Raw genomic sequence first — 43861 nt, forward strand, 5'->3', positions numbered from 1 at the left:
CGACTTCAAAATTATCTATGAGTACCTCCGGCAGGATGGCTCGAAGCAGTTTTTCCGATTTCATGATGCAAAGGTAATACTATACCACGATACATCCACGTCGCCCACCGGGAAAATCCGCTGACCCTTTATTACCATGTGCCCTGATTTTGGTTGACATATGGTTGACAGAAATATAAAAGAAAAATCCCAAATAATTGAATTTCAATTACTTGGGATTTTCAAGAGTGTCCGAGATGAGATTCGAACTCACACAGCCGAACGGCCACTACCCCCTCAAAGTAGCGTGTCTACCAATTCCACCACCCGGACAAATATCAAGCCTATGCTTAGAGCGAAAAACGGGACTCGAACCCGCGACCCCAACCTTGGCAAGGTTGTGCTCTACCAACTGAGCTATTTTCGCATTAAATATCAAAAATCGGCTTGATAAGTATGTTTAAGTACTCTGAGCGAAAAACGGGACTCGAACCCGCGACCCCAACCTTGGCAAGGTTGTGCTCTACCAACTGAGCTATTTTCGCAGTGGGCAACCTCATTTTCGCGATTGCGTTGCAAAGGTAGGCATTATATTTTTAATACCAAAATTTTAGAACGAAAAAATTCAATAAATTATTTTTTTTAGACTAAACCTTGTTTAATTGAAAAATGTTACTTAACTTTGCAACCGCAAACGAGCAAAAAGGCTCCTTAGCTCAACTGAATAGAGCATCTGACTACGGATCAGAAGGTTACAGGTTTGAATCCTGTAGGAGTCACAATGAAATAGAGAGTTTTAAAGGCTCCTTAGCTCAACTGAATAGAGCATCTGACTACGGATCAGAAGGTTACAGGTTTGAATCCTGTAGGAGTCACAAAACGGTCGACTTATGTCGACCGTTTTTTATACCCCACAATTTTGTAGATGGCTGGGACTAAGGGGGCAGCGGATTTCTCCGGTTGGTAAGGCGAGTTTTCAGGAGTATATATGTTATCTTTGCCTCTGAAACCAGAGGAACAGTTCCGCGCCATCCTTCTGGATGTTCTGATAGATAATTTCGATGGCGAGTGCTTTGAAAAGACCGACAGTCGGTTTGACATCTGGCTTGACGATAAAAACTGCTTTGAAGTAGTGAAAGGAACAGAACAGCGTGTGTTCGTGATGAAAGACTCAACCCAATATTAACATCTGATAAATATTTATCATTTGACGATGACAAGAGAGAATGATGTCAAAATCGCAAAGTGCACGTCATAAGTACAGTGTGTTATGGATAATCTTCATATTATTAGATTACTGAATATCGGACAATTCTAATTAACTTTACAGTCAATATCAGAAACTGCTTATATGTTATGAAACATAAAGTTAAAGTAACGGTGCTTGACACCAAACTATATCCTGAATACCAGCAGCAGTATTGTGCCAATCCATGTTCGGGTAAATGCCCGGTCTATAACCAAGGGGATGAGTTCTTCTTCTATCGTGATGATGAGCGTGATGATTACTGGAATTGCGGTCTTGATACATTGGTAAAAACTGACGGAAAGCCCGATGAGATTGCCGGAGGTCCGAAAAAACCGTTCTGCACGGAAGCTTGGGATGCCATATCACGTTATATCTACACCGGTTTGCAAGGCGGGTCAATAATGAGAGGATGGATGAAAAACGAGAACACCATGATAACCTGTTGTAATGACGGAACACGCCCTGTCATTTTTAAGATAGAACGCATCGATTATGATTGAGACTCTGTTAATCAGACCGGAACGAGAATTTGATTTCGATAAAATCCGTTCAGTTGTGAAAACGGCGTTTGCCGGGGCGGAACATACCGACGGTGACGAGCACAATCTCGTTGATAGGTTGCGTTGCACGAATGAATATATCCCCGAGCTTTCGTTTATAGCTGAAGTCAATGGAAATATCGTGGGATATGCAATGTTTTCACGAATAAATATCGGGATTACCAAAGCAATAGCACTGGCTCCATTAGCAGTGCTTCCTGACTTTCAGGGCTATGGAATAGGCCGTGCACTAATAGAGGCCGGACATAAAAAAGCAGCAGAAAGTGACTATTATTGCTCGGTCGTACTCGGATCTCCTGAGTATTATTCAAAGAGCGGTTATCTTCCGGCATCGCCATTTGGAATAATTCCACCATTTGACGTACCTCCTCGATTCTATATGGTCTTTCCGTTTAAACCCGAATTACCACATGGTACCGTCAGATATTCACAGGCATTTGACGGGTAATTCTTGAAACATAAATCCAACCACGTTGTCTCTATAATCATAAGAAAGAATACTCCGATTAGGATAAACTCCAATAAGCTAATTTCTCGTTTTTAAATCTATTCATTTAAAATCAAAGCATTACAACGCTTCTGCTGATTTTTTCATCAGTTTGTCGCCGTTTTGTCCTCCGAAACTCCATGTGGATTATATGAGATGGCTTTTGCCTTTGAAAATCAACAATATAAGAAAATAACGATACAACTATCCGTTAGGGAAATGAGAATATGAAAAAGTTGTTTTGAGGGAGTGAAAGGATTAGAAAAGGCGTGTATTCTGAATGAAAAATCTAACCAACTCTTAACAATTAATAATAATTTTTACCATTTGGGGGGGATACCGTATGGAGATAGGATTAAACCACGAATCCTAATGACCTCAAGTCATTTTTTTTAGAAAAGCGCCTGAAGCTCACCGATTTTTTATAATTTTGCAATGCCTTAGAAGGAGTCGCCGAGAATTCTTGCAGCCCTCAAACAGGTTCGGATTCAGTTATGAATTGGATAATTCTAATTGTAGCCGGCTTCTGCGAGGTCGGCTTTACTTACTGCCTCGGAAGGGCAAAATCCGTTGAAGGTCTCGCATGGTGGGGCTGGATTGCCGGATTCCTTGTGTTTACAATTATAAGTATGGGATTGTTGGCAAAAGCCACGCAAAGCCTGCCGATAGGCACTGCATACGCCGTATGGACTGGTATTGGAGCTGTTGGGACAGTTTTGGTTGGCATCCTCTTTTTCCACGAACCGGCAACCTTTTGGCGTTTGTTTTTCATCTTTACGCTGATATCGTCAATTATCGGACTTAAAATTGTATCATAAGCCATGGAATTTCGTAAAATGCGACGTTTTCGCCAACAACTCACAAAATCGGAATGTGATGCCATATTGTCAATTGGGACATCCGGCACACTCGCCTTACTTGGAGATAACGGTTATCCTTATGCCGTTCCTATAAGTTATGTCTATTCTGACGACAAGCTATATTTTCATAGTGCCAAAGCAGGTCATAAGGTAGATGCCATAAGACAATCTAACAAAGCGTCATTCTGTGTCATTGCCGCCGATGATATTCATCCATCTGAGTTTACCACTTATTTCCGAAGCGTCATAGCTTTTGGTAGAATCCAAATCATCGAATCAGAAGACGAGAGAATGTATGCAGCCTCTTTGTTAGGTGCCCGATATAATCCCGGCGATGATGCAGGACTACACAAAGAGTTAGAAAAAGGTCTGTCTCACATGCTTGTTCTCCGATTTGACATTGAACACTTGACTGGCAAAGAAGCTATTGAACTTGTGAGAAAGAAGTGACATATCTGTTTTCAACGGGGGACATGAGTTGTCTCTATAATCATCAGAAAGAAATCCGCCCTGATGATGATTGTGATAGGTCAGCCTGCAAGCCCGGAGAGTGCCTTTATAAATGAGATTATACACAGTCCGGCTGCTCACTTGCAGGATGTCCGCCACTTCCCCGATGGTGAGGAAAGGCTTGTCGGTCATGCCCCGGTCATAGCCGGGCTGATCTGTTAAATTGTGTTTAATTTGACGGTCCATTATCGAAGATATTTGTTGCACGCTCTTGAAAGCTGTTGCACGTTGCTGAAAGGAAGTCGTGCCGTGCGCCCCCCTCTCGCGTGGTACAATCGCGGTACAAAAATACTCCGATTAGGACTAAACGCCAATAGGCGAAAATCTCGTTTGTTAAAATCTATCAGCTGAAATCCAAAGTATTATAACGCTGATTTTTTGCATCAGTTTGTCGCCGTTTTGACCTCCGAAACTCCATGTGGGATTTATATCGGAGATTATTTACCGCCAACGAGTTTGTAGAAAGAGCCGGGTACAAGAGTAGAGAAATTCATATCGCGTCGAGTCGATGGATGTACGAAACGCAGGGTAAGGGCGTGCAAGGCAAGACGATGTATGATTGTAGAGTGTGCACCGTACTTGCGGTCACCGGCTATAGGATGGCCAAGATCTTTCATATGAACCCTTATCTGATTCTTACGACCGGTATCAAGCTCGACCTCAAGCAATGTATGTCCTTTGCCCCGCTTTATAACTTTATAGCGAGTCACGGCAAGATCGCCTTTTTCAGGATCGTCAGTCGAATACACCTCATACTGCGCATTTTCTGCAAGATAGCTTTTTACAACACCGCTATCTTGTTCTACAATACCTTCAACCACGGCCACATAAGTACGGTTAAGCACCATATTGTTCCAATTATGCTGCATGGTGTCCTTGGCCTCCTCTGTTTTGGCCATCATCATAAGGCCTGATGTATCACGGTCGAGCCTATGAACGATAAACACCTTATTGCGCGGATTTTCCCACTTTACGTGCTCACGCACTATAGAGTAGGCCGTACCGTCTTTTACTTTGTCGGTGCCCATAGACAGAAGTCCATACCCCTTCTCTATGACTATTATGTCATCATCTTCATAAATGAGCTTCACCCTACGATTGGAGAACAAGCGGAATTCACGCGTCAGATTGACCTTTACCTCGTCAGCAGGCGTCAGCAGAGTATCAAACCGAGTGACCGGTATGCCATTTACAGCGACCTGATTGTGTTTAAGCAGCTCCTTGACATTGGTACGTTTACGCTGAGGCATGGACTGAAACAGGAAATCGAGCAGCCTGCAATCAGCCTGCGGCGTGTATATTTCAATCACATCGGGTTTGAATCCGGTGTGCTGAGTACCGGGTTTGCTTGCATATGGATTCTTAGGTCGCATTACTATTTCTTTTTAGTGTATTTACGCGCCGACTTTTTAGGAGCGGCATTCTGCTCCTCCATTATTTTACGGCATTCATCAATGGTCAGGGCTTCGGGAGAAGTCACAGTACGCGGTATCTTATAGTTGCTCTTGCGGCATGATATATATGGACCGTAAGGACCATTAAGTATCTGCACCTCGGGATCCTCGTCAAAAGTCTTGACCACACGCTTGCTCTCGGCACTGCGTTTGGCCTTGATCAGCTCTTCCGCCTCCTCCAGAGTTATAGCGGCGGGAGCCATATCCTTGGGTATCGACACAAACTTGCCTTCATGCTTTATATACGGACCGTATTTGCCTATGGCAACAGTGACTTCGGAGCCTTCATATGTACCGAGGTTACGCGGAAACTCAAACAGTTTCAATGCTTCCTCAAGAGTAATCGTACTGACGGATTGTCCTTTCAGCAAAGAGGCGAACTGGGGCTTCTCGTCACCATCGCCGTCGCCAATCTGGACCAGAGGACCGTAGCGACCAATCTTCACACTCACCTGCTTACCATGCGGGTCAACACCAAGCACACGCTCTCCGACCTTATGCTCGAGGCGCATGTTCAACGCAGAATCCACATCAGGATGAAACAGCTCGTAGAACATGGCTATCTCCTTGTTCCAAGCCAGATTACCTTCAGCTATATCATCAAACTTCTCCTCCATACGGGCGGTGAAGTCATAGTCAAGAATCGAGGGGAAGTAACGGGTAAGGAAATCATTTACAACCACACCTATATCAGTGGGAATAAGCTTGCCTTTTTCGGAGCCCACCACCTCCTTCTTCACTTTATCGGTTATATTACCTCCGTCAAGCGAAATGACATTATATTTGCGTTCGGAGCCCTCTTTCTCGCCTTTCTCTACATAATCACGGGCTTGTATAGTCGAGATGGTGGGCGCGTAAGTTGACGGACGTCCTATGCCCAGTTCCTCCATCTTCTTCACAAGCGACGCCTCAGTATAACGCGGAGGCTGCTGGGTGAAGCGTTCGGTAGCGGTCACAGCCGAAGCTTCGAGAGTATCGCCCGCGGTCATAGCCGGCAGCAAATCGCCGTCAGTCTCGTCGGCATCATCATCGTTGCCCTCAATATACACCTTCAAGAAACCGTCGAAATTTATCACCTCACCAGTAGCGGTAAAGTGTTCGTCACGGGTCGACGGTTGAATCTCGACTGTCGTCTTTTCTATCTCGGCATCAGACATCTGCGATGCTATGGTACGCTTCCATATAAGGCTGTATAACCGCTGCTCCTGTATCGAGGCGGAAATAGAGGACGACGATATATCGGTAGGTCTTATAGCCTCATGGGCCTCCTGAGCGCCCTTTGAATGAGTATGATATTGTCTTGTCTTAAGATATCTTTCGCCGAGTTTTCCGGTTATTTCCGATGCTATGGCACCAAGTGCAAGCGATGACAGATTCAACGAGTCGGTACGCATATAAGTTATATAACCGGCCTCATATAGCTTCTGCGCCACCATCATGGTCTGCGTAACAGAAAATCCGAGTTTGCGCGACGCCTCCTGCTGTAAAGTGGAAGTGGTAAACGGAGGAGCCGGCAACTTGGTAACCGGCCTTACATTCACACTCTTCACACTGAACGAAGCATGAGCACAGTCATCAAGTAACTTCACTGCCGAGTCCTTATCGGAAATACGGCGGCTAAGTTCAGCCTTAACGGGCGCGCCGCCCTTGTCAAGGAAAGTGGCGTTAACACGATAATAGCTCTCGCTCCTGAAGGCCTTGATCTCGTTTTCACGCTCTACGATAAGCCTCACAGCCACCGACTGGACACGTCCGGCCGATAATGCCGGCTTTATCTTTTTCCACAACACAGGCGACAACTCGAAGCCCACGATGCGGTCGAGCACTCTTCGAGCCTGCTGCGCATCGACACGGTTAAGATCGATGGCACGCGGATGGCTTATAGCCTCTTCAATAGCATTTTTTGTTATCTCATGAAACACAATGCGCCTTGTCGTCGCCGGGTCAAGACCGAGTACCTCACAAAGATGCCAAGCTATAGCCTCTCCCTCGCGGTCCTCATCAGAAGCAAGCCACACGATCTCGGCACTCTTTACCGCTTTCTTAAGTTCGGCAACGAGCTGTTTCTTATCGTCGGGTATCTCATAAATCGGGGCAAAACCATGGTCGATGTCAATACTGAATTTTTTCTTATTCAGGTCGCGTATGTGCCCATAACTCGACATCACTTTATAGTCCTTACCCAAAAATTTTTCTATGGTCTTGGCCTTGGCAGGCGACTCAACTATGACGAGATTCTTAAACATTTATCCTGTTAATTCAAATTTTTCGGCAAAATTAGGAAAAAGTTATATATAATAATGTATAATTTCACATTTTATCGTTTTTTTTCACTTTAAGCAAGCCCGATTATATGACAGTTTTCCCAAGCCGGCGCAACATCAGAAACCCTGCCAAGAAGCAAGATATGTCCAGCCTTCATGAAGCGGCACATCCTCCTCAACCATCATAGCTCCCAGCAAACCTTCGTCACGGCACGTCAACGTGAAATGAGCCAGTCCTATGCCCATATCAAGCATCATAAAAGCTGATGCGCCGTCAATATGATAAAACCTGACTGTCATGCCGTCAACAACAGCCCGCCACGGCTGTGAATTGCGCGAAGAAGGAGCCTTGCGCATATTCTCAAGAGCTTTACGGTAAACATTCCCGTCATTTACACGCTCTTCCGCATCTCCGCAAAAAAACAGCCGGTCAAAGTCAATACGCCTGTTGCCATGCACACCCATGCGCATAAGCCTGTCACGCAACGTAGGCTTGTCGGCGGCATAACCGAGCGGCGAAACGGCGGCAAGCACCTCTCCGGGCTCAAGCGTTATCCTGTTCAGAAAAGAAGATTTCTTAAAAGTGCCGCCGAGCCAACATGTAGCCAATCCTATTGAGGTACAGTATAACAGCACCTCTTCAAAAAACCAGCCCGCATTGACATCGGCATAATCGCTCTCTTCATAAATCAGCGCCAGATAGTCGTTGCAACCGGTGATTACGCCGTAAGTGCCAAGTTTCTCGCCATCAGCATCATTACCGTCATGATGAACAAGTTCAACACGCGCGCGACATCCCGATATAGGTTGCTCCAACGAAGCAGCAAACCTCAAAACACTATCGGCTATGTCTTCCTCAAGCTGACGTCGGGAATAAGAGCGCACCGATTTTCGCACATTAATCGCATCAATCAAACACTTAATGTCAGTCATAATTACTATTGCAGAGTCAAGTGAAGGTCTTCAATCAAGGTATTCAGGTAAGGATGGTGCTGCTTCATGACCGCAAATACTTCGGAGTCGGTCAAGGATGTCACCGTAGCCTTGCCTTTGTTAAGCACAATTTCCAAATTTATATAATCATTGTCAAGACGCGTACGCAACTCCGACAGCAATACGTCTATCGACTGCGCTATAGCGTCACGTATAGCCTCGCTCTCGACGGTCACTCCGAACCGGGTAGCCTCAACCCGCACGGGAACCGCCAATCTCATGGCATTTATAAGCAGATGTTCTTTAGGATGGGCTTCTATAATAGCGCCCCATGCCGCTTTCAACTGCTCGTCAGTAAAGGCCGACGAGCGACGCGGCTTATTGTCAGTCATGCTCTCCTCGCCGCCGTCATTGCGATTGGCCGATGATTTAAGCGAAAGTCCGGGAGTACGCAATGTTGTGGTACGTTGCCGGTCAGCCGTTTTGGGCGCCGGCACATAATCAGCCTTGGGAGCTCCGGCCACAGGGGCTTTTACAGGAGCCGGACCATATGCCACCGGTGTAGCGGCGGCTTGTTTTGGCGCCGGCGACGGAGCCTGAACGACAGACTGCGGTGCGCTGTCCTTTGCTATAGGACGCAACCGCCCCTCTCCTGCACCGCTTTCACCGTGGGAGGGGCTGAGCAATTGGCACAGCTTTATCAATGTAAGTTCGACAAGGAGCTGTTTGTTGGAAGCCATGCGATAGTTCAGGTCGGCATCATTGCATAAGTCCATAGCCTTATACAAGAATGCCGGAGTACACTTGGCGGCCACGGAAGCCATAGCCGTACGGGCTTCGTCGCTCGCCTCAAGCAGCACTATAGTCGATGGAGAGCTCGCCACCATAAGATCACGGAAATGTGCTGCCAGCCCGTTTATAAAAAACTGCGAATCAAAGCCCTTGTCGCGTATCTCTTTGTATATAAGAAGCGCCGCCGGCACGTCGGCGGTCAGAAAGGCTTCGACAAGACGGTCATAATACTCATAGTCAAGTATGTTAAGATTATCGACAGTAGAGCGGTATGTGACATTACCCATCGACGATGCGGCCACCTGATCAAATATGGACAGTGCATCGCGCATGGCTCCGTCAGCTTTACGCGCAATGACATTGAGCGCTGCCGGCTCGGCCGAAATGCCCTCCTCACCCGCTATATACTGCAGGTGCTCCACCATGTCCTGAATCGTGATGCGGTTGAAGTCATATATCTGACACCGCGACAGTATGGTAGGTATAATCTTGTGCTTCTCGGTAGTGGCGAGTATAAAAATCACATAATGAGGCGGCTCCTCCAATGTCTTTAGAAATGCATTGAACGCCTGCGTCGAGAGCATGTGCACCTCATCGACAATAAACACGCGGTAACGTGCATTGACAGGAGGTACCTGTACCTGTTCGGTAAGCTCACGCATATAGTCGACACCGTTGTTTGACGCGGCATCAAGCTCAACAATATTAAGTGAGTTGCCTTTGTTGAACTCACGGCATGACACACACTCATTGCATGCCTCGCCGTCGGGAGTACGATGCTCACAGTTTATAGTCTTTGCAAATATGCGTGCACAAGAAGTTTTTCCCACCCCACGTGAGCCGCAGAACAGATAGGCATGTGCCAGTCTGTCCTTGCTTATAGAATTTTTTAGCGTCGTGGTAAGTGCCTTCTGCCCCACCACACTGCTGAATGTAGCCGGCCTGTATTTTCGGGCCGATACTATATAGTTTTCCATCTGCGTTACTTTCTCCTACAAATATAATACATATATTTCACAAAAACTTTACCTTTGCCTCAAATTTAAGAGGGTGTAAAAATTTTATGTTACGCAAAGTCAAGTTTACCGACGCCTCCGCCATAACGGATATATACAACCGCTACATAGCAGAGACCACGATATCGTTTGAAACAGAATGCCTGACCGAAAAGGACATGATGGAACGGATATGTGACATATCGGAAAAATATCCGTACTTCGTATGGGAAGAGAACGGCAAACCCGTCGGCTACTGTTATGCGCACCCGTGGAAAGAGCGGGCCGCATACTCGCGCACGTTGGAGACAACGATATACATTGACAACACGTGGCAACGACGCGGCATAGGACACCGGCTCATGAAAGCCCTGATAGACGAATGCCGTATAAAGGGGTATCATGCGCTCATAGCCTGCGTAACAGGCGACAATGAAGCAAGCATAAAGATGCATGAAAGCCTCGGCTTCTCCAAAGTCTCATGCTTTAAGGAAGTCGGCTACAAACACGGCCAAATACTCGACGTCGTCGACCTCGAGCTGCTGTTATAGCACAGATTGAGGAGCAACCTATGCAAGAGAGTCAAGAAGTGATTTTATATCGCCGTATATGACATCGGTGGCGCCAAAATTTTCCTTTATGTATCGGGAAGCGTTATTTCCGCACTCGGCCAGATACTCACTGTCGGTCAGCAATCGTGACAATATGCCTTCAAACCGGACAATGTCGCTGAACGTAAACGCGCCTTTGGCTTCTATAAGATCATAAGCCTCCTTGAACTTATGATAGTTGGGCCCGAACAACACAGGCATGCCATATACCGCGGCTTCGTTTATGTTATGTATCCCGACTCCGAAGCCGCCGCCGACATAAGCTATATCGCCATAACTGTAAATACTCGACAGCTTGCCGTAGCCGTCTATTATCATACAATCAGCCTCGCGAGCCTCCTCAAGAGTGGCCGATGACAAGCGACATGACTTGCGAGTAAGACTGCGCTCGATAGCATCAAGGCGCTTGGACTCAACTTCATGAGGAGCTATAATAAGCTTAAATTCAGGATGAGAGTTAAAATACGGTATCAGGTACTCTTCGTCAGGGGGCCATGTACTGCCGGCGATAATAGTGACCGGCGCCTTCTCGACAAAAGCGGCAGCCTGAGGTATCTCCACACAGCTACGCATAATATCGGTAACACGGTCAAAGCGTGTATCGCCCGCCACAGTGACATTGGTCACTCCTATTCCGGCAAGCAACCGGCGCGAGCGTTCGTCCTGAACATACACATGAGTATAGCACCGCAACATATTGCGGAACATAGCACCCCAAGGTTTGAAAAAGATCTGCGAAGGACGAAATATCGACGAAATTATATAAGTGGGAACACCTCGCCGTTTAAGTTCCTGAAGATAATTGCCCCAGAACTCGTACTTTACAAAAACAGCCATGCGCGGATTGACTACGTCAAGAAACTCTTTGACGCGCGACTTCACATCAAGCGGCAGATAGCACACCGCATCGACTTCGCTGAAATTTTTACGCACCTCGTAGCCTGACGGAGAGAAGAAAGTAAGCAGTATCCTTACATCGGAATTTTCACGGCGTATCTTTTCAATAAGCGGACGTCCTTGTTCAAACTCACCGAGCGACGCGGCATGAATCCATACATAAGGCTGGCCGGGCCGTATTTTTCCACGCAGATAGTCAATAGCCTCCTTCTGCCCTATGCGCAGTTTCTTTATCTTTTCGCTTTTAAGGGCGCCAAGACTTATGCCGGCGTCAAAAGCGCGCATTCCCAAGTTATATAACGGGTTCATCGCGGCTATTTATATTTTGATTCTTTCGACGCCTTTCTTTATGCGGGCCACAGTCTCGTCCTTGCCGAGCAGTTCGGTTATATCAAACATATGGGGGCCTTTGCATTCGCCGACCACAGTAAGACGGAAAGCATTCATGACATTGCCGAGATGATAGCCTTTTGAAGCTATCCAGTCAAGCACAACCGGTTCGGCGGCCTTGCTGCCGAAGTCAGGAAGCGCAAGAAGCACTTCGATAAGTTCGCCCATGATGCGGGGAGTATCTTCATTCCAGCGTTTTTTCACGTCCTTGGCGCTATATTCATCAGGCGCGACAAAGAAGAACTTGGTCTGCTCCCAAAGGTCTTTCACGAAATAGATACGTCCTTTCACAAGGCCCACGACATGAGCCAGAAACTCGTCGCTATAGTCATCGGCATTCACTCCATGCTGACACAGAACCGGCTTAAACAACCGGGCAAGACTTTCGTCAGACAACATCTGCAGATATTCGTGATTGAACCAACGGCCCTTTTCGTAATCAAACTTGGCTCCTGCCTTGGAACAATGCGAAAAGTCAAATTTATCTATCAGTTGGTCCATTGACATAATCTCGGTATCATCACCCGGATTCCATCCGAGCAGAGCAAGGAAGTTTACAACCGCTTCCGGCAGATAACCCGACTCACGATAACCCGACGAAATCTCTCCGCCCTCGGGATGCCACTCAAGCGGGAATACGGGAAATCCGAGGCGATCGCCGTCGCGCTTGCTCAGCTTGCCTTTGCCGTCGGGCTTAAGCAACAGCGGAAGATGCACAAACTTAGGAGCGGTATCGCTCCATCCGAAAGCCTCGTAAAGCAGCACATGCAGCGGAGCCGACGGCAGCCACTCCTCGCCTCGTATCACATGAGTCACTTCCATCAGATGGTCGTCAACTATATTGGCGAGGTGATATGTAGGCAGGTCATCGGCGCTTTTATATATGACCTTATCATCAAGTATCGATGAGTTTATAGTGACTTTTCCACGCAGAAGATCGTCGACCACGACGTCGCGCCCCGGCTCGACTTTAAAACGCACCACATATTGCGTACCGCTATCGATAAGACTCTTCACCTCGTCAGCGGAAAGCGATAAAGAATTGCGCATCGCCATACGCGTAGAAGCGTCATATTGGAAATTGGCCACTTCCGACCGCTTGGCGTCAAGTTCAGCAGGAGTATCAAATGCTATATACGCTCTGCCACTGTCAAGCAGCATCCTGACATGCTCGCGGTATATGTCGCGACGTTCACTTTGCTTGTAAGGGCCGTAAGCTCCACCTTCGCGCACACCTTCGTCAATCCTTATACCGAGCCATGCGAGCGACTCATTGATATAATCCTCGGCTCCGGGCACAAACCGATTGGAGTCGGTGTCCTCAATGCGCAGTATCATGTCGCCGCCATGCTTGCGGGCAAATAGGTAATTGTACAGAGCGGTTCTTACACCGCCTATATGCAGGGGTCCTGTGGGAGAAGGAGCAAATCTTACTCTGACTTTACGGTCCATTTCGTTAAATTATTAAAAAACCACCGCAAAGTTAAGAATTTATTGCGAGATAAACCATACTTAAATTTCATTATGTCGTTGAGGTTGCGGCGACAAACGGATTATGCATACTTATTGTACTTTTGTCGCTCCGGTAAAAAAGGCGTGGACCTTGCCCAACGGCAATTGTCCCTCGAGCTTGACGGGTATGCGCGAGGCATCGGTACTTATCCATGTGTCCATGGCATCGGATGTCGTCTTACCGCGCATTGTAAATGTAAACGACAGCCTGTAGGTCTGCCATCGGCGACCGTTCAGATTCACATCCTCGATGCCGCAGTAGCGCACACAAAGCTGCTCGACGTTTCGACCCGAGAACACATTAAGGTTCATCGTTGTACCGGGCTTCATATCAACAAAATCGACAGTGCGCAGGTAATAGAACACCGACAGCATGTCGACCGTCAGCCCGGTAGCATGCAATACCGTATCAGACCTCACAATCGGGCCCCCGTTACGGGAACGTTCGCGAAGAGCATCGCCTGTTACCTCGTTGCCGTTGCGCAGGTACGTCACCACATCGTAATTATACTGAGCCCCTTCATGGGTAATCTTTTTATATACCGTAGGCATACACGACGGACGCATCATGACCGATTTCAGAGTGTCACGCACCATGAAGACTTTGTCGGCCCACGGTACAGTCTTGGCGGCAAGCTGAGCGTAATAATTGTCGGCATCGCTGCGGAGCGACAATACAGCCGTGGCCGCTTCTTTGTTTATGATACCCCATTTATAAAGTATCACGTAATTAAGGTCCTCGTCAGGCAGTTCCACAACAGCCATAGCTGATGAAGCGACATTTAACGACAAGGCCAACGCCAGTATACGCAAACACCCTTTTAATCCAATCATAAGCCGTCTTTTTATTCGATAAACGGGAGCGAGTGACGTGTGGACTGCTCGATACGCTTATTGCGCCAGCACTTGCGACACACCGCTATATAACGGTCATCGCCGCCTATCTCAAGCTGGTCGCCCTCCACGACAAAGTCGCCTGAGGCATCAATGCGCGCATTGACAATGGTCTTGCGCCCGCACGTACAAGTACTTTTAATCTCGTCGATAGTATCGGCAATCTCAAAAAGCCTCCTCGAACCCTCAAAAAGTTTAGTCTGAAAATCGGTACGCAGTCCGTAGCAAAGCACATTACTACCGTAATCGTCGACAATTCTGGCCAACTGATCGACCTGCTCGGCCGATAGAAACTGAGCCTCATCGATCAGAAACCAGTCTATAACAGTCATAGTCTCCTCAAACATCTCCTGCGCCATCATATACAGGTCGGTATCAGGGTATATCCATCGGCACTTACGCTCTATGCCTATGCGCGACCGTATCACATTGTCCTTATCACGAGTATCGACAATGGGCTTAAGACACGCATAAGTCATGTTTCGCTCCTCAAAGTTGTAAGCGGTCGTCAACAACATCGCGGTCTTAGCCGACCCCATAGTGCCATAACGGAAATATAATTTACCCTTCCGGTTCATATGATGCAATATTTATTTAAAACGTAAATTTATATAGAATAGTTGAATTTATCCATCCATATCGCCATTTTTTCACATCGGCTTCAATCTTCACTATCATTTAAATGCAAAAAGAGCGCCCGTAAGCACTCTTTTGGTCAAACCCGATTCAGCTTCGCGGCCTTGACTACCGAGATGGTATACGCGCAGTTCCATACACGTTTCACCTCGGCGACGTCAATTCAGTTGAGAAAGAATACGGAAATGATGACGGGGTCGCACCTCTTTCGGTATTTGGCTCCGATATCATCCTATAGTTTACGTATGCTCCTTTCATAAGGTCGTCATGGGTCAAATAATTTCGGTCATATACATGTCCGTTTACATACATCGAACCTATATAACGGTTATCGGCACTATTTTCTGGCGCATCGAGAGTAACGGTATTGCCGTTTTCAAGATGAAGTTTCATTGACTTGAAATAAGGAGTTCCCAGTACATATTGTCCATCACTTCACGTATCCATTTCTGGGCTTTCCACGGCTGTCCGGAGTAAGTGTACATATACAGCATGTGCTGAATAGGCTGGTTGCCATGAGCATAATTGCCCATGTTCATTATCTGCATCTCCCTTATCTCATGTATAACACTGCCATAATAGCTCTCGTCAAACACAGGAGGCACGACAAGCACGGAGTCCATCATACGGTTGAACTCATCACGACCACCCATAAGCTCAATCAATCCTTGCGGGTCATGAAACACCGACCACGAGTAGTGCCAGCTATTGCCTTCAGTGAAAGCATCGCCCCACTTCAACGGATTAAACGGTGCCTGAAATTCACCGTTTTCATTACGACCACGCATCAGTCTGCTTTCAGAGTCAAACAGATTCTTGTAATTCATAGCTCTCTTGGCATAGACACCGATCTCTTTCATCGTTTTTTTCAACGTGCAAGTATATCATTCCATATCTTCCTGCCTTCATACACCACTTCATCAAAACCGGCCACGCCAAGTTCCTGTAAATTACGTTCAGCCTGCTCATGGCTGATGAACGACGATGCCACACGAGCATGCACACGTTCACCGCGTGTAGTCCTGAAGCCGATTATTGCGCCGGCATGATTGTCAGATGCCTCTAATGAACCGCGGTCTATTATACCTCCGCCGGTAACGGAAGCGGTATAATCAAACGGCTTATCAAACACTATTATGAAAAAATTTCGGAAGTTGTCAGGTACACCGCCGGTATTTTTTGTCGTCTTGGAGATATCCAATTATCTTATTTTCCGAAGGTATAATTTTGACATAAAAGCCATTGTCATAAGCATCGACTATGACAAAAGAGCTGTCATTTTCAGGAAATGTGAAACGGAACATAGCCGCGCTTCGGTAGGAGTTATTTCCGTCACAACGTCATGATCGGCGAGATAAGCTCTGTAATAATATGGAGTGGCTTTCTCGGCCTTGTGCGAAAACCAACTGGCTCGTTCGTCCTGATTGAATACCGCCTTACCCGTGACGGGCATAATGGCAAACTGACCGTAATCATTCATCCACGGACTCGGCTGATGTGTCTGCTTGAAGCCGCGTATTTTATCTGCGCTGTAAGTATATGTCCACCCGTCACCCATTTTACCGGTCTGCGGCGTCCAGAAATTCATACCCCAAGGCAAAACTATAGCCGGATAAGTATTTCCGGTGGACAACTCGCGTTTTGAATGAGTGCCGACAAGAGTACTGACGTAATCTACCGGCTCAGTCTTTGCATGCAACCATGCCGAAGGGACCAATATGGATAATGCGGCTATGACAGTTAATATTTTTCCCATTACAATTATTCTTTACTTAAAGGGCGCCCGGCAGCTATAAGCACCGGGCGCCCTTTATGATTTATGACGGAAGGAAAAGCGCTACTTCACAATGATTAGATAATAGTTTTTCTTACCCTTCTGTACGAGTATATATTTGTCATTAAGCAACAAATCCGTACCGGCAGGAAGATTTATATCAGTCACCTTCTCCTTGTTTATGGACAAACCGTTCTGTTGCGCGAGTTTTCGCAATTCACCCTTGCTCGGAAATATAGGGGCATTGTCGGTAAGCAGGTCGGCAAGTTTTACAGAACCGTCAAGTACGCTACAGTCGATTTCATACCGGTCTACGCCCTCAAATATGTCAAGCAGCGTCTGTTCGTCAATAGAGTGAAGAAGCTCGCCGGCTTTGTTGCTGAACAGTATCTGCGATGCCTCGACAGCAGCCTCGTAGTCTTCGAGAGAGTGCACCATAACGGTCACCTCCTTGGCAAGACGCTTCTGCAACGGACGACGGCCGGGGTCCTCGGCCTGTTCCGCAACGAGGGCTTCAACCTCTTCACGGGTAAGTTCAGTAAATATCTTTATATAACGCTCGGCGTCCTCGTCAGAAACATTGAGCCAGAACTGATAGAACTTGTAAGGCGATGTATAATGCGAATCAAGCCATACATTGCCGCTCTCGGTCTTGCCGAATTTAGTACCGTCGGCTTTTGTTATAAGCGGACATGTAAGCGCATAAGCCTCGCCACCGAGTTTACGACGTATAAGTTCGGTACCGGTAGTCATATTGCCCCACTGGTCGCTGCCGCCCATCTGCAGTTTACAGCCTTTTTCTTCGTACAGATGCAGGAAGTCATAACCCTGAAGCAACTGGTAGGTAAATTCGGTAAACGACAGTCCGTCGCGCGCTTCGCCGTTAAGACGTTTTTTAACCGAGTCCTTGGCCATCATATAATTGACGGTTATATGCTTGCCTATCAGTCGGGCAAAGTCAAGAAACGAGAAGTCTTTCATCCAGTCGTAATTGTTGACAAGCTCGGCCCGATTGGGGGCATCGGAGTCAAAGTCAAGAAACTTGGCAAGTTGCTTCTTTATTGCCTCCTGATTATGACGAAGTGTAGGCTCGTCGAGCAGATTGCGCTCGGCCGACTTGCCTGACGGATCACCTATCATGCCGGTGGCACCGCCAACCAAAGCTATGGGCTTGTGGCCGCAACGCTGGAAATGGCGCAGTATCATAACGCCGCATAGATGTCCTATATGAAGTGAATCGGCTGTGGGGTCTATGCCGAGATAAGCGGTTGTCTGCTGAGAGTTTATAAAATCATCAGTACCGGGAATCATCGTATGGAGCATTCCGCGCCATTTAAGTTCGTCAATAAAATTCATCGAAGTATGTTTTATATTTTATGGATGCAAAATTAGTCATTTCCCATGATATAGGGCACTTTAATCGACAGAAAAGTGTAATTTTGCGACATGAAAGAGCTTATAAAGTTGCAGAGCGGCACACTGCGTTACATCGGAGTGGAATTGAAAAATCCACATCATGTGACTATTCCCGAAGGCGTGACCGTTATCATCGGTCCTAACGGCAGCGGAAAATCCACGCTTGGCAGAATCATCGAGAAAGGCTGGAACATCATGACCAACGCCATATCGTCAGCCAAAGGCAAACCGTCGATAACTTACGTCGAGTTCAACGACATACACTCCTTGAGCGGATGTCACGTAGAGTATTACCAGCAGCGCAACGAAGCGACAATGAACGACGAAGTGCCTACGGTAAAAGATATAATGAGCGATAAAATCGACTTGCCGCTTTGGGATCGTTTGTGCCGACAGCTTAACATTGACGGCATAGAAAACAAAAAGCTAAATTACCTGTCGAGCGGAGAACTACGCAAGCTGCTAATCATCAACACACTGATGTCGTCTCCCGACATAATTATCATAGACAATCCGTACATAGGTCTGGACGCCCCGTCGCGTAAATTGCTTGACGAAGCCGTGGCCGGCATATCGGCTTCCGGCACATCGGTTATAATGCTGCTGTGCAATCCAAACGAACTGCCCCCATGCACCGACACAGTCATACCATTAACCGGACTCACCATAGGAGTACCGATAGCATGCAGCGGCAACGTTGAGGCTCTGCGCTCGCGGCTGATGAGTCTGATGGACTTCGCTATCGACACGGACAGACTGCCTAAATCGCCACACAAGCCGGCGACACATGAAGTAACACTTCAGATGAACTGCTGCAATGTGCGGTACGGCAACAGACATATCATAAAAAACGAATCTTGGAAAATACTCAACGGCGAATGCTGGGCTCTTGCCGGCCCCAACGGATGCGGCAAATCGGTACTGCTAAGCCTCATTTATGCCGACAACCCGCAAGCCTATAGCAACGACATAGTAATCTTTGACCGTAAACGCGGTACAGGCGAGAGCATCTGGGACATAAAGAGCCGCATAGGATATGTGTCGCCGGAAATGCATCTCTATTTCCGGCATAACGGTACAGTTGCAGAAGTCATAGCACAAGGCCTGTCGAACACGTCGGGCAACTTCGCACGCATCACCCCATTGGCAAAAGAAGCAGCATGGCGATGGATAGACCTCTTTCATCTTGAAAAACTGGCAGAACGCCGCTACAACACACTCTCCACCGGAGAACAACGTCTGGTACTTATAGCGCGTACCCTTATCAAGCATCCTGACCTGCTCATATTCGACGAACCTCTGCACGGTCTTGACTCGGCTCGTAAGCGTAGTGTGAAAGCCGCAATAAACTCATTGGTCAAGCGCGACAAACTCACACTCATCTATGTCACCCACTTTTTACCTGAGGTCCCCGAGTGCGTAACCCATACCAAGACGCTCCAAAAGTTAAAAAATGTGTAAACATCTGGCACATTGCGCTGAAAAAGCCTAAGTTTTGTAACTTTTATGTAACTTTGGGTAATCAATCATGCATAGTGCCCTATGAAGATATTACATTTTGCGATTCTGCTCCTCTCGGTTGTTTTAGGTTCGTGCCATACCAAGAGCGGACGCACTGAAACTCAAGTCAATCAAGAGACTCTGCAAAGCGCTGTCATATTCAATGCCGACAGCGCCTACAACTTTATAAAACAACAGCTTGACTGCGGCCCCCGTGTGCCCGGCACTCCCGGACACAGAGCTTGTGCCGACCTAATAGTCAATACCCTCGACTCCTATGGAGCCGACACTATACTGCTTCAACCGACAGTAGTAGAAAACTACCTCGGTGGCAAAATGCCCATAGTAAACATAATGGGTCGCTTCAATACCGACTCGGCACGTCGAGTGCTCCTGATAGCACACTGGGATACTCGTCCGTGGGCCGACAATGATCCCAAAATAGAAAACCGCGGTACTCCGGTGCCCGGTGCCAATGACGGAGGAAGCGGCACCGCAGTCCTCCTTGAGATAGCCCGACTCATGCATGAAAAACGTCCTGACATAGGCATAGACCTACTGTTTGTTGACGGAGAAGACTCCGGACGTAATGAAGGATGGGGCAGCAACGAAGAAACTTGGTGTCTTGGCACCCAGTATTGGGTAAACCATATGCCATATTCAGGCGATAACTTTCCAGAATACGGCATACTGCTCGACATGGTAGGCGGAAGCAATGCCAAATTTCATAAAGAATACGTATCGGAACAGGAAGCCCCGCATATCAACGACAAGGTATGGCAGATAGCCTCAGCATCGGGCTACAGCAAGCAGTTCCCGTCATCGGTACAGGGAGGAGTCACCGACGACCACATATTCATAAACCGGGCCGGCATACCGTGCATAGACATAATAGAGTGCGGCAACCATACAACCGGCACCTTTCCGCCGACATGGCACACCATGCAGGACAACCTAAGCAATATAGACAAAGAAACGCTAAAAGCTGTGGGACAGACGGTAGTAAACACCATATACCGCGAAAAGAACTGATACGTCAATTTATAAACAAGACAAACAATGACCATAAATCAACAACAAAACGAAATAATCGAGGAGTTTGCCGACATCGATGACTGGATGGACCGTTACGCATATATTATAGATCTCGGAAACGCTCTGCCACCGATTGACGAAAAATACCGCACTCCGGAATACCTTATAGAAGGTTGTCAGAGCCGTGCATGGCTCCATGCAGCACTTACTCCCGACGGAAAGATAGAGTTCACAGCCGACAGCGACGCTATAATCGTAAAAGGCATAATAAGTATGCTCGTCAAAGTTCTTTCAGGACATACTCCCGACGAGATAATGGACTCCGACCTGTACTTCATTGACAGAATAGGACTTTCCGAGCACCTTTCGCCGACTCGCAGCAACGGACTCGCAGCACTTGTAAAACAAATGAAGCTCTATGCCGTGGCTTACAAAGCCAAAATCGACAGTTCGAAATAAAAAGGCTTTTATTAAATCCGCTGAATCAATCTTAAACCAATCATTAATTAACACCCCAATTTATGTTTAAAAATCAACCTGCGGGCTTGTACGTGCTTTCGTTAGCCAACACCGGCGAGCGATTCGGTTACTATACGATGCTCGCCATCTTCCTGTTTTATCTTCAGGCGAAATTCGGGTTTGACGCTACATGGACGGGACAGATTTTCTCAATCTTCCTCGCCCTTGTCTACTTCATGCCTCTCATGGGAGGCTGGCTCGCCGACAAATGGAGTTTCTCAAAATGTGTAGTGACAGGTATTGCCGTAATGTTTATCGGCTATGCCCTCATGTCTGCTCCTACTCCGGTGCGCTCCGATGTATCTATGATGATACTTTTTGCCGCCCTGCTCCTAATATCGGTAGGTACAGGCCTCTTCAAAGGCAACCTTCAGGTAATGGTAGGCGACTTGTACAACAACAGCCGTTACGGTGACCGTCGCGACGCGGCGTTCTCGCTTTTCTACATGGCCATAAACCTCGGTTCGATGTTTGCACCTATGGCCGCCGTGGGGCTTAAGAATCTGGCACTGTCAGGCAAAGGATTTCTCACAGACAATCCTATGGCCGCTACCGTGTGCAACTGGTGCATCGACACCGACAGCTTCACCAACATGCCCGCCGATCCTGAAAAGATAAAGGCCATGACCGAATTTGCCACCCAGAACGGCATGGCAGCAGGTGGCGATCTTTCGGCATTCCTGACCGGATACCTGACCGAATTTGCCGGAAAATGCAGTGTAAGTTTCGATTCACTCTTGGGTTTTGCCAACGACTATATAACCACATTCTCGACAGGATGTTCCTATGCGTTCGCTCTCGCATGCGGCTCGCTCATCATCAGCTTCCTGATATATACTTTCGGACGCCGCACTTATGCCCATATAATAACCGATAAGAAAAATAACGCCGGCAAGAAAGCTGACGCCTCTACAGGAAAGGAACTTACTCCGTCACAGACCAAGCAGCGTGTGGTGGCTCTCCTTCTGGTATTTGCAGTCGTAATATTCTTCTGGATGGTATTCCACCAGAACGGCCAGACTCTGACCGAATTTGCCAAGAGCTGCACAACCTCCGATGCATCGGGCTGGACCCGCATAGGCTTCAACATATGGGCTCTTGTAGCAATCGCCGCAGGAGTATATGCTTTGTTCGGACTCATTCAGAGCACTACGACAAAAGCCCGCGCGATATGTGGCGGCATTTTAGTCGCTGTCATAGCAGCAATCTGGTACATCTATTCGACAACGCCGGCAGTTGTGGCTGGTGTGGACCCCGCCATGTACCAACAGTTCAATCCGTTCTATGTTGTGGCTCTCACACCCTTCTCCATGGCCTTGTTTGCATGGCTTGGCAAGAAAGGCAAAGAACCCTCCGCACCTCGTAAAATAGGCTATGGTATGATTATGGCCGGCGCCGCTTACGGAGTCATGGTACTCGCCTCGCTGAACCTCGTCGGCACCAATGGTTCGGTATCACCGGACTGGCTGATATCAACTTACCTTCTGCTCACATTTGCAGAATTGCTGCTGTCGCCCATGGGCATCAGCTTTGTAAGCAAAGTGGCTCCACCCAAGTTGAAGGGCTCGATGATGGGAGGATGGTTTGCCGCAACGGCAGTCGGCAACTACCTTGTATCTATACCTATGCTTTTGTGGGGCAAGATACCCGTATCGGTAATCTGGGGCATACTTATAGTGATCTGCCTTATCTCCGCCGCATTCATATTCTCAATCATGAAGAAACTTGAAGCCGCTACGTCCGACGCTCCCGCCGCCGATGCAGATCAACTTGAAACAGTAGAAGACGATGCCATCTGATGATGGTATAACAATCCGCTATAATAAAAATGTCGGCCTCCTTAACAGAAGCCGACATTTTTATTATTAAAGTATATAATCTTATTTACAGAGCTTAAGCATCTCGTTAACGGCGGTCTCAAGTTGCAGATCACGGCCCGACAGTTGCATTTCGGGGGTATTGTATACTTTGATATCAGGTTGCAACTCCTGATTTTCAAGATAGTTGCCGTTCATATCGCGACAGCCTACCTGCGGTATGCCAAACACAATACTCGGGTCAATCTGGGTCTCCCACCATACGGCAGTCATAGTACCCGGTACCGGAGCACCTATAAGTTTACCTATACCCAAAGTCTTGTATACCCACGGGAAACCGTGTGCATTGGAATAATTGTCCTCGCAAATAAGCACACATGACGGCTTCAGCCACTTGTTGAACGGATCGCTGCCTATATACTGACCACGCGGAGCAAACTGCGCGTACTCCTTGCCGCTAAGCAGTGTGGCAAGGTCATCGTGCAACCAGCCGCCACCATTATGGCGTGTGTCAACAATTACCGCCTCGCAGTTGCGATAACGGCCAAGCAGATCAGAGTACACCTCGCGGAAACTCGGACTATTCATACCCTCGACATGTACATATCCAACCTTTCCGCCCGAAAGTTCCTCGACCTTGCGTCGGTTATTTTCGACCCAGCGTCGATACAGAAGTGTAGACTGAGCACCATAAGTTATCGGTGTGACGGTCTCTTCGAAGCGCTTTCCTGTGGACGGATCATATACCGACAACACGACTTTTTTGCCTGATTTTCCGGCAAGCAAAGGAGCATAATCGGCATTATTCACAATGGAGGCACCGTTTATTTTTTCAATAATGCATCCGGGTTTTATCTTGCTATCTGCTTTTGTAAGCGGACCGCGGGCTATTATCTCGGCTATGCAGAGTCCGTCACCGTCATAACTGTCATCATAAAAAGCACCGAGCACGGCAGTAGCCGGCGAAGACTCCGCCATCGTACCATAGTAACGCGATCCGGTGTGTGAGCCGTTAAGCTCTCCAAGCATCTCCGACAACATGTCGCGGAAATCATAATTATTATTTATATGTGGAAGAAACCGGGAATAATCGCGATGATAAGCCTCCCAGTCTATGCCGTGTATGACTGGGTCGTAGAACTTATCCTTCACCTGACGCCAAGCATGGTTGAACATATAGATACGTTCTTCAGCCGGCCGATAATTAAATTCAGCCACAAAGGGAATATCCTTGCTCTTGGCCCCATCAAAGTCAATCTCCTTAATACCTCCGCCCGACGACAGATAAGCCTTCTTGCCATCCTTGTCGATATTAAAGGTGCCTCCTCCCACACCTTTTATTATAATCTTGGTCGAACGCTCCTTAAGGTCATGCTCCCACAGGTCATATCCGCTTTCAAAAGCAGCGCAATAATACAGCTTATCGCCCTTGACCGACAGCCACGCATCACCGAGATGCGAAGAGTTGCCGGTAAGTCTCATGACTCTGTCACGACGGTTGGCAAGGTCAAAGACAAGGTCTTTCTTTTTATTGGCCTCATCATCCTTATTCTTATCTTTTTTATCGCCTTTCTCCTTTTTCTTCTTGACGGCATCATCCTTACCGTCATTTTCTTTATCCTTGGTTTCTTTCTCCAGTTCCTCGACAAGTGCAAGATCCTCTTTACTCATAAGGAATCGGTCCCAAGCGTCGCCGTCAAAGAACATGACATATACGTCATCCTCCGCCCCCCAACTGCCATGACTGCGATATCCGGCACGGTCCGATGACCATATCATGGCCTTGCCGCCAAGCACCCAGCGCGGATTGCTGTCGGAATACCCGCTCTCGGTAAGATTGGTTATATCGCCGCTGCCGTCGGCTTTTACAAGAGCAATGTCAGTATTATTCCATCCGCCGACACCTATATATCTAACAAGAAACCACTTGCTGTCGGGGCTCCACTGATACTCCTGATCGCCGTCACTGTAAGAGTAGTTATACTTGCCGTCAAGCACTGTGCGCACTGACTTATCTTTCAGGTTAATGACACGAAGCGCGGTGCGGTCCTCAAGAAAAGCCACCTCCTTGCCATCGGGAGAATATCGGGGCTGAAATGATGTTTTTTCATTAACGACAAGAGGAGTCTCGGCAATAACCCGGGCATATGTAAAGTATTTATCTTCGTCACGGACAAGCTTGCTTTCATATATACCCCATGTATCGCCGCGTTCGGCCGCATACACAAGCGACCGGCCGTCAGGGCTGAAATCCACATCACGTTCTTGCTGCGGAGTATCCGTTATGCGGCGCGTGGTATTGTACTCAATCGAAGTAACATAAACATCGCCGTGCACTATAAAAGCCACCTCTTTGCCAGAGGGCGATACCGATACGTCTGACGCACCGCTCCTTAGATTGCGTGCAAACACCGAACGCTCCACCACATCGCTCACGATCGACACACTTACCTTACTCGGCTCACATCCTTCGGCAAGGGTATAGAGTTCGCCGTCGTATGAGTAACACAACAGTCCCTTGTCAGATGACGAAAGGAAGCGCACGGGATGGCGGTCGTGACGAGTCAAGCGCTCGACAGCTTTTCCCGGCGACGACTTGTAGACATTGAAACTACCGTCGCGCTCGCTAAGGAAGTAATAAGACTTACCGTCGGGGGCCCACACCGGATTGCGGTCCTCACCGGCAAAATCAGTCAGTTTTTTGAATGACGATTTAGCATCGGGCGCACATGACCATATGTCACGTGTGATTGATGAACGGTGATGCTTGCGCCAAGTATCTTCATAACCTTTTTTGTCATTATATAATATCGTGCCGTCAACCGGATTCACCGACAGGTTCTCCATGGCAAGCGACGAAAACATGACGGGACGACCACCGGTAACAGGTATTTTATATAGCTGCGGAAACTGTCCGGACGGGAATTGTATATCCTTACGGTCAGGCAGCATCGAAGCCGAGTACAAAATATGGTCGTTGTCAATAAACAGCACGGGAGTCTCATTTACCGAATTTACAGTCACTGCTCGCGGAACTCCTCCTTCAGCACTCACAACATAAACATCCATATTACCGTTGCGGTCGGAAGCAAATGCTATTGACCGGCCATCGGGACTCCATACCGGCATATAGTCATAAGCGGGATTGGTCGTGATACGTTTTGCCGCACCACCTGACGAGGGCACGGTAAAAATATCGCCCTGATAACAAAACGCTATCGTAGAGCCATCGGGCGAAATGGCCGGATACCTCAACCATAACGGCGTATCAGCTACGGCCGACGCTACGGCAACAATCCCTGCCATAGCGCAAAACAACTTTTTCATTGACATTCCTTTAAATATTTAAAAGTGAGTTTACACAACCCTAAATTTACTGACGATTGTAAGCAAACGAAGTTCCGGTAAGATAGCTTATGGCAAAGTCGAGTATTGTGTCATGGCCGTCAAGAGCCTGCACAGGATCAAGGTCAACAGCACACCCGGGTGTCGGTTCTATACCTTGCTCTGTGGTATTGCCTTTGGCGTCAAGCACTGAACATGCCGAGAAACGTATGCCCCATCCGTTGGGCAATTCGGAATTAAACGGCATGCCGCTGCCGCCTCCGGTAGTCGAACCGGCTATGACTGTATTGGGCCTGTACTGCATTATCGACACAAAATTATTGGCGGCACTGAATGTACCGCGGCTCGCCAGCACCACGACAGGCTTGCCCCACATGATACGGCCGGCTTCAGCCGGGTCATAATAATAGGCATATGGCTCGGAGAAGTCGTCATGGCCGGGTCCGGTCTTGTGCGATATGTAGCCGGCAAGAGTACGCTCGGTTATAAAACGCCTTACGATTGTCTCGACATTCGTCATACTGCCTCCCCCATTGTCACGCACATCTATAATCAACCCGTCGCACACGTTAAGATGCAGCAATATCTGGTCGAGATTGCTCTCTCCTACCATGCTGTTGAAACTTGAATATCGCATATAGCCCACATTCTGAGGCAGAATCGCATAGTCCATGCCTCCGGCACTTAGATAGTTGAAATTAAGATAATGCTCTTCGACAAGACGCGCATTGTAGTTCTCGGGATAATCGCTCCACCACTTACGGTAATATGACACATTGAACGACGAGCTTAGATTGGTGTGTCCGTCGCGGAGTTCGTTGAGCATATCGGCACATACATAAAACAGCTCCTTGTCAGTCATATCATCGCTCACTTTAGCGACATAGCGCGAGTGTATTTCGTCCCAGTCCACACCTTTCTCGGTAAAGAAGCAATAGTGCTGATCCATAATAGACCACAGAGCCTCAAAGTTGCCGTGCTGGCTGTCGCTCCACGACTCTAACTTATGACACGATGTCGTAGCCGCCAGCAGCACGAGCATCATTAAATAACATATGCGTATCATCAATACAATGCAGAAATTATGCGGGCCTTGGAGTCAATGCCGCGCGAAGGATTAAGACTCATCCACTCACCAGATATGCCGATTACGGCTGCCGTGGTCACGACCCGGGTGACTATATTGTTGACCTTTGTCGACAGCACATTGCTTCGCAAACCGAGCCGCAGACATGTAGCACCGAAATGCAAGTCGGCGGTGACAAGATTTTCCATACGGAAATAATTGCCCCACCAAGCACAATGCACAAGTCCCGACCGGTTGCCAAGCGATATTTCATAAAACAACTCTCCGTAATCGGGCGAGAAAAACACACCCGCCACCGGTAGCGTAGGCTGGTAGCGCAATGTCAGAGGAAGGCGGCCTATGCGTGTATTCCATGCCGCATAGCCGGTAAGATTGACAGTCCACGCCGCCTCCACAGCCACAGGGTTATTGCCGTTACGCGAGTTGTACAACACACCTAAGTCAACACCGGTGCTCCCGCCGGCAGCGAGGGTTATATTACAGGGAATACGCCATCTATGAGTCATACCCCATGAAAATTCACCGACAAGACGCCACATATCGGCATTTTTGGCCGGATTCTCGGTGCCGTCAAGAGTTAGTCCAGCAGCAAGCCGCATAACCCACTTGTCAGGATTGAATTTCATCGCCTGCATGCGTTCGTAATTGAACGCGGCGCTCCATCCGGTATATTTCAGCGGAGTCAGATAAGTATTGGCCAGCCTTGCATCACCTATTTCAGCCGTATATGCCGAAGTCACCGGACGCAAAGTCGCCGCTTCTTCCTGCGGATATGCCGGTAGCACTGCGACAATCAATACTATTATATATATAATCGTACGTTTCATGAATCATTAAAATATGCGTTTCTGTCCGTTTATTTCATCGCGGACCTCATCATCGGAGCGGTCAGGCTCATTGGCTTCATCGCTATCAGCATCAATATCGTCGGGCGAAACTTCGTCATCGACATCATCAACTTCACGCGGTTCAATCTCGGCAACCGATTCGATGGCATAAGTAGTCAAGCGCTTTCCTTTAGCCTTATAGCTCTTGACAGCAACAAATTCCATAGCATCCACCATCATAGCGGGCCGGAATGCATCGTCACCGCCAAAAGTGACTTCAATACGACATCCGGAAGCGTCACTAAGCAGGATGAGCGTCGACTTGTCGTTGTCGCCGAGGAAGCGCGTACGTTTGGACACCGGTTCAAATGTAAAGCGTTTCAAGTAGGGATAACCTTGATCGGCATCATTTAACACCGCCGTCCACACATGTCCCGGACGATACTTCTCTATGCGCAGTATGTTGTCCTCATAATGGTTTCCTGCATCGAAAGTCGACATGTAGTATTCTCCCGATTTGAGAATGACAAGTATTTTATCAGTGCCGGCAAATTCACCGAGGAATGTGCCCCTCTTTTCATAATTTATACGAAGGACATCCGGATCAAACCACACCTCACGGCCGCCGAGAGTGGAGGCCCCTTTCTCTTTCAGAGTAAACCGGTGCACCTCATTTTTGGTGACGATATTGCCCTGAGCACCCTTGCCTTTTATAGCAAGTTCGCCAAAATCCACGTCAAACTGCAGTGTCTTCAGTCGCAGTTTCGGTTTCAAAGTCACCTTGACCACTTCGGCCTCACCGTTAGGATTGGCGGAGAACCATAGAATCTTCGATCCGGGCAGTCCTTGCGTGACATCATACTCCTTGTCGCGCGTCACACCGGTTACGGCAAAGCGCTTCATGTAGTATATGCCACCCTTGCCGTTCTGATATATGACATTGTAGATAGTGCGTGAGTCGTTGCGCTTAAACACATTGACATACAGCACATTTTTGCCTATAAACAATTTATCCTGTACTCGTACTACCTTATACTTGCCGTCTTTATAAAATATGATTATATCGTCTATATCGGAGCAACTGCATACATACTCATCTTTCTTCAGAGCCGTGCCGATAAATCCTTCTTCACGGTTGATATACAACTTTTCGTTGGCTTCGGCCACGGTAGCCGCCTCTATACTGTCGAAACCTCTTATCACCGTATGGCGCACATAAGGCTCTCCGTACTTCTCCTTAAGCCCGAGAAACCAGTCTACAGTGTAATCCACCATGTGATCGAGACGGTCGTTTATTTCAGCAATACGTTCTTTATGAGTGGCTATTACGCGGTCGGCCTCATCGCTGTTAAACTTCAGGATGCGCTTCATCCTTATCTCCATAAGCTTAAGCAGGTCATCGCGGGTGACTTCGCGAAACAGCGAGTCCTTGAAAGGTTCAAGTCTGCGGTCAATGTGCTCCAGCACTTTATCCATGGTTTCACCCTGCTCAAACTCCTTGTCTTTGTATATGCGCTGCTCGATAAATATGCGCTCGAGCGAGGCGAAGTGCAGTGCCTCCTGTATTTCGCCGCGCTTTATCATCAGTTCCCGGCGTAGCAGTTCAAGCGTATAGTCGACATTGTGGCGCAACACATCGCTCACGCCGAGGAAATGAGGTTTCTTGTCAGATATGACACAACAGTTGGGCGATATGCTTACCTCGCAGTCGGTGAAAGCATAAAGTGCGTCGATAGCCTTGTCTGACGATGTGCCCGGGAGCAGATGCACCAGTATAAGAGCCGTGGCTGAGGTCATGTCCTCGACTTTGCGCACCTTTATTTTGCCCTTTTCGGCGGCTTTAAGTATAGAGTCGTTTATAGTGCCCGTCGTCTTGCCGTAAGGTATCTCCGTTATGGCAAGGGTTTTGTTGTCGACCTTCTCTATTTTAGCCCTTATCTTCACCGACCCTCCGCGCTCGCCGTCATTATACTTGCTTACATCAAGGAAGCCTCCGGTCGGGAAATCGGGGTAAAGCACAAAAGGCTCTCCCCTCAGATAAGACACAGCGGCATCTATAATCTCATTGAAATTATGAGGCAGAATCTTTGACGAGAGACCCACGGCTATACCCTCGGCCCCCTGCATAAGCAGCAAAGGAAACTTTACGGGCAGCGTGACAGGCTCCGGATTTCGTCCGTCATATGACACCGTCCAGTCAGTCACTTTCGGACTGTAAAGCACTTCCAGCGCAAAAGGCGACAACCGCGCTTCAATATAACGTCCGGCAGCAGCCGATGCTCCGGTGAGTATATTTCCCCAGTTACCCTGCGTCTCCACAAGCAGTTCTTTCTGACCGAGCTGCACAAGCGCATCCTTTATCGACGCGTCGCCGTGAGGATGATACTTCATCGTATCGCCCACCACATTCTGCACCTTATTGAAGCGTCCGTCGTCCATCGTCTTCATCGAATGGAGTATACGGCGCTGCACCGGCTTGAGGCCGTCGGCTATATGAGGCACGGCACGCTCGAGTATCACATAAGAGGCGTAGTCGAGAAACCAGCTCTGGTACATGCCTCGCAATTGATGTTTAACAACACCGCCGGTTGTATCGACAGACATGTGTGACGAAGTCTTTCCGTTTTTTTCGTCCGGCATGTCCGCTGCCTCATCGGTATTTTCAGGGGTAATAATATCGTCGCTCATTTATGGGATAATGATTTCAATGGTAAAATGACACATAACGTCATATCACTACAAAGATAGCGATTTTTTCGGTTTCCGCCGAAATATATTATGTATATTAGTATCTTTGCAGATAAAAACTCTAACACAACTTTAACTTCAGCCTGTTTACAGATGAAAAATTACCTTTCCGGCATTATAGTATTGCTATTTTACACAACTGCCGGCTCAATGACGGCCGACAACCGTTTTTCACCCGACAAGACACTATGGTACAAAGCCCCGGCCGTACAATGGGAAGAAACTCTTCCGGTAGGCAACGGACGTCTCGGCATGACTCCTTACGGCAATCCGTTTAAAGAGCACGTGGTGCTGAACGAGATAAGCATGTGGAGCGGGTCAAAGGCCTGCTACGACAACCCTGATGCTGCCAAAAGCCTGCCCGAGATACAACGCCTGCTTGCCGAGGGCCGAAACCGCGAGGCGCAGGAACTGATGTACACGACTTTCGTACCGACAATGACAACCGACGGCGGCACATACGGCAGTTATCATATGCTTGCCGACCTGAACATCGACCTTTCATACGGTTCGGATAAAGTATCAGACTACACACGTTGGCTTGATCTCACCGAAGCTGCAGCCTATACATCCTACTCCATATCCGGCACCGAGTATGTACAGGAGTGCTATGTGCCCCGTGGCGAAGATGTCATGATTTATCATATAAAAGCATCAAGGCCCGGCAGCATAAACCTCACCGCATCACTGTCGAGGCCCGAAAGAGCCGTAGTATCGTCGGCCGGCGACAACCGCCTTTTAATGACAGGCACACTTGACAGCGGAGCTAAAGGCATCGACGGCATGAAATATGCACTTGCAGCAGCCATTACAGCAAGCGGCAAAGGGGCATCCACACATTCCACCGACTCTACACTCGCAGTGGCAAATGCCGACGAAGTCTATATAGTCATGGGAGCGGCCACGACCTATCTATACGGAGCCCTTTATAATACAGCGGCGCTGAATGCCGTCAATAAAGCCACCGCCGGCACCAAAGCCCTTGCCGCACTGAAAGAAGAGGGTATAAAACGCCACCGCATGCTCTTTGACCGTGCCGGCATAGAACTTGAAGAGGGCCATGCCGCCGCACTGCCGACAGACCGGCGCATCGAAGCGTTCCAGACACAAAGCGAGCCGTCACTGGCAGCTTTGTATTACAACTACGGCCGATACCTGCTCATATGCAGCACCATGCCCGGAGGCATGCCCCCGAATCTTCAAGGACTTTGGGCCAATGGGGTGTCGACACCATGGAACGGCGACTACCACACCAACATAAATGTACAGATGAACCACTGGCCCGTAGAACCGGGCAACCTGTCGGAGCTCCACGGCCCGCTCATAGACTTGGTAAAGCGCGCCGTGCCCAACGGAGCACATACGGCCAAAGTGTTCTACGGACCCGAAGCCCGAGGATGGGTCATGCACATGATGACCAACCCGTGGGAATACACCGACCCCGGACAGCACCCTTCATGGGGAGCCACCAATACAGGAGGCGCATGGCTGTGCGCACATCTTTGGGAACACTACCTGTATACTGCCGACCGGCAATATCTGTCGGAGATATACCCCGTCATGAAAGGCGCGGCAGAATTTTTCAAGTCCACCATGATCAAAGAACCGAAACGCGGACGTCTCGTGACTGCGCCATCATCATCTCCTGAGAACACATTTACCGTCGGCGACGACCCCACCCCGATAAGCGTATGCATGGGCCCGGCAATGGATTCTCAGATTATACGCGAACTTTACGGCAATGTGGCCGAAGCCGCCACAATACTTGGTGTGGACTCGCTATTTGCCGACTCGCTGCGCCGCGACATGGCATTGTTGCCACCCGACAGCATAGGCCATGACGGACGGCTTATGGAGTGGCTTGAAGAGTACGACGAAACCGACCCGCACCACCGCCATGTAAGTCATCTTTATGCCCTGCACCCGGGCAACGGCATATCGGCCTCTCTCACTCCTGAACTTGCCGAAGCATGCCGTAAAACCCTTGAGCGCCGCGGCGACGGAGGCACCGGATGGAGCCGCGCTTGGAAAGTATGCTTCTGGGCCCGCTTGGGCGACGGAGACAGAGCCTACAAGTTGTTCAAGGCGCTACTCACACCGGCTTATATATACAATAGCACTGATTATCAGGGCCACGGAGCCGGCACATTCCCGAATCTGTTCTGCTCTCATCCGCCATTCCAGATGGATGGCAACTGGGGCGGGACCGCCGGCATAAGCGAAATGCTGCTTCAGAGTCAGGACGGCTTCATCAATATGCTTCCAGCCCTTCCTGACGAATGGCAGTCGGGCTCACTGCACGGCTTCAAAGTCAGGGGAGGAGCCACAGCCGACATACAGTGGAAAAACGGCAAAGTGACATCAGCTACGATAACAGGCGGCCCGGTATCCTCCCAGAAAATAAAAGTTCCAGCATACGTACGGCATATATCGGTCAACGGCAAAGACGTAAAAGCCGACGAATTTATACATTTGGACCTTTCATTGGGAGAGAAAGCCGAAATTTTGTTCGATTGAGCTTTTTTCGTTATCTTTGCGTCTTTAAATTCACTGACTTATAAAACTACTCGAAATGGCACAACAGGAAGATCAGTTCAAAAAGATAGTATCACATGCCAAAGAATACGGTTTTGTGTTCCAGTCCAGCGAAATATACGACGGTCTGTCGGCAGTTTACGACTACGGACAAAACGGAGTGGAACTCAAAAACAACATAAAGCGTTACTGGTGGGACGCAATGACCCTGCTTCATGAAAACATTGTTGGTATAGACTCGGCAATTTTCATGCATCCGACCATCTGGAAAGCCTCGGGACACGTCGACGCCTTCAACGACCCTCTCATCGACAACAAAGACTCCAAGAAGCGTTATCGCGCCGACGTACTTATCGAAGACGCTATCGCCAAGATGGACGATAAGATAGAGAAAGAGGTTGAGAAAGCGCGCAAGCGTTTCGGCGATACTTTCGACGAGACTCTCTTCCGCCAGACCAATCCCCGCATACTGGAGCAAAAATCCAAGCGCGACGCCCTTCACGAGCGCTTTGCCAAAGCTATGAACGACAACGATCTTAATGAATTGCGCCAGATCATAATCGACCAAGAGATCGTTGATCCTATATCAGGCACCAAAAACTGGACCGAAGTTCGTCAGTTCAATCTCATGTTCCGCACGGAAATGGGTTCGACCGCTGACGGTGCCATGACTGTATATCTGCGCCCCGAGACAGCTCAAGGCATATTTGTCAACTATCTTAACGTACAGAAGACAGGCCGCATGCGCATACCGTTCGGTATAGCCCAGATAGGCAAAGCATTCCGCAACGAAATCGTGGCACGCCAGTTCATATTCCGCATGCGCGAGTTCGAGCAAATGGAGATGCAGTTCTTTGTGCGTCCCGGCGAAGAACTCGAATGGTTCAAACGCTGGAAAGAGACCCGTCTGCGCTGGCATAAAGCCCTCGGACTCGGCGATGCCAAATACCGCTATCACGACCACGAGAAACTGGCCCATTATGCCAATGCCGCGACCGACATCGAATTTGAGATGCCGTTCGGTTTCAAGGAAGTGGAAGGCATCCACTCACGCACTAACTTTGACTTGTCGCAGCACGAGAAATTCTCGGGAAAGAAAATCCAGTACTTCGATCCGGAACTCAACGAGAGCTACGTGCCTTATGTCATCGAGACCTCAATCGGTGTCGACCGCATGTTCCTGTCGGTACTCTGCTCAAGCTACGAGGAGCAGCCGCTCGAGGGCGGCGATACCCGCGTAGTACTACACCTGCCGCCGGCGCTCGCTCCCGTAAAGTGCGCGGTCATGCCGCTCGTGCGTAAGGACGGCCTGCCCGAAAAGGCCCGCGAGATTGTCAACGACTTGAAATTTGATTTCCCGACCCATTACGAGGAAAAGGACTCCATAGGCAAGCGCTACCGCCGACAGGACGCCATAGGCACCCCCTTCTGCGTTACCGTAGACCATCAGACCCTTGAGGACAACACCGTAACTTTGCGCGAACGCGACTCTATGGAGCAGAAACGTGTTGACATCAGCGAGTTGCACCGCCTTATCCATGATACGGTAAGCATCAACTCTCTGTTGCGCAAACTCGGATAACAACCCTACAACACATATTTTTATATTTAGAAAATGAAATTCCACAATTTAAAGACACTTCTTATAGGAATTGTCTGCATGGCCTCTCTTTCGTCATGCAACTATAACTCATTGGTTGAAAAGCAACAGAACGTAGACCAGAACTGGGCTGAGGTAGAGAACCAGTACCAGCGTCGCGCCGACCTTATACCCAACCTTGTAGCTACAGTCAAAGGCTACGCCGCCCACGAAGAGGGCACCCTGACAAAGGTGACCGAAGCACGCAGCAAGGCTACTTCCATCAACATCACTGCCGAAGACCTCAATGAAGAGACTCTCGCACGCTTTCAGGAAGCTCAGAACGAGCTTACCGGAGCCTTAAAATCGCTCCTTGCCGTCACCGAGGCATATCCCGACTTGAAGGCCAACGAAAACTTCCGCGACCTGCAAGTACAGCTCGAAGGCACTGAAAACCGCATTTCAGTAGCCCGCGGACGATATACCGAGGCTGTAAAGGACTACAACACTTCCATAAAGAAATTTCCCACAACCATTTATGCCGGATGGTTCGGTTTTACGGCCAAACCGCAGTTCAAAGCTGCCGCGGGAGCCGAAAACGCGCCAAAAGTAGAATTCTAAAAAACTATCAATGAAAAAATTCCCGATCATAACATTTTTTGTTATAGCCATCGTAACCCTTATATCCTGTAAAGACGACAATAACCTTGACGACTACAAGGAGTGGCGCAACCTGAACAACAACTGGCTGGCCGAGATTGAACTGAGTTCGGGATCATATTATAGCAAGGTAGTACCGTCGTATGATAAAGGACAGTATGTACTGATGCACTGGTTTAACGACCGCAACAGTACCGCAGGCAACCTTAAGCCCTATTATACATCGACCGTGGCTGTCAAGTATATCGGACGTCTATACAATAACGAAGCGTTTGATTCGAGCTATCTTGCCCCCGACTCCCTGTTCAAGACAAAGGTAAACTCTGTCATTCCGGGCTGGACCATAGCTCTTCAGGAAATGCACGTAGGCGACTCGGTGGAAGTCATAATACCCTATCAGTCGGCATACGGCACTTCCGGTACAGGCAAGATACTCCCGTTCAGCAATCTCAAGTTTAACATCAAACTTGTGGATATAACTAATTGGGAGACCAAATAAGCGGTTGACTCCGATTAAACAATAGATTAATACTGAACACCCGTTAAACAACAAATAACACATCTCGATTTATATTTATGTGCGGTATTGTAGGATACATAGGACACCAGCAAGCCTATCCGATATTGATTAAAGGCTTACATCGATTAGAGTACAGAGGCTATGACAGCGCGGGAGTGGCATTGATTAACTCTGAAGACCGACTTAACGTCTATAAGACAAGAGGAAAGGTAAACGACCTTGAGGCGTTTTGCGAATCTAAAGACATAGAAGGCACCATAGGCATAGCGCATACGCGCTGGGCCACCCACGGAGAGCCTAATGACGTAAACGCACATCCCCACTACAGTTCAAACGGTAAAATCGCGATTGTACATAACGGCACAATCGAAAACTATAATGTGCTCAAACAGGCACTTGAGCAACACGGATGCGTATTCAGAAGCGAGACCGACACCGAAGTGGTAGTACAGCTTATAGAATACATCCAGTCGACCAACAGATGTCCGCTCATTGACGCTGTGCGCGAAGCCCTCAATCAGGTCATAGGCGCCTATGCCATAGTAGTCATCGACAGCGAGAATCCCGACACCATAATTGCCGCTCGCAAAAGTTCGCCTCTGGTAATAGGCATCGGAGAGGGAGAGACTTTTATCGCCTCCGACGCTACGCCGATCATCGATTATACCAATCAGGTGGTATATCTGCGCGACGACGAGATAGCAATCATATCACGCGGCGAACCGCTGCGCGTGATAACCAACGACAACCGCACATCAAGCATTGACATACAGACTCTGCGCCTGTCGGTGTCACAGCTTGAAAAAGGAGGCTATCCCCACTTCATGCTCAAAGAGATTTTCGAACAGCCCAACTCCATATATGACTGCATCCGCGGCCGAATAGTCAACAACGGCACAGAGATAAAGCTGTCAGGCATAACCGACCATCCCGACCGTTTTATAAATGCCTCGCGCATCATCATAGTGGCCTGCGGCACATCATGGCATGCCGCCCTTATAGGTGCCCGCCTGTTTGAAAGCATTGCACGTATACCGGCACAGGTAGAGTATGCCAGCGAGTTCCGTTACAGCAATCCGGTAGTGACTCCTCAGGACATCGTCATAGCCATATCTCAATCGGGCGAGACCGCCGACACTCTGGCTGCCATAAAGCTGGCTAAGGAAAGAGGAGCCTTTGTCTACGGAGTATGCAATGTAGTAAGCTCTTCAATAGCGCGCGAGACCGACACCGGCACCTACATACACGTAGGACCCGAGATAGGCGTGGCCTCGACAAAAGCGTTTACAGGACAGGTCACGGTGCTCACCATGCTCGCCCTTGCCATAGGGCAGCTCCGCTGCACAATCTCCAAAGAGAAACTGACCGAGATGGCCCATGCACTGATAAATCTGCCCGAACTGATAAAGGAGACCCTGAAACTGAACAAAAACATAGAACGTCTGTCAAGCATATTCACATATGCCCATAACTTCCTCTATCTCGGACGCGGCTACAACTATCCGAGCGCGCTCGAAGGAGCTCTGAAGCTAAAAGAGATCAGCTACATACACGCCGAAGGCTATCCGGCAGCCGAAATGAAACACGGCCCTATCGCACTTATAGACCGCGAAATGCCCACGGTAGTGATAGCTCCAACCGACGAGCTGCATGAAAAGATCATATCAAACATACAGCAGGTCAAAGCCCGCGGAGGTTCGGTAATAGCCATAGTGACTCGTGGCGATGAAACCATACCCGAAATAGCCGACCACACGCTTGAGATACCTCCCGTACCCGAGTGCCTGTCACCGATTATCGTATCGATACCGTTGCAGCTTCTTGCCTACCACATAGCAGTGATGAAAGGGTGCAACGTAGATATGCCTCGTAATCTCGCCAAATCCGTAACTGTTGAATAACAGCTGTTTAACCATAGCTATGCAACTTTTAACCTACATTTTAGGCCTAAAAGTTGCATAGTTTCTCTTAACTCATTAACTTTGCACTATAAATCCTGCGCACGTGGCGTAATTGGTAGCCGCGCTAGACTTAGGATCTAGTGTCTGACGACGTGGGGGTTCGAGTCCCTTCGTGCGCACAAAAAGCCCTCGGCATTCGCCGGGGGCTTTTTCATACACCCAAAATCCGATTAAACGGAATCATCTGTAAAACGGACTAATTGCAAAAAGTAGGCTTAGATGGGTTGTATTAGACATTGGGCCAATGGATTATGCGCGTTCAAAGCTTTTCAGAATGCTGAAAAGCGATTCGTGAGTCTAATTGCAAAACCCGGTTGAACTGTTAAAATGCTGCAGACGGGCAGGAATGCCGGTAGTACGGCGCGCCCCTATCAGCCTTATCGCCGTATAACAACCACGCGAGCCTGCAAAGGCTCATGCCATTCGTTAGCCGGGCACGAAGTGTCCGGACCGGGGAATTGGTCTCAAACATATTCGAGTCTGCAAAGACTCATGCTTATTGCTGTCGGCATAAGTCTTTGCAGACTCATTGATGGTTGGATGACCTGCATACCGGAGACTGCGCCGTCCGAAAGCCGGCTTGTCCCCGGATTACATTATACGAGAGCCTTTGCAGGCTCTCGCTGTATCGGCGTTTTTTACTTTGACATGAAGCTGTCGAGATAGTCGTGCCACTGCTTGAGTGTGGTTATGTCGGTGCGGTCCCACGCATACCCCCAGTAATATGTAAGTGTATCGCCGGGATTATAACGGGTTATCCCCACAACATGGCTCTTTCCGTCAACAGTGTCGAGGCGTCGGGTTACCGACGGCTGTTTTGCAAAGACAATGCCCATAAATACCTTGCCGTTGTCGGGTCCTTGTGTCGGATCAACATATGACACCCATCGCGGATTGGTGGTGACCGCTCCTGCTTCGTCATGAAGCACTATGCCCGTGGCAAGCTCTACAGGATGCTTCAGCCCGCCATAAACAACTTTTGTACAATTAAGCCTACTTCCTGCGTCAAGCGATATAAGCCGTGTCTCCGTCACGGTATCGCCCCCTACAACAGCGGGAGCAAACGTAAGACGGGCCTCAAAACGCCTTGGTCCATCTCGCAATATATCCACCTTGTCATAACACCACGGATAAAGCAGACTGTCGCCTTCAAGCAAAGCTGTAACACCGGCACCGAGAGTAGGCCCCACTGCATAGCAGTCCATGCCATAGCCGTAGTCCTTGTGATAAGTACGCTCATCGTTCGGATCGAGCTGGTAAGCATACATCATGTCAAGTACAGGCTTGCGCGTAACGCGCTTAAGAAATATATCATAGCCGTAACCGCGCTCACCTCGGCGCTGAGTCTTCGGACCGTAGGCCCTGAATGCCACAAACTCGTTTTCCCACGCAAGGTCGTCATTGCGTTCCGGGTATACTCTGCCCGTCACAACCGCCTCATCGTCATTAACGCCAGCACTGCATAGCACTGCGGCAACAATAAACGATGCCGTCCATTTCCCTTTAAATCTCATATCGTACTATATTTTATGTTTCTTAATGTAGTCTGACGGGGTAGTACCATATTCGTCCTTGAAACATGCACGGAAATAGTCGACCGTATTGAAACCGCTCGCGTAAGCGGCGTCCGATACGTTCATGCCGTCCTCCATCATAAGCCTTACACTGTGTCTAAGTCTGATTTTACGTATCAGTTCATTGGCCGACATCCCCACCACGGCCTTTATCTTGCGGTATAGGGTGGAATTGCTCATATTAAGCTGCTCCGTAAGGAATGCCACATCAAGGTCGGGATTATTGACATGCTCCTCGATTATAGTCTCGATACGTTCGAGAAACTGTTGATCAAGACGGCTCAGCTTCAATCCGTCGCGTGTCTTCACTACCGGACTGTCGCCTGCGATGTCAGGCACCGTCTCTTTCACGCGCCCGGCGAGTCTGCGACGGCTCTCCAGAAGATTTTCGACCCTGCGGAGCAGCAGTTTTGCGCTGAATGGCTTGGTCAGATAGGAGTCTGCTCCCTTATCGTAGCCCTCCTCCTTGTCCTTGGTCGAGTCCTTTGCCGTAAGAAGTATGACCGGAATATGGCATGTAAGCATATCTTCTTTCACTATGCGACACATCTCGAGACCGTCAATCTCCGGCATCATTATATCCGATATTATTATATCGGGTATCAAAGTACGGGCCTTGGCTATGCCGTCCTTGCCGTCATGGGCAGTGGCTATGCGGTAATACTCCGAAAAAGTATCCTCCATATACTGCCGCACCTCGTCGTTATCCTCCACGATAAGTACAAGCGGACGTTTGTCCGTGCACACCTTGCCGGCAGTCTCTTCAGCCTGCTCCTCATCCGCCTCCGGCTCTACCGGTTTGGGTTCTTTGCGTAGTGCGTCGGGATAAGGATTGTCCTTACGTATACGGAAGCGGAATGTAGCACCTTCGCCGAGCACACTCTGTACGGTAAGCTCTCCGCCATGCAGTTCGGCAAGCGACTTGGCCAATGCAAGCCCGATGCCCGTACCGGGTACCTGATGCTTCCCCTCGGCCTGATAATAACGGGTAAATATATGTGGCAACGCCTCGACGCTTATGCCGTGGCCGGAATCCGACACTATAATGTCGGCATATGTCACACCGTCCTCCATCTCTTCGCGCAGCGACAGCGATATATGGCCTTTGGGAGTATATTTTACCGCATTGCTGAGCAGGTTATTCAATATCGTCGTCACCACCTCGCTGTCAAAATACATGTCATTGCCGGTTTTATCGGGCACATCGATAACATATTTAACATCCGGATTATGATTAAGCTCTTTGTAACGTAGTCCTATCTCTTTTACCACGCCTGCGAGCGAGCCGCGTTCCACGGCAAGTTTGCGGTTTTGAGTCTCGGTCTTACGGAACTCAAGTATCTCATTGACCAGATTAAGAAGCCTTACGGCGCTACTGTAGATGAGCTTTACACGTTTCTTGTAAACAGCCGGCAACTTCTTGTCCTCTATCATGTCCTCAAGCGGGCCGATTATAAGAGTCAGCGGAGTACGCAGTTCATGAGTGATATTGGTGTAAAAACGCAGACGCTCGTTTATAAGCTCCTGCTCATTCTGCGATTTCATGCGCGCCGCCTCGACAGAATTTTTCATCACTACATGGCGTGTATAAAAATGTGCTATCATATATATCACCGCGGCGGCAATCAATCCGTAAAAGAGCTTCGCATACCATGTAAGCCACAAAGGCGGAGTCACCTGCATCTCTATGGATGCCACATTGGGCTCGTCCCACTCCTGATGACGCAGACGCGCTTTAACCATAAACCTGTAATCGCCCGGCGGAATATTGCGGAACACAACCGTATGATTGCCTCCGACGTTGATCCACCGGTCATCGTAGCCGACCATTTTGTAAGCGTACTCGACCATATTGTACTGCGAGTAGTCAGGCACGGAGAAAGATATGCTGAAAGAGTTTTTATCATATGGCAACTTTATGCCGTCGCCCGACAGTATATTGAAGTCAGGGGTTTCAGCTCCGTCTACGTAGTCAGACAAGACCTTATAGCCCAATATACTTACCGGCGATACCGCCTCGACTGCATCAAGGTCGGACGGAGAGAATGTACATACACCTTGGAATCCGCATATATACATACGGCCGTCACCCGTCACAGCCACCGGTGTATTGGAAAAACGTCCCGGCATGATGCCATCATGAATGTCATAGTTACGGCAATCGGTAAGGTCTGATGACATCCTCGATATACCGACGTCGGAGACAAACCACAGATTGCCCTGCTTGTCCTCCGTAACGGAATGTATATTTGTATTTGCCAGTCCATGCTCGTAACCCACCGTCACAAGTCCGGTGCCGTCAGCATTGTCAAAACGCACCGCTCCGTCCTGTGTGGCAGCCCATACACGTCCTTCACTGTCGGTGTATATATTGTTGACCACATTATGGCTTAGACCCTCGGCCAACTCAAAATGGGCCTTAATCTCCTTATCAGGACCGATTACGAACACTCCGGCCCCGTAAGTCGATATCCACATATTTTTGTCTTTGTCAAAAGTCAGATCGGTTAGCGTCACATGCTGCATCTTCTCATTGATATAATTGCATTCATGTACTTTTCCGTTGCAGTAAGTAAACAGTCCCGACGACCCGGCAAGGCAGTAAGTACCGTCATCACAACGCACTATGCCATTTATGACAGGCAGTTGAAGATTTCCGGCATCGACCTTCGAAATACGGCCTGACTTGGGATTGTAAAGCAGCAACGTACCGTCATCAAGTCCCAGCAACATTTCGTTTTCATCTCCGCCCATAGAAAATACCTGAGCATATGGACGTGAAACATATCGGCTCAGATTGACCGACCTTACGAAATTCTCGTCGACAAAAAGAGCAATCTCGTTTTCACTGCCGACCCATACGCTACGCCGGTCGCCGGGTAATACAACCATACTGTGCACAGGCCGGTTAACCATTCTCTTTTTATTGGCAAACGCATAAGGAAGCATATTGAACGGCAAAGTAGACCGGCTTATAAAATCGAGTCCGGTATTAAGGCTGCCGATCCAGACATTACCGTAACTGTCCTGAAATATACGATGAACTCCGGGCGAAGACAGACCGGTCTCGTCATAGGTCACTTGCACACTTGCAAATTCAATATTGTCTGGATTATTAAGAGCGAGGCTCTCCAGATCAAGAATGCTGATGCCGCCCATCTCACATGCCAGCCACAGAGTGTTGTCGTCCATGACGGCAAGATGATTGATTTTTGATGAAGCAAGAAGCTTGTCGTTTCGCGAAGAGTTGCGAAACGTGCGGAAAGTACCTGTCGAGCGGTTAAATAACGACAGGCCGTTAGTCGTACCTACCCATATATTCTCGAACCGGTCTTTTACTATACTCAGCACACCATTGTCGGCTATCGAAGTATCACGGGAAGAGTCGGCTACGTATCGGACAAGTTCACCGGTATTTTTATCAAGGACACTCATCCCCTCCCACAGATGCCCTATATACAACTTGCCTTTACCGTCATCAAGAAGAGCCGCGAAATTTATAGGCAGTCCGGGCAATGTCTTGTCGTCATATATTTTTACATCGCCCCGGCGCTTGTCGTAATACATGAGAGTGCCATATCGGGCGGCAATCCATATTCCGTCATTGCCCGAAGCACATATGGCATTGATATTTAAGTTAATCTTCAGCGTGTCTATCGCCTCGATGCGCTCAAACTTCATTTCGGTCAGGTCAAGCACTTCAACCGCCCTGCGGGTGCCGATATAAAGTTTGTTATCTGCATCATCATACAGCAGTGACGTGACGGCATTGCTTCGCAATGGCGAATTACGTATATTATACGTCCTGAAGCTGTTGGAAAAGCCACTCTACTTTGACCCTTTTGGCCAAACAGAATTCACCCCTTTGGCCATAATATGATTGACCCTTTTGGCCCAAATAACATTAACCGCTTAACACAAGAGTTATTAGAGATTTTTTG

General features: G+C 48.5%; 34 protein-coding genes, 6 tRNA genes and 1 pseudogene. 19 read left to right on the forward strand and 22 right to left on the reverse strand.

Annotation, left to right across the window (positions count from 1 at the left end):
* Positions 1-228: 228 nt before the first annotated feature.
* The 3 genes from FW767_RS10585 to FW767_RS10595 form a co-directional block, all read right to left on the reverse strand.
* Positions 229-312, reverse strand: a tRNA-Leu gene (locus tag FW767_RS10585).
* Positions 313-333: 21 nt separating this feature from the next.
* Positions 334-406, reverse strand: a tRNA-Gly gene (locus FW767_RS10590).
* 45 nt (positions 407-451) lie between these two features.
* Positions 452-524: transfer RNA gene (locus FW767_RS10595), tRNA-Gly, on the reverse strand.
* Between the two features lie 160 nt (positions 525-684).
* Between FW767_RS10595 and FW767_RS10600 the strand changes: the two genes are divergently transcribed.
* The 7 genes from FW767_RS10600 (at position 685) to FW767_RS10630 (ending at position 3585) form a co-directional block, all read left to right on the forward strand.
* Positions 685-758: transfer RNA gene (locus FW767_RS10600), tRNA-Arg, on the forward strand.
* A 22-nt stretch (positions 759-780) separates the two neighbouring features.
* Positions 781-854 (forward strand) — tRNA-Arg (locus FW767_RS10605).
* Positions 855-976: 122 nt separating this feature from the next.
* The gene (locus FW767_RS10610; protein ID WP_147438806.1) at positions 977-1165 is read left to right on the forward strand and encodes a hypothetical protein; all 189 of its coding nucleotides are present in this window, start codon (positions 977-979) and stop codon (positions 1163-1165) included.
* A gap of 170 nt (positions 1166-1335) precedes the next feature.
* Complete coding sequence (locus FW767_RS10615; RefSeq protein WP_121699979.1) at positions 1336-1728, forward strand: TIGR04076 family protein; 393 nt, start codon at positions 1336-1338, stop codon at positions 1726-1728.
* Positions 1721-2236 carry a GNAT family N-acetyltransferase gene (locus tag FW767_RS10620; RefSeq protein WP_121699980.1) on the forward strand — a complete coding sequence of 172 codons (516 nt, stop codon included), beginning with the start codon at positions 1721-1723 and terminating at the stop codon, positions 2234-2236. Before FW767_RS10615 ends, FW767_RS10620 begins: the two co-directional genes overlap by 8 nt.
* 533 nt (positions 2237-2769) lie before the next feature.
* Complete coding sequence (locus FW767_RS10625; RefSeq protein WP_121699981.1) at positions 2770-3093, forward strand: DMT family transporter; 324 nt, start codon at positions 2770-2772, stop codon at positions 3091-3093.
* A gap of 3 nt (positions 3094-3096) precedes the next feature.
* A complete protein-coding gene (locus FW767_RS10630) occupies positions 3097-3585 on the forward strand; it encodes a pyridoxamine 5'-phosphate oxidase family protein (protein ID WP_121699982.1) in 489 nt (162 codons plus the stop codon).
* On the opposite strand, the gene FW767_RS13480 is transcribed toward FW767_RS10630, so the two are convergent.
* Positions 3493-3726 (reverse strand): hypothetical protein, encoded by a 234-nt coding sequence (locus tag FW767_RS13480; RefSeq protein WP_394349345.1) that lies wholly within the window; start codon positions 3724-3726, stop codon positions 3493-3495. The genes FW767_RS10630 and FW767_RS13480 overlap by 93 nt on opposite strands.
* On the opposite strand from FW767_RS13480, the gene FW767_RS13345 reads away from it, so the two are divergent.
* Entirely contained in the window at positions 3649-3807 is a 159-nt protein-coding gene (locus tag FW767_RS13345) for a hypothetical protein (protein WP_235898107.1), read from the forward strand. The genes FW767_RS13480 and FW767_RS13345 overlap by 78 nt on opposite strands.
* A 275-nt stretch (positions 3808-4082) precedes the next feature.
* On the opposite strand, the gene FW767_RS10640 is transcribed toward FW767_RS13345, so the two are convergent.
* The 4 genes from FW767_RS10640 to FW767_RS10655 form a co-directional block, all read right to left on the reverse strand.
* Positions 4083-5018 (reverse strand): RluA family pseudouridine synthase, encoded by a 936-nt coding sequence (locus tag FW767_RS10640; RefSeq protein ID WP_121699983.1) that lies wholly within the window; start codon positions 5016-5018, stop codon positions 4083-4085.
* A gap of 2 nt (positions 5019-5020) precedes the next feature.
* The gene (gene topA, locus FW767_RS10645; protein WP_121699984.1) at positions 5021-7345 is read right to left on the reverse strand and encodes a type I DNA topoisomerase; all 2325 of its coding nucleotides are present in this window, start codon (positions 7343-7345) and stop codon (positions 5021-5023) included.
* 135 nt (positions 7346-7480) lie between these two features.
* The gene (locus FW767_RS10650) at positions 7481-8296 is read right to left on the reverse strand and encodes a nitroreductase family protein (protein ID WP_121699985.1); all 816 of its coding nucleotides are present in this window, start codon (positions 8294-8296) and stop codon (positions 7481-7483) included.
* Between the two features lie 5 nt (positions 8297-8301).
* Positions 8302-10065, reverse strand: coding sequence for a DNA polymerase III subunit gamma/tau (locus FW767_RS10655; RefSeq protein ID WP_121699986.1), 1764 nt, complete (start codon positions 10063-10065; stop codon positions 8302-8304).
* Positions 10066-10151: 86 nt separating this feature from the next.
* On the opposite strand from FW767_RS10655, the gene FW767_RS10660 reads away from it, so the two are divergent.
* Positions 10152-10634, forward strand: a complete 483-nt coding sequence (locus tag FW767_RS10660; RefSeq protein WP_121699987.1) for a GNAT family N-acetyltransferase — start codon at positions 10152-10154, stop codon at positions 10632-10634.
* Between the two features lie 18 nt (positions 10635-10652).
* Here FW767_RS10660 and FW767_RS10665 read toward each other — a convergent pair whose 3' ends face one another.
* From FW767_RS10665 to tyrS, 8 genes and pseudogenes are all read right to left on the reverse strand, one after another.
* The gene (locus tag FW767_RS10665; RefSeq protein ID WP_121699988.1) at positions 10653-11900 is read right to left on the reverse strand and encodes a 3-deoxy-D-manno-octulosonic acid transferase; all 1248 of its coding nucleotides are present in this window, start codon (positions 11898-11900) and stop codon (positions 10653-10655) included.
* A gap of 9 nt (positions 11901-11909) precedes the next feature.
* Positions 11910-13433, reverse strand: a complete 1524-nt coding sequence (gene gltX, locus FW767_RS10670) for a glutamate--tRNA ligase (RefSeq protein ID WP_121699989.1) — start codon at positions 13431-13433, stop codon at positions 11910-11912.
* A gap of 111 nt (positions 13434-13544) precedes the next feature.
* Positions 13545-14327 (reverse strand): DUF3108 domain-containing protein, encoded by a 783-nt coding sequence (locus tag FW767_RS10675; RefSeq protein WP_121699990.1) that lies wholly within the window; start codon positions 14325-14327, stop codon positions 13545-13547.
* 11 nt (positions 14328-14338) lie between these two features.
* Positions 14339-14965, reverse strand: a complete 627-nt coding sequence (locus tag FW767_RS10680) for a thymidine kinase (RefSeq protein WP_121699991.1) — start codon at positions 14963-14965, stop codon at positions 14339-14341.
* Positions 14966-15167: 202 nt separating this feature from the next.
* Positions 15168-15883: pseudogene (locus FW767_RS13485) on the reverse strand (glycoside hydrolase domain-containing protein).
* A gap of 8 nt (positions 15884-15891) precedes the next feature.
* Positions 15892-16224, reverse strand: coding sequence for a hypothetical protein (locus FW767_RS13490; protein WP_394349343.1), 333 nt, complete (start codon positions 16222-16224; stop codon positions 15892-15894).
* 57 nt (positions 16225-16281) lie between these two features.
* Complete coding sequence (locus FW767_RS13495; RefSeq protein ID WP_394349344.1) at positions 16282-16779, reverse strand: hypothetical protein; 498 nt, start codon at positions 16777-16779, stop codon at positions 16282-16284.
* Positions 16780-16860: 81 nt separating this feature from the next.
* Positions 16861-18153, reverse strand: coding sequence for a tyrosine--tRNA ligase (gene tyrS / locus FW767_RS10690; protein ID WP_121699992.1), 1293 nt, complete (start codon positions 18151-18153; stop codon positions 16861-16863).
* 90 nt (positions 18154-18243) lie between these two features.
* Between tyrS and FW767_RS10695 the strand changes: the two genes are divergently transcribed.
* The 4 genes from FW767_RS10695 (at position 18244) to FW767_RS10710 (ending at position 23066) form a co-directional block, all read left to right on the forward strand.
* Positions 18244-19674 (forward strand): ATP-binding cassette domain-containing protein, encoded by a 1431-nt coding sequence (locus FW767_RS10695; RefSeq protein WP_121699993.1) that lies wholly within the window; start codon positions 18244-18246, stop codon positions 19672-19674.
* A gap of 81 nt (positions 19675-19755) precedes the next feature.
* On the forward strand, positions 19756-20745 hold the full coding sequence (locus FW767_RS10700) for a M28 family peptidase (protein ID WP_121699994.1): 990 nt from the start codon (positions 19756-19758) through the stop codon (positions 20743-20745).
* A gap of 27 nt (positions 20746-20772) precedes the next feature.
* The gene (locus FW767_RS10705) at positions 20773-21207 is read left to right on the forward strand and encodes a SufE family protein (RefSeq protein ID WP_121699995.1); all 435 of its coding nucleotides are present in this window, start codon (positions 20773-20775) and stop codon (positions 21205-21207) included.
* Between the two features lie 62 nt (positions 21208-21269).
* Complete coding sequence (locus tag FW767_RS10710) at positions 21270-23066, forward strand: peptide MFS transporter (protein WP_121699996.1); 1797 nt, start codon at positions 21270-21272, stop codon at positions 23064-23066.
* An 81-nt stretch (positions 23067-23147) separates the two neighbouring features.
* Here the strand turns inward: FW767_RS10710 and FW767_RS10715 are convergent, their stop codons facing one another.
* The 4 genes from FW767_RS10715 to FW767_RS10730 are packed head-to-tail and all read right to left on the reverse strand — an operon-like array spanning position 23148 to position 30983.
* A complete protein-coding gene (locus FW767_RS10715) occupies positions 23148-26411 on the reverse strand; it encodes a S41 family peptidase (RefSeq protein ID WP_150980592.1) in 3264 nt (1087 codons plus the stop codon).
* Positions 26412-26457: 46 nt separating this feature from the next.
* Positions 26458-27495: a S41 family peptidase gene (locus FW767_RS10720; protein ID WP_121699998.1), complete on the reverse strand. Its 1038-nt coding sequence runs from the start codon at positions 27493-27495 to the stop codon at positions 26458-26460.
* On the reverse strand, positions 27495-28343 hold the full coding sequence (locus FW767_RS10725) for a DUF3316 domain-containing protein (RefSeq protein WP_121699999.1): 849 nt from the start codon (positions 28341-28343) through the stop codon (positions 27495-27497). The genes FW767_RS10720 and FW767_RS10725 overlap by 1 nt, the downstream gene beginning before the upstream one ends.
* A gap of 6 nt (positions 28344-28349) precedes the next feature.
* Positions 28350-30983: a DNA gyrase/topoisomerase IV subunit A gene (locus tag FW767_RS10730; protein ID WP_369863646.1), complete on the reverse strand. Its 2634-nt coding sequence runs from the start codon at positions 30981-30983 to the stop codon at positions 28350-28352.
* A 201-nt stretch (positions 30984-31184) separates the two neighbouring features.
* On the opposite strand from FW767_RS10730, the gene FW767_RS10735 reads away from it, so the two are divergent.
* From FW767_RS10735 to FW767_RS10760, 6 genes are all read left to right on the forward strand, one after another.
* Complete coding sequence (locus FW767_RS10735) at positions 31185-33608, forward strand: glycoside hydrolase family 95 protein (protein ID WP_235898108.1); 2424 nt, start codon at positions 31185-31187, stop codon at positions 33606-33608.
* A gap of 55 nt (positions 33609-33663) precedes the next feature.
* Positions 33664-35208: a glycine--tRNA ligase gene (locus FW767_RS10740; RefSeq protein ID WP_121700002.1), complete on the forward strand. Its 1545-nt coding sequence runs from the start codon at positions 33664-33666 to the stop codon at positions 35206-35208.
* Between the two features lie 33 nt (positions 35209-35241).
* On the forward strand, positions 35242-35826 hold the full coding sequence (locus FW767_RS10745) for a LemA family protein (protein ID WP_121700003.1): 585 nt from the start codon (positions 35242-35244) through the stop codon (positions 35824-35826).
* 10 nt (positions 35827-35836) lie between these two features.
* On the forward strand, positions 35837-36364 hold the full coding sequence (locus FW767_RS10750; protein ID WP_121700004.1) for an FKBP-type peptidyl-prolyl cis-trans isomerase: 528 nt from the start codon (positions 35837-35839) through the stop codon (positions 36362-36364).
* 77 nt (positions 36365-36441) lie between these two features.
* Complete coding sequence (gene glmS, locus FW767_RS10755; protein WP_121700005.1) at positions 36442-38286, forward strand: glutamine--fructose-6-phosphate transaminase (isomerizing); 1845 nt, start codon at positions 36442-36444, stop codon at positions 38284-38286.
* Positions 38287-38383: 97 nt separating this feature from the next.
* Positions 38384-38465, forward strand: a tRNA-Leu gene (locus FW767_RS10760).
* 519 nt (positions 38466-38984) lie between these two features.
* Here FW767_RS10760 and FW767_RS10765 read toward each other — a convergent pair.
* Positions 38985-39860, reverse strand: coding sequence for a DUF4861 family protein (locus tag FW767_RS10765; protein ID WP_121700006.1), 876 nt, complete (start codon positions 39858-39860; stop codon positions 38985-38987).
* Between the two features lie 6 nt (positions 39861-39866).
* A complete protein-coding gene (locus FW767_RS10770) occupies positions 39867-43700 on the reverse strand; it encodes a hybrid sensor histidine kinase/response regulator transcription factor (RefSeq protein WP_150980595.1) in 3834 nt (1277 codons plus the stop codon).
* Positions 43701-43861 lie beyond the last annotated feature (161 nt).

This window comes from Heminiphilus faecis, assembly GCF_008728965.1.
Lineage (GTDB): Bacteria > Bacteroidota > Bacteroidia > Bacteroidales > Muribaculaceae > Muribaculum > Muribaculum faecis.

Bases quoted from the DNA above. Each gene is read 5' to 3' on its own strand.
- FW767_RS10740 (WP_121700002.1), top strand. From the start codon at position 33,664: ATGGCACAACAGGAAGATCAGTTCAAAAAGATAGTATCACATGCCAAA.
- FW767_RS10705 (WP_121699995.1), top strand. From the start codon at position 20,773: ATGACCATAAATCAACAACAAAACGAAATAATCGAGGAGTTTGCCGAC.
- FW767_RS10765 (WP_121700006.1), bottom strand. From the start codon at position 39,860: ATGAGATTTAAAGGGAAATGGACGGCATCGTTTATTGTTGCCGCAGTG.
- FW767_RS10725 (WP_121699999.1), bottom strand. From the start codon at position 28,343: ATGAAACGTACGATTATATATATAATAGTATTGATTGTCGCAGTGCTA.
- FW767_RS10745 (WP_121700003.1), top strand. From the start codon at position 35,242: ATGAAATTCCACAATTTAAAGACACTTCTTATAGGAATTGTCTGCATG.
- topA (WP_121699984.1), bottom strand. From the start codon at position 7,345: ATGTTTAAGAATCTCGTCATAGTTGAGTCGCCTGCCAAGGCCAAGACC.
- FW767_RS10720 (WP_121699998.1), bottom strand. From the start codon at position 27,495: ATGATACGCATATGTTATTTAATGATGCTCGTGCTGCTGGCGGCTACG.
- FW767_RS10625 (WP_121699981.1), top strand. From the start codon at position 2,770: ATGAATTGGATAATTCTAATTGTAGCCGGCTTCTGCGAGGTCGGCTTT.
- FW767_RS10615 (WP_121699979.1), top strand. From the start codon at position 1,336: ATGAAACATAAAGTTAAAGTAACGGTGCTTGACACCAAACTATATCCT.
- FW767_RS10750 (WP_121700004.1), top strand. From the start codon at position 35,837: ATGAAAAAATTCCCGATCATAACATTTTTTGTTATAGCCATCGTAACC.
- FW767_RS10665 (WP_121699988.1), bottom strand. From the start codon at position 11,900: ATGAACCCGTTATATAACTTGGGAATGCGCGCTTTTGACGCCGGCATA.
- FW767_RS13345 (WP_235898107.1), top strand. From the start codon at position 3,649: ATGATGATTGTGATAGGTCAGCCTGCAAGCCCGGAGAGTGCCTTTATA.
- gltX (WP_121699989.1), bottom strand. From the start codon at position 13,433: ATGGACCGTAAAGTCAGAGTAAGATTTGCTCCTTCTCCCACAGGACCC.
- glmS (WP_121700005.1), top strand. From the start codon at position 36,442: ATGTGCGGTATTGTAGGATACATAGGACACCAGCAAGCCTATCCGATA.
- FW767_RS10675 (WP_121699990.1), bottom strand. From the start codon at position 14,327: ATGATTGGATTAAAAGGGTGTTTGCGTATACTGGCGTTGGCCTTGTCG.
- FW767_RS10730 (WP_369863646.1), bottom strand. From the start codon at position 30,983: ATGCCGGACGAAAAAAACGGAAAGACTTCGTCACACATGTCTGTCGAT.
- FW767_RS10735 (WP_235898108.1), top strand. From the start codon at position 31,185: ATGAAAAATTACCTTTCCGGCATTATAGTATTGCTATTTTACACAACT.
- FW767_RS10660 (WP_121699987.1), top strand. From the start codon at position 10,152: ATGTTACGCAAAGTCAAGTTTACCGACGCCTCCGCCATAACGGATATA.
- FW767_RS10710 (WP_121699996.1), top strand. From the start codon at position 21,270: ATGTTTAAAAATCAACCTGCGGGCTTGTACGTGCTTTCGTTAGCCAAC.
- FW767_RS10630 (WP_121699982.1), top strand. From the start codon at position 3,097: ATGGAATTTCGTAAAATGCGACGTTTTCGCCAACAACTCACAAAATCG.
- FW767_RS10620 (WP_121699980.1), top strand. From the start codon at position 1,721: ATGATTGAGACTCTGTTAATCAGACCGGAACGAGAATTTGATTTCGAT.
- FW767_RS10680 (WP_121699991.1), bottom strand. From the start codon at position 14,965: ATGAACCGGAAGGGTAAATTATATTTCCGTTATGGCACTATGGGGTCG.
- FW767_RS10655 (WP_121699986.1), bottom strand. From the start codon at position 10,065: ATGGAAAACTATATAGTATCGGCCCGAAAATACAGGCCGGCTACATTC.
- FW767_RS13495 (WP_394349344.1), bottom strand. From the start codon at position 16,779: ATGGGAAAAATATTAACTGTCATAGCCGCATTATCCATATTGGTCCCT.
- FW767_RS10650 (WP_121699985.1), bottom strand. From the start codon at position 8,296: ATGACTGACATTAAGTGTTTGATTGATGCGATTAATGTGCGAAAATCG.
- FW767_RS10715 (WP_150980592.1), bottom strand. From the start codon at position 26,411: ATGAAAAAGTTGTTTTGCGCTATGGCAGGGATTGTTGCCGTAGCGTCG.
- FW767_RS10695 (WP_121699993.1), top strand. From the start codon at position 18,244: ATGAAAGAGCTTATAAAGTTGCAGAGCGGCACACTGCGTTACATCGGA.
- tyrS (WP_121699992.1), bottom strand. From the start codon at position 18,153: ATGAATTTTATTGACGAACTTAAATGGCGCGGAATGCTCCATACGATG.
- FW767_RS10640 (WP_121699983.1), bottom strand. From the start codon at position 5,018: ATGCGACCTAAGAATCCATATGCAAGCAAACCCGGTACTCAGCACACC.
- FW767_RS10700 (WP_121699994.1), top strand. From the start codon at position 19,756: ATGAAGATATTACATTTTGCGATTCTGCTCCTCTCGGTTGTTTTAGGT.